Origin of the sequence: Streptomyces sp. NPDC021749 (assembly GCF_040640655.1) — a bacterium.
GTDB lineage: Bacteria > Actinomycetota > Actinomycetes > Streptomycetales > Streptomycetaceae > Streptomyces.
On the sequence record NZ_JBFACE010000047.1, the window covers coordinates 1 to 57,671 of the forward strand.

At 73.3% G+C, this 57,671-nt stretch carries 46 protein-coding genes and 1 pseudogene (1 of these 47 running past the window's edge); 33 read left to right on the top strand and 14 right to left on the bottom strand.

Annotated features, from left to right (window positions below):
- Positions 1 to 140: 140 nt before the first annotated feature.
- Both AB0G35_RS31965 and AB0G35_RS31970 read left to right on the top strand, forming a co-directional pair.
- The gene (locus tag AB0G35_RS31965; protein ID WP_360956685.1) at positions 141 to 953 is read left to right on the top strand and encodes a hypothetical protein; all 813 of its coding nucleotides are present in this window, start codon (positions 141 to 143) and stop codon (positions 951 to 953) included.
- A gap of 850 nt (positions 954 to 1,803) precedes the next feature.
- Positions 1,804 to 2,955, top strand: coding sequence for a glycosyltransferase family 4 protein (locus AB0G35_RS31970; protein ID WP_360956687.1), 1,152 nt, complete (start codon positions 1,804 to 1,806; stop codon positions 2,953 to 2,955).
- Positions 2,956 to 3,223: 268 nt separating this feature from the next.
- Here AB0G35_RS31970 and AB0G35_RS31975 read toward each other — a convergent pair whose 3' ends face one another.
- A complete protein-coding gene (locus tag AB0G35_RS31975; protein ID WP_360956689.1) occupies positions 3,224 to 4,858 on the bottom strand; it encodes a PucR family transcriptional regulator in 1,635 nt (544 codons plus the stop codon).
- A gap of 613 nt (positions 4,859 to 5,471) precedes the next feature.
- Positions 5,472 to 6,824, bottom strand: a complete 1,353-nt coding sequence (locus AB0G35_RS31980) for a LacI family DNA-binding transcriptional regulator (protein ID WP_360956691.1) — start codon at positions 6,822 to 6,824, stop codon at positions 5,472 to 5,474.
- Positions 6,825 to 6,981: 157 nt separating this feature from the next.
- On the opposite strand from AB0G35_RS31980, the gene AB0G35_RS31985 reads away from it, so the two are divergent.
- Together AB0G35_RS31985 and AB0G35_RS31990 are read left to right on the top strand one after the other, a co-directional pair.
- Positions 6,982 to 8,403, top strand: coding sequence for a glycoside hydrolase family 16 protein (locus tag AB0G35_RS31985; RefSeq protein WP_360956693.1), 1,422 nt, complete (start codon positions 6,982 to 6,984; stop codon positions 8,401 to 8,403).
- The gene (locus tag AB0G35_RS31990) at positions 8,400 to 9,587 is read left to right on the top strand and encodes a beta-1,3-glucanase family protein (protein ID WP_360956695.1); all 1,188 of its coding nucleotides are present in this window, start codon (positions 8,400 to 8,402) and stop codon (positions 9,585 to 9,587) included. The genes AB0G35_RS31985 and AB0G35_RS31990 overlap by 4 nt, the downstream gene beginning before the upstream one ends.
- Positions 9,588 to 9,791: 204 nt before the next feature.
- Here AB0G35_RS31990 and AB0G35_RS31995 read toward each other — a convergent pair whose 3' ends face one another.
- Entirely contained in the window at positions 9,792 to 11,603 is a 1,812-nt protein-coding gene (locus AB0G35_RS31995) for a glycoside hydrolase family 15 protein (RefSeq protein WP_360956769.1), read from the bottom strand.
- Positions 11,604 to 12,078: 475 nt separating this feature from the next.
- On the opposite strand from AB0G35_RS31995, the gene AB0G35_RS32000 reads away from it, so the two are divergent.
- From AB0G35_RS32000 to AB0G35_RS32045, 10 genes are all read left to right on the top strand, one after another.
- Positions 12,079 to 13,734: a CTP synthase gene (locus AB0G35_RS32000; protein WP_360956697.1), complete on the top strand. Its 1,656-nt coding sequence runs from the start codon at positions 12,079 to 12,081 to the stop codon at positions 13,732 to 13,734.
- A 98-nt stretch (positions 13,735 to 13,832) separates the two neighbouring features.
- Positions 13,833 to 14,459 carry an NUDIX hydrolase gene (locus AB0G35_RS32005; RefSeq protein ID WP_360956698.1) on the top strand — a complete coding sequence of 209 codons (627 nt, stop codon included), beginning with the start codon at positions 13,833 to 13,835 and terminating at the stop codon, positions 14,457 to 14,459.
- 162 nt (positions 14,460 to 14,621) lie between these two features.
- On the top strand, positions 14,622 to 16,697 hold the full coding sequence (locus tag AB0G35_RS32010; RefSeq protein WP_360956699.1) for a tetratricopeptide repeat protein: 2,076 nt from the start codon (positions 14,622 to 14,624) through the stop codon (positions 16,695 to 16,697).
- 168 nt (positions 16,698 to 16,865) lie between these two features.
- Complete coding sequence (gene ald / locus AB0G35_RS32015; protein ID WP_360956771.1) at positions 16,866 to 17,981, top strand: alanine dehydrogenase; 1,116 nt, start codon at positions 16,866 to 16,868, stop codon at positions 17,979 to 17,981.
- A gap of 342 nt (positions 17,982 to 18,323) precedes the next feature.
- Positions 18,324 to 19,487 carry a ParA family protein gene (locus tag AB0G35_RS32020; RefSeq protein ID WP_360956701.1) on the top strand — a complete coding sequence of 388 codons (1,164 nt, stop codon included), beginning with the start codon at positions 18,324 to 18,326 and terminating at the stop codon, positions 19,485 to 19,487.
- Positions 19,472 to 20,125 carry a hypothetical protein gene (locus AB0G35_RS32025; RefSeq protein WP_360956703.1) on the top strand — a complete coding sequence of 218 codons (654 nt, stop codon included), beginning with the start codon at positions 19,472 to 19,474 and terminating at the stop codon, positions 20,123 to 20,125. Before AB0G35_RS32020 ends, AB0G35_RS32025 begins: the two co-directional genes overlap by 16 nt.
- An 82-nt stretch (positions 20,126 to 20,207) precedes the next feature.
- Complete coding sequence (locus AB0G35_RS32030) at positions 20,208 to 21,482, top strand: segregation/condensation protein A (protein WP_360956705.1); 1,275 nt, start codon at positions 20,208 to 20,210, stop codon at positions 21,480 to 21,482.
- A complete protein-coding gene (scpB, locus tag AB0G35_RS32035) occupies positions 21,479 to 22,207 on the top strand; it encodes an SMC-Scp complex subunit ScpB (protein WP_360956707.1) in 729 nt (242 codons plus the stop codon). Before AB0G35_RS32030 ends, scpB begins: the two co-directional genes overlap by 4 nt.
- Positions 22,207 to 23,343: a pseudouridine synthase gene (locus AB0G35_RS32040; protein WP_360956709.1), complete on the top strand. Its 1,137-nt coding sequence runs from the start codon at positions 22,207 to 22,209 to the stop codon at positions 23,341 to 23,343. Before scpB ends, AB0G35_RS32040 begins: the two co-directional genes overlap by 1 nt.
- Positions 23,344 to 23,973: 630 nt before the next feature.
- On the top strand, positions 23,974 to 24,984 hold the full coding sequence (locus AB0G35_RS32045; protein ID WP_360956711.1) for an ADP-ribosylglycohydrolase family protein: 1,011 nt from the start codon (positions 23,974 to 23,976) through the stop codon (positions 24,982 to 24,984).
- Between the two features lie 180 nt (positions 24,985 to 25,164).
- Here AB0G35_RS32045 and AB0G35_RS32050 read toward each other — a convergent pair whose 3' ends face one another.
- Entirely contained in the window at positions 25,165 to 25,860 is a 696-nt protein-coding gene (locus AB0G35_RS32050) for a nucleotidyltransferase domain-containing protein (RefSeq protein WP_360956713.1), read from the bottom strand.
- Between the two features lie 204 nt (positions 25,861 to 26,064).
- Here AB0G35_RS32050 and aroH point away from each other — a divergent pair, with 204 nt between their 5' ends.
- The 5 genes from aroH (at position 26,065) to der (ending at position 30,574) form a co-directional block, all read left to right on the top strand.
- Positions 26,065 to 26,427, top strand: coding sequence for a chorismate mutase (gene aroH / locus AB0G35_RS32055; RefSeq protein ID WP_360956715.1), 363 nt, complete (start codon positions 26,065 to 26,067; stop codon positions 26,425 to 26,427).
- The gene (locus tag AB0G35_RS32060) at positions 26,424 to 27,509 is read left to right on the top strand and encodes a prephenate dehydrogenase (protein WP_360956717.1); all 1,086 of its coding nucleotides are present in this window, start codon (positions 26,424 to 26,426) and stop codon (positions 27,507 to 27,509) included. Before aroH ends, AB0G35_RS32060 begins: the two co-directional genes overlap by 4 nt.
- Positions 27,510 to 27,617: 108 nt before the next feature.
- Entirely contained in the window at positions 27,618 to 28,349 is a 732-nt protein-coding gene (cmk, locus tag AB0G35_RS32065; RefSeq protein WP_360956719.1) for a (d)CMP kinase, read from the top strand.
- Between the two features lie 104 nt (positions 28,350 to 28,453).
- The gene (locus AB0G35_RS32070; protein ID WP_360956773.1) at positions 28,454 to 29,041 is read left to right on the top strand and encodes a lysophospholipid acyltransferase family protein; all 588 of its coding nucleotides are present in this window, start codon (positions 28,454 to 28,456) and stop codon (positions 29,039 to 29,041) included.
- 69 nt (positions 29,042 to 29,110) lie between these two features.
- Positions 29,111 to 30,574 carry a ribosome biogenesis GTPase Der gene (gene der, locus AB0G35_RS32075; RefSeq protein ID WP_360956721.1) on the top strand — a complete coding sequence of 488 codons (1,464 nt, stop codon included), beginning with the start codon at positions 29,111 to 29,113 and terminating at the stop codon, positions 30,572 to 30,574.
- A gap of 93 nt (positions 30,575 to 30,667) precedes the next feature.
- Here the strand turns inward: der and AB0G35_RS32080 are convergent, their stop codons facing one another.
- Together AB0G35_RS32080 and AB0G35_RS32085 are read right to left on the bottom strand one after the other, a co-directional pair.
- On the bottom strand, positions 30,668 to 30,955 hold the full coding sequence (locus tag AB0G35_RS32080; RefSeq protein WP_360956723.1) for a hypothetical protein: 288 nt from the start codon (positions 30,953 to 30,955) through the stop codon (positions 30,668 to 30,670).
- A gap of 171 nt (positions 30,956 to 31,126) precedes the next feature.
- Positions 31,127 to 31,936, bottom strand: coding sequence for a hypothetical protein (locus AB0G35_RS32085; RefSeq protein WP_360956725.1), 810 nt, complete (start codon positions 31,934 to 31,936; stop codon positions 31,127 to 31,129).
- 284 nt (positions 31,937 to 32,220) lie between these two features.
- On the opposite strand from AB0G35_RS32085, the gene AB0G35_RS32090 reads away from it, so the two are divergent.
- Positions 32,221 to 33,321, top strand: coding sequence for a transglycosylase family protein (locus tag AB0G35_RS32090; protein ID WP_360956727.1), 1,101 nt, complete (start codon positions 32,221 to 32,223; stop codon positions 33,319 to 33,321).
- On the opposite strand, the gene AB0G35_RS32095 is transcribed toward AB0G35_RS32090, so the two are convergent.
- On the bottom strand, positions 33,290 to 33,571 hold the full coding sequence (locus AB0G35_RS32095) for a hypothetical protein (protein WP_360956729.1): 282 nt from the start codon (positions 33,569 to 33,571) through the stop codon (positions 33,290 to 33,292). The genes AB0G35_RS32090 and AB0G35_RS32095 overlap by 32 nt on opposite strands.
- A 494-nt stretch (positions 33,572 to 34,065) precedes the next feature.
- Here AB0G35_RS32095 and AB0G35_RS32100 point away from each other — a divergent pair, with 494 nt between their 5' ends.
- From AB0G35_RS32100 to AB0G35_RS32110, 3 genes are all read left to right on the top strand, one after another.
- The gene (locus AB0G35_RS32100; RefSeq protein WP_360956731.1) at positions 34,066 to 35,325 is read left to right on the top strand and encodes a glycosyltransferase family 4 protein; all 1,260 of its coding nucleotides are present in this window, start codon (positions 34,066 to 34,068) and stop codon (positions 35,323 to 35,325) included.
- On the top strand, positions 35,322 to 36,311 hold the full coding sequence (locus tag AB0G35_RS32105) for a hypothetical protein (RefSeq protein ID WP_360956733.1): 990 nt from the start codon (positions 35,322 to 35,324) through the stop codon (positions 36,309 to 36,311). Before AB0G35_RS32100 ends, AB0G35_RS32105 begins: the two co-directional genes overlap by 4 nt.
- A gap of 484 nt (positions 36,312 to 36,795) precedes the next feature.
- Positions 36,796 to 37,011 carry an I78 family peptidase inhibitor gene (locus AB0G35_RS32110; protein WP_360956735.1) on the top strand — a complete coding sequence of 72 codons (216 nt, stop codon included), beginning with the start codon at positions 36,796 to 36,798 and terminating at the stop codon, positions 37,009 to 37,011.
- Between the two features lie 121 nt (positions 37,012 to 37,132).
- Here the strand turns inward: AB0G35_RS32110 and AB0G35_RS32115 are convergent, their stop codons facing one another.
- Both AB0G35_RS32115 and AB0G35_RS32120 read right to left on the bottom strand, forming a co-directional pair.
- On the bottom strand, positions 37,133 to 38,167 hold the full coding sequence (locus tag AB0G35_RS32115; protein ID WP_360956737.1) for a phosphatase PAP2 family protein: 1,035 nt from the start codon (positions 38,165 to 38,167) through the stop codon (positions 37,133 to 37,135).
- A 306-nt stretch (positions 38,168 to 38,473) separates the two neighbouring features.
- Positions 38,474 to 39,667, bottom strand: a complete 1,194-nt coding sequence (locus tag AB0G35_RS32120) for a hypothetical protein (RefSeq protein ID WP_360956739.1) — start codon at positions 39,665 to 39,667, stop codon at positions 38,474 to 38,476.
- A 211-nt stretch (positions 39,668 to 39,878) separates the two neighbouring features.
- On the opposite strand from AB0G35_RS32120, the gene AB0G35_RS32125 reads away from it, so the two are divergent.
- Together AB0G35_RS32125 and AB0G35_RS32130 are read left to right on the top strand one after the other, a co-directional pair.
- A complete protein-coding gene (locus AB0G35_RS32125; protein ID WP_360956741.1) occupies positions 39,879 to 41,528 on the top strand; it encodes an MFS transporter in 1,650 nt (549 codons plus the stop codon).
- A 140-nt stretch (positions 41,529 to 41,668) separates the two neighbouring features.
- Positions 41,669 to 42,874 carry an acyl-CoA dehydrogenase family protein gene (locus AB0G35_RS32130; RefSeq protein ID WP_360956743.1) on the top strand — a complete coding sequence of 402 codons (1,206 nt, stop codon included), beginning with the start codon at positions 41,669 to 41,671 and terminating at the stop codon, positions 42,872 to 42,874.
- An 81-nt stretch (positions 42,875 to 42,955) separates the two neighbouring features.
- Here AB0G35_RS32130 and sepF read toward each other — a convergent pair whose 3' ends face one another.
- Positions 42,956 to 43,405, bottom strand: coding sequence for a cell division protein SepF (sepF, locus tag AB0G35_RS32135; RefSeq protein WP_360956745.1), 450 nt, complete (start codon positions 43,403 to 43,405; stop codon positions 42,956 to 42,958).
- Positions 43,406 to 43,870: 465 nt separating this feature from the next.
- Between sepF and AB0G35_RS32140 the strand changes: the two are divergent.
- The 5 genes and pseudogenes from AB0G35_RS32140 to AB0G35_RS32160 all read left to right on the top strand — a co-directional run.
- Positions 43,871 to 44,133 (top strand): annotated as a pseudogene (locus AB0G35_RS32140) (F420-dependent methylene-tetrahydromethanopterin reductase); the annotation flags it as partial.
- A complete protein-coding gene (locus AB0G35_RS32145; protein ID WP_360956747.1) occupies positions 44,130 to 44,915 on the top strand; it encodes a DUF1684 domain-containing protein in 786 nt (261 codons plus the stop codon). The pseudogene AB0G35_RS32140 and the gene AB0G35_RS32145, both read left to right, overlap by 4 nt.
- A gap of 266 nt (positions 44,916 to 45,181) precedes the next feature.
- Complete coding sequence (locus AB0G35_RS32150) at positions 45,182 to 46,090, top strand: S1 family peptidase (protein WP_360956749.1); 909 nt, start codon at positions 45,182 to 45,184, stop codon at positions 46,088 to 46,090.
- A 150-nt stretch (positions 46,091 to 46,240) separates the two neighbouring features.
- Positions 46,241 to 47,272, top strand: coding sequence for a slipin family protein (locus AB0G35_RS32155; protein ID WP_360956751.1), 1,032 nt, complete (start codon positions 46,241 to 46,243; stop codon positions 47,270 to 47,272).
- 369 nt (positions 47,273 to 47,641) lie between these two features.
- Complete coding sequence (locus tag AB0G35_RS32160) at positions 47,642 to 48,715, top strand: S1 family peptidase (protein ID WP_360956753.1); 1,074 nt, start codon at positions 47,642 to 47,644, stop codon at positions 48,713 to 48,715.
- An 89-nt stretch (positions 48,716 to 48,804) separates the two neighbouring features.
- On the opposite strand, the gene AB0G35_RS32165 is transcribed toward AB0G35_RS32160, so the two are convergent.
- The 3 genes from AB0G35_RS32165 to AB0G35_RS32175 form a co-directional block, all read right to left on the bottom strand.
- On the bottom strand, positions 48,805 to 49,614 hold the full coding sequence (locus AB0G35_RS32165; RefSeq protein ID WP_360956755.1) for a metallophosphoesterase family protein: 810 nt from the start codon (positions 49,612 to 49,614) through the stop codon (positions 48,805 to 48,807).
- Between the two features lie 84 nt (positions 49,615 to 49,698).
- Positions 49,699 to 50,139: a subtilase-type protease inhibitor gene (locus tag AB0G35_RS32170; RefSeq protein WP_360956757.1), complete on the bottom strand. Its 441-nt coding sequence runs from the start codon at positions 50,137 to 50,139 to the stop codon at positions 49,699 to 49,701.
- Positions 50,140 to 50,553: 414 nt separating this feature from the next.
- A complete protein-coding gene (locus AB0G35_RS32175) occupies positions 50,554 to 51,267 on the bottom strand; it encodes a TetR family transcriptional regulator (RefSeq protein ID WP_360956759.1) in 714 nt (237 codons plus the stop codon).
- 129 nt (positions 51,268 to 51,396) lie between these two features.
- Here AB0G35_RS32175 and AB0G35_RS32180 point away from each other — a divergent pair, with 129 nt between their 5' ends.
- On the top strand, positions 51,397 to 52,167 hold the full coding sequence (locus tag AB0G35_RS32180; protein WP_360956761.1) for an SDR family oxidoreductase: 771 nt from the start codon (positions 51,397 to 51,399) through the stop codon (positions 52,165 to 52,167).
- Between the two features lie 43 nt (positions 52,168 to 52,210).
- Here AB0G35_RS32180 and AB0G35_RS32185 read toward each other — a convergent pair whose 3' ends face one another.
- Complete coding sequence (locus AB0G35_RS32185) at positions 52,211 to 53,275, bottom strand: DUF3533 domain-containing protein (RefSeq protein WP_360956763.1); 1,065 nt, start codon at positions 53,273 to 53,275, stop codon at positions 52,211 to 52,213.
- A 251-nt stretch (positions 53,276 to 53,526) separates the two neighbouring features.
- On the opposite strand from AB0G35_RS32185, the gene AB0G35_RS32190 reads away from it, so the two are divergent.
- Both AB0G35_RS32190 and AB0G35_RS32195 read left to right on the top strand, forming a co-directional pair.
- Complete coding sequence (locus AB0G35_RS32190; RefSeq protein ID WP_360956765.1) at positions 53,527 to 57,090, top strand: DNA polymerase III subunit alpha; 3,564 nt, start codon at positions 53,527 to 53,529, stop codon at positions 57,088 to 57,090.
- On the top strand, positions 57,087 to 57,671 hold the 5' portion of the coding sequence (locus AB0G35_RS32195) for a hypothetical protein (protein WP_360956767.1). It continues 528 nt past the right edge of the window; only the first 585 of its 1,113 coding nucleotides appear in the window; its start codon is at positions 57,087 to 57,089; the stop codon falls past the right edge of the window. The genes AB0G35_RS32190 and AB0G35_RS32195 overlap by 4 nt, the downstream gene beginning before the upstream one ends.

Here is a 57,671-nt window from a genome sequence, read left to right on the forward strand (position 1 = left end):
AGCCTGCATCTGGCACAACTGGACCACCGGCGCCAAGATCAAACGATCCCTGATCGCCTACGACCACTAAGAACATCGGACTCAATCATCTAGGGTGACGGGAGTTCGAGCCCGGCAGGGTGCCGGGCGAGGGGAGCGACATGGTGGCGGTGGCAGGCGGCACGGTGCTGAAACGGATCTCGGTGCTGCTGGGGGCGGCAGGGGCGACCCGGGCCGCCTACGGGGCGCTGAAGAGCCGGCCACCGGGCGGCGCCGTCCTGTGGGAGCGCAAGAACCACGCCGGCCGCACCGTCCATCTGCACGCCGGACTCGCCACGGCCACCGGCACGGCCCTCGCCGCGGCCACCGCACCGGGGCTGCCGGCCCGCACCCGGGCGGCCTCGGCGCTGGCCGTACTGGCCGCCGGGGCCTGCGGAGCGTACGACGACGTCTTCGGCGCCAGCGATCCCCGCCGCGGATTCCGGGCCCACCTCTCGGCACTGCGGAACCGCGAGGTCACCAGTGGGGCGGTGAAGCTCTTCGGCATCGGCGCCGCCGGTCTCGCGGCGGGCGCCCTCCTGAAGGAACGCCCGGCCGACAAGCTCCTGGCGGGCGTGGTCATCGCGGGCTCGGCGCACTTGGTGAACCTCCTGGACGTCCGCCCCGGCCGCGCGGCCGGCGCCGTACTGGCCCTCGGCGCCCCCGGCCTCCTGCGGCGCGGCCCGGCGGGAACGCTGTCCGCCGCCCCCATGGGAGCCGTGGCCGCGGTCGCCCGCGACGACCTGGAGGAACGCACCATGCTCGGCGACGCCGGCGCCCACGCCCTCGGCGCCGCCCTCGGCCTCGCCATCGCCACCGGCAACAACCGCCCGGGCCTGGCAGCCCACGCCACGGCCCTCGTCGCCGCAACGCTCGCGGGGGACCGCATGGCACGGGCAGCCGCGCGGGCGACGGCCGGCGGGGGGCGGGGCTGAGGGCTGTGGTTGAGGAGACGGGCAGGGGATGAGGGGAGGGGCGGTAGCTGAGGAGACGGGCAGGGGCTGGCGGGAGGGGGCGGCGGTGTTCCGGCCTGGGCTTCCTTCCTGGGCGGTAGGCGGCTTTCTCGGCCCCTTCCCTGGGTGGTTCGAGGGCTCCCCGCCCCTTGCTCCGCCTGCAGGCGGTACGCGAGGCCTCCTGCCCTCTGCCTCTCGTCCGCGGGCGGTTCGAGGATTCCCGCCCTCTGCCTCCCGTCTGCGGGCGGTTCGAGGATTCCCGCCTCCTGCTCTCGTCCGTGGGCGGTTCGAGGCTTCCCGCCTCCTGCTCTCGTCCGTGGGCGGTTCGAGGCTTCCCCCGCCCCCTCCCCCTCTCCCCCTTCGGGGGAGGGGGCGGGGGGTGGGTTCGGGGGTGGGGGGAGAGGTGCAGCGCGCGCAGCGCCAAAACGGTGGGCCCGCTCCGCCGTGCCGTGGCTCTTCGGGCAGGCGGCGCGTAGGGGCTTGCGCAGCGGAGCGGGCACGTCGTGCGCGCCTCCCGGTGGAGCAGATGGCGCGCTCCGGGGGGCGGCTCACCCGTACGTACGGTTGAGCCGCGCGGGCGGATTGTCATCCGTGTGAGTGATCTCAAGGGCGCTGGGGTGAGACTTCCCACCGGAACGGCGGGCGAACGATGCCGAATTGACGCCGCCGGACTGGCATCCTGGGCCCGGTGCGCGGTTCCGGGCGCCCGCGCTGCGTCCTGCCGTCTTCCGGTGGGCCGGCCCGCCCGGTGGCGCGCCGCGCAGCGCCCGCACCCAGCGGACCGGACATACCGGTACGGCCCGTTCCACCCCGACCCAGGAGTCCCGCACACGTGATCAGTACCCCGACCTCGACGCACGGGCTGTCGCCGCTGCGCACGGTCCAGGTGCTGGGGTACGGCGGCGCCGGCAGCGCGGCCCATGTCCGCTCGCTGGCCGAAGGACTGGTGGCGCGTGGCGTCCGGGTCACCGTCTGTGCCACGCCGGAAACGGAGCAGGCGTACGACTTCACCGGAGCGGGCGCGCGGTTCGTCCACGTTCCTCCGCGGATGGACCCGGTGAGTGTGGCGACGCTGCGCAGCGCCTGTTGGGACGCCGATCTGGTCCATGCGCACGGCCTGCGGGCCGGGCTGCGCGCCTCGATGGCGCTGCGCGGACTGCGCGGCCCCCGGGGAGGGCGGCGGGTCCCGTTGGTCATCACCTGGCACACGAGTCCGCACACCGAGGGCGCGCGGGCCGGGGTGGTGCACCTGATGGAGCGTCGGGTGGCGCGGGCCGCCGCCGTGGTCCTGGGCGCCTGCTCCGACCTCGTGGACCGCGCTCGCGAGCGGGGCGCGCGCGACGCGCGGCTCGCGCCGGTCGCCGTTCCGCGGCCGCGCTCCAACGCTGCGCCGGCCGAGCCCGAGGAACGCGACCTGATGCGCCACAAGGAGCGGGCCGAACTGGGCGCGATCGACCGCCCGTTGTTGCTCGCGGTCGGCCGTCTCGACCCCGGCCAGGGACATGACCTGCTGCTGGACGCCGCACACGCTTGGTGTGCGCTCGACCCCCAGCCGCTGGTCGCCATCGCGGGGGAGGGCGTCCAACGGGCCACGCTGCAGCGCCGGATCGACCAGGAGGAGCTGCCCGTCCAGCTGCTCGGCCGCCGCGACGACGTACCGGAACTCCTCGCCGCCGCCGACCTCGTCGTGCTGCCCAGCAAGTGGGAGGCGCGCTCGTTGATCGCGCAGGAGGCACTGCGCGCCGGGGTGCCGCTGGTCGCGACCGACACCGGCGGCACCCGCGAACTGGTCGGCCGGGCCGCGGAACTGGTCCCCTACGGGGACGCCGCCGCCCTGGCCCGTAGCGTCCTCGCACTGCTCGCGGACCCCGTCCGCCGGGACGCGCTCGCCGAGGCGGGCCGCGTCCAGGCGGCCGGATGGCCGACCGAGAACGACACGGTCACCCAAGTCCTCAGCGTTTACGACGAGTTGACGCAGCCCTAGCCCCAGCCCCAGCCCCAGCCCCAGCCCCAGCTCTAGTCCTAGTCCTAGCTCTAGCCCCAGCTACAGCCCCATCCCTAGCCGTCGCCGCGCCGGGCGGTGTGACGGGTGGGGCGGCAGCACCGCCAGGGTCGCCGGCCGGGGAGACGCACGGCGGAAGCCGGCCGCCAATCCTCCCGCCGGTCCCGCCGGTCCCGCCGCATCCGAGGCCAGGGCCGGTCGGGCAACTGCCGGTCGAGCTACGGCCGGTCGGGACTACGGCCGGTCGGGACTACGGCCGGTCGGTGTGGCGCCGGGCGCGCAGGGCAAGGCGAAGGCCCAGTACGGTCTGCGGATCGTCCAGGTCGGTGCCCAGCAACTGGGCGATGCGGGCCAGCCGGTCGTAGAGGGTCTGGCGGTTGACGTTCAGATCGCGGGCCGTCTCGGCCTTGCGCCCCGCACTGGCCAGGTAGGCCTCCAGAGTGGGCAGCAACGGTTGCCGGGCACCGCTGTCGTGGGCCAGCAGCGGGCCGATCGCGCGTTCCACGAAATCACTGAGCACACCCTGCTCGCCGTGCTCGCGCATCCGCCACAGCAGCAGCTCGATGTCCAGCCGGCGCGCGTCGTACCAGGGCTGCTCCGGCAGGCCCTGGGCGGCCGCAGCGGCCTCCGCGGCGTGGCGCAGCCCGGGGCCGGCCGCCGACCAGTCGCCCGCGGCGCCGACGACGACCACCGGGCGGTGGGCCGTCGGACGGTCCAGTCCCGCACGGACCACCCCGGCGCGCAGCGCCTCGGCGACCCGGTCGGCGAGCGCCTCGCGTTGCTGGCCGGCGCGCAGCGCCACGAGCATCGGTACCCGGCCTTCCACGGGGCGTACGCCGAGGAGCACCGGCGCCCCGAGGGCGGCCAGTTCCTCGCGCAGCGTCTGGGCGAGCAGTGCCCAGCTGTTGGGGGTGGGGAGGCCGGCCGGTAGCCGCATGACCACCGGAAGGATCGGTTCCGGTCCGGGGCGGAAGCCGAGCAACCGGGCCTGCGCGGGCGCCTCGGCCGCGGAGATCCGGCCCTCCGCCAGATCGGCCAGGAAGTCGCCGCGGCCGCGGGCGGCGAGCACCTCCTCCTGGCGGGACTGGAGCATCACCACGGCGAGCAGATCGGCGGCGCGCTCCGCGGCGATCCGGTGCACCGGCGCCACCGGGGCGTTGACGGGCAGCAGGACCAGGCGGGCGCGGACCGCATCGGGGCCGTGCCCGCCACCGGGGACGTCGATGCGGACCCCGGAATCGCGTAGGCCTTCCCAGGCCAGCAGCGGATCGGCGTCGGCGGACCCCTCCTCGTCGCCGCCGTCCGGGCCCGCGGCGTACAGCGGGCTGCCGTCCGGGGCCTCCAGACAGAGCGGGTTACCGGTGAAGACGGCCAGCAGCCGCAGCACCTCGGGCGCGCCCCCGCCGCGCAGCAGGACGTCGGTACACCGGCGCAGAATCTGGTCGGCGCGGCGCAGCAGCGCGTAGTGGCTGTTGATGATCTCCGTGTGGATGGCCTCGGTGACCGTGACGTACGGGACCTCGCGGTGCAGCTGGATCAGCGGCAGACCACAGTCCCGTGCGGCGTCCACCAGCGCCGGGGGCAGTGATTCGAAACGAGAGCCCAGCTCCACGACGAGAGCGGCGATCTCGCGGTCCGCGAGCTTACGGATGAAGGCCCGCTGCTCGGACGGCCGGCTGCCCAGTCCGAGACCGGTGGTCAGCAGCAGCTCGCCGCCCTTGAGCAGCGAAGCGATGTGCGGGACCTCGCCCGCGTGCACCCAGCGCACCGCGCGGTCCAGCCGGTCCCCGCCGGCCAGCACCTCCGGCAGCCCACGCCGCAGGGCGGGCAGCTCCAGCGCCCTGCGTACCGTGATCTCGGCTTCGACTTTTCCTTCCGGCCCCATGCCGACGAACGGTACCCGCAGTCCGCTATCCGGAGCTTCCTGGTCCGGGGGCCGGGGGCCGGGGAGCGGTGGCCGGGGTCGGTGGCCGGGGGTCGGGGTGCGGGACGGGGGAGCGGGGGCGGTGGCTCGTCCCGGTACGCCGGCCGCGTCCGCGAGCGGCGGTCCCTTACGAGAGCGGTGCTCTGGTCCGAGAGCAGGCCGTCCGGGAGCGGTGGCCTCGTGTGAGAGCGGTGGCCTCGCGTGAGAGCGTTGGCCTCGTCTGTGAGTGGTGGCCATGTCTGAGAGCGGCGCTCCGACCCGAGAGCGGCGGCCCCCGTCCGCGTGCGGCGGTCTGCCACCGCGCCGGGAAGCCGCACCCCGGATGGAGCGCGCCCCGCCCCGGCACCCGGCTCACCCCGGCGCGGCCCGCCCCGGTGCCTGGCCCCCGGCGCGACCCGCCCTGGCACCCGGCTCACCCCGGCGCGGCCCGCCCCCGTGCCTGGCCCGTCCCGCCCCGGTGCCCGGCCCGTCGAGGCCTGTCCCGGTCGTGGCTCCGCCCCTCGTTCCGGCCGGGGCCGGGCCGCCGGGCCGCCCGGCCGGGCGCCGGGCTGGCCAGCGGGCCGGGCGTGCACCCTTACGTCGACTCCCGCACCACCAGCCGCGCCTCTGTGATCACGGGCACCAGCTCCCCCTCACCTTCCGCGGCGTCGACCCCGCCCGCGAAACCTGCACCGCTCCCACGATCCGCACCGCCATCCGCGCCACCCCCAAGATGCGCACCACCCCCAAGGCCCGCACCACCCCCAAGGCCCGCACCACCCCCAAGGCCCGCACCACCCCCAAGGCCCGCACCGCTCCCCCCGTCCGCGCCGCTCGCCACGTCCGCGCCGTCGTCCCCGGCGTCGCCCTGGCCCGCCCCCGAGCCGCGCACATCCCCCGCCTGTGGCAAAGCCCCGGCCTGCCGCACATCCCCCGCCGGTCGCGCGTCCTCCACCCGTCGCGCACCGCCCGCCCGCCGCGTATCCAGCAGCCGCAGCAGCATTCGGGCCATCAGCCGGCCCATCTCCTCCACGTCCTGCCGCACCGTGGTCAGCGGTGGGTCCGCCCAGGCCGCCGGTTCGAGGTCGTCGTAGCCGACCACCGCCACATCGTCCGGCACCCGCCGCCCGTGCGCCCGTAGGGTCCGCAGGGCGCCGTTCGCCATCAGGTCGGAGCATGCGAAGACGGCGTCCAGGTCCGGCGCGGCGCCCAGGAGCGTGGCCATGGCGCGCTCACCGCCCTCTGCCGTGAAGCCGCCGTCCGCGACCAGCCGCGGATCGGGCTCGCTCGTGCCCAGTGCGTCCAGATAGCCGTCGAGCCGGTCCAGCGCCGACGTCTGGTCGAGCGGGCCGGTGATCACCGCGATCCGTCGACGGCCGCGGTCGAGGAGGTGACGTACGGCCTGACGGGCGCCGCCACGGTTGTCCGTGTCGACGTACAGCGGCCGCGGCGCGCGATCGGCGCCCGCCCAGCCGGGCCGGCCGCCGTACACGGTGGGCAGCCCGGCGCGCTCGGCCATGGCGGGCAGCGGGTCGTCCCGGTGCAGCGAGAACATCAGCGCGCCGTCGACATGACCGCCCGCCAGATAGCGGCCGATGCGGTCGTAGTCGGCGCGGTGCTCGACGAACATCAGCAGGAGCTGGGTGTCGGCGGCGGCCAGTTCCCGGCTGATGCCTCGTAGTTGACGGCCGAAGAAGGGGTCGGTGAAGACCCGGGACTCCGGTTCCGCGATGACCACGGCGACCGCTCCGGTGCGACGGGTGACCAGGGTGCGGGCCGCGCTGTTCGGTACGTAACCCAGCTCCTGCACTGCCCGGCGGACCCGTTCCTGGACCGCCTCCCGTACGCCCGCACCGCCGTTGACCACGCGGGACACCGTGGCGCGGGAGACGCCGGCGCGCGCCGCGACCGCCTCCAGCGTGGGCCGCCCACCGTTCGGCTCTGGCACGTTCCAACTCCTTTTTCGACTCGGTGACTTGACGGTGTGCCGTCGAGTCGGCAGGGTGCACTGAGGACGCCGTGAGAGCGCTCTCAAACGCGACGTCCCCTACGGGTACCCCCCCGAACTCCTCACTACCCCCCACTCTTACCGAGGAGAGAATGTCATGGCCATGAGGAAAAGAGCGGTGCTCTTCACCGTGAGCACCGCACTCGTCAGCACCTGCTCCCTCGCCCTCGCCCTCCCCACCGCCTCCGCGGGGGAAGCGGCTCCTACGGCCGGCCCCGCACGCACGCCGAACACCGGCCGTGCGACAGGCGCAGACCCCGCCGCGAGCACCGCACGCACCGCACGCACAGCGAACGCTGCACACACGCCGAACACCACGCCCACGCCGAACACCACACCCACGACGAACACCGCACGCACCGCGAGCGCCGCAACCGCCTTCCAGGAAGTGTGGCGTACGGACTTCGACGGCGCTGCCGGATCACGCCCCTCCGGCGACGACTGGATCATCGACACCGGTACCGGCTATCCCGGAGGCCCCGCCAACTGGGGCACCGGCGAACGCGAGACGTACACCGACCGCCCCGAGAACCTCCAGCTCGACGGTGCGGGCCACCTCAAAATCACCGCACTGAAGGACGGCGCCACCTGGACCTCGGCCCGCATCGAGACGAAGCGCACCGACTTCGCCGCCCCGGCCGGCGGCAAGCTCCGCATCGAGGCGAGCATCCGTCTGCCCGACGTCACCGGTGACGCCGCGCTCGGCTACTGGCCCGCCTTCTGGACCCTGGGCGCCGAGTACCGCGGCAACTACCAGAACTGGCCGGGCATCGGCGAGTTCGACGTCATGGAGAACGTCAACGGCATCAACAAGGTCTGGGGCACGCTGCATTGCGGTGTCACCCCCGGCGGGCCGTGCAACGAGACCCAGGGCAAGGGCAGTTCCCGCGAGTGTCCCGACAGCGCCTGCCAGGCCGGCTTCCACACGTACGCACTGGAGCTGGACCGCACCAACGGTGCCGCGGAGTCGCTGAACTGGTATGTCGACGGGCAGAAGTTCCACACCGTGGCATCGGCCGAGATGGACGCCGACACGTGGGCGAAGGCCACCCACCACGGCCACTTCCTGCTGCTGAACCTCGCCATGGGCGGGGCGTTCCCGGACGGCGTCGCGGGCAAGGCAACACCCACCGACGCCACCCGCCCCGGCGGCTCCCTCCTCGTCGACCACGTCGCGGTCTCCGTCCAGCAGCCCGCAACAGCCCGCACCTCCGCCCGCACGGACCACAAGTCCGCAGCGGCAGCCGGCACGGACCACAAGTCCGCAGCGGCAGCCGGCACGGACCACAAGTCCGCAGCGGCAGCCGGCACGGACGACAAGTCCGCAGTAGCAGCGACCCGCACGGACCAAGACTCGGCAGCACCGGCCACCCGCCCGGACCGCCAAGCCCCCACCACCACCGCCCAACGCCCCACCACCACCGACCGGCACCCGGCCACCACCGGCCGGCACCCGGCCACCACCGGCCGGCACCCGGCCACCCCGCAAGGAGCCACCCCGCAAGGAGCCACCCCGTGATCACTCGTCGCACCCTGCTCGGCGGCCTCGCCGCCGCCGGCGCCACCGCCTCCGGCATCACCCTGGCAGGCCGCGCCGTCGGCACCCCTCTGGCGGCCAGGGCCACCTCGCGGCAAAAACGGGCGGCGGGGGCGGTCCCCCTGCGAATCCTCAACAACTCAGGGGCGTACGGGAATTCCTCGGTGTGGGTGTACATCGTCGGGAATGACGGGACGCAGCAGGTGTGGGTCGGGCCGGACGGGGGGCTCAAGCCGGTTGCGCTCGGGGACAACGGGCCGGACGGGTACACCGATTACGCCCTTCCGCTCGCCGCGAGCGGGGCCACGACGATCCCGCTGCCGCAGATGTCCGGCCGGATCTACGTCGCGCTGGGCAGCAAGCTCAAGTTCAAGGCCGTCAAAGATGGCAACGGCAAGCCCGCGCTCGCCTACCCGGCGGGCTGGGTCTCCGGTGACCCCAACTACGACGTCCTCCACGACTGCGCCGAGTTCACCCACAACTCCAGCGGGCTGTACTGCAACACCACCATGGTCGACATGTTCAGCGTGCCGCTCGCGATCACGCTTTCCGGCGCCAAGGAGCAGACCACCGGCACGCTCAAGGACGGCGCCCGCGACCGGATCTTCGCCGACGTCAAGGCGGCCGAGGGCTTCGACCGGCTGGTCATCGGCGACAAGCGGGTGATCGCCCCCGGGCACGGCCTCGACAGCGGACTGTTCGCCAAGGACTACCTCGCCCCCGCCATCGACGAGGCCTGGTCCGCCTACACGGCCAAGGACCTGACCGTCACCACCCACGCCGGCACCTTCACCGGCCGGGTCAGCGGCGGCAAGCTCACCTTCCACGGGCCCGGCACGGTCTCCTTCGACAAGCCGTCCACCCGCGACGTCCTCTTCTGCGACGGCACCCTCGCCGCCCCCAACGACGGCACCCTGGGCCCGGTGGCCGCCGTCCTCGGCGCGGCCCTCAACCGCTCCACCCTGGTCTCCCAGGCGCATCAGCCCACCACCGACCCCGCCGACTTCTACCGGCAGCGGCTGACCAACCACTACGCCAAGGCCATGCACGCCGCCACCCAGGACGGCCGGGCCTACGGCTTCGCCTTCGACGACGTCGCCGGCTTCGCCTCGTACATCGAGGACAACGCCCCGAAGGAGATCACCCTCACCCTGACCCCCTTCTGACGCACCGGCCTCCAAGCCTCTTCCGATGCACCGGACCCCGACTCCCTTCCGATGCACCGGACCCGACCCCCTTCTGACGCACCGGACCCCGACCCCCGTCCGATGCGCCCGACCGCCCGATCACGATCTCGCGCTCCGACCCACACGCCGCGGCCGCCCCCGGAACACTCCCGGGGGCGGCCGCGGTGTACGGCACCGGTGGGTTCAGCCGCCGTACGCCCCGCTCGCCGTCAGCCGCAGGGCGGTGTCGATCAGCGGAACGTGGCTGAACGCCTGCGGGAAGTTGCCCACCTGGCGCTTGGCCTTGGGGTCCCACTCCTCCGCCAGCAGCCCGAGGTCGTTGCGGAGCGAGAGCAGCTTCTCGAAGAGCTTGCGGGCCTCGTCGACCCGGCCGATCATCGCCAGGTCGTCCGCGAGCCAGAACGAGCAGGCCAGGAAGGCACCCTCCTCGCCCTCCAGCCCGTCCACGCCCAGTTCGCCCTGGCCGGCCGTGGGGTACCGCAGCACGAAGCCGTCCTCGGTGGTCAGCTCCCGCTGGATCGCCTCGATCGTGCCGATGACGCGCTTGTCGTCCGGCGGCAGGAATCCGACCTGCGGGATCAGCAGCAGCGAGGCGTCCAGCTCCTGCGAGCCGTAGGACTGGGTGAAGGTGTTGCGCTCCTTGTCGTAACCCTTCTCGCAGACGTCCCGGTGGATCGTCTCGCGCAGGTCCTTCCAGCGCTCCAGCGGGCCGTCGACGTCCCCGGACTCGATCAGCTTGACCGTGCGGTCCACCGCGACCCAGGTCATCACCTTGGAGTGCACGAAGTGCCGGCGCGGGCCGCGGACCTCCCAGATGCCCTCGTCCGGTTCGTCCCAGTGCTTCTCCACCCACTGGATCAGCTTGAGCTGCAGCAGCGAGGCGTAGTCGTTGCGGGCCAGGCCGGTCATGTGCGCCAGGTGCAGCGCCTCGGTGACCTCGCCGTAGACGTCGAGCTGGAGCTGGCCCGCGGCGCCGTTGCCGACCCGCACCGGACGGGAATTCTCGTACCCGGGAAGCCAGTTGAGCTCGTTCTCGCCGAGCTCGCGCTCACCGGCGATGCCGTACATGATCTGCAGGTTGTCCGGGTCGCCGGCCACCGCCCGCAGCAGCCACTCCCGCCAGGCCCGGGCCTCTTCGCGGTAGCCGGTGCGCAGCAGCGAGGAGAGGGTGATCGCGGCGTCCCTCAGCCAGGTGAAGCGGTAGTCCCAGTTGCGGACGCCGCCGATGCACTCGGGCAGGGAGGTGGTGGGCGCGGCGACGATCCCGCCGGTCGGCGCGTACGTCAGCGCCTTCAGCGTGATCAGCGAGCGGACCACGGCGTCGCGGTAGGGGCCGTGGTACGTGCAGTGCTCGACCCACTCGCGCCAGAACTCCTCGGTGGCCTCCAGCGACCCCTCCGGGTCCGCGATGGCCGGCGGCTGGTGGTGGGAGGGCTGCCAGCTGATCGTGAACGCGATCCGCTCGCCCGGCGAGACGGTGAAGTCGGAGAAGGTCGTCAGGTCCTTCCCGTACGTCTCGACCTCGGTGTCCAGCCATACGGAGTCCGGGCCGGCGACCGCGACGGTCCGCTCGTCGATCTTGTGCACCCAGGGCACCACCCAGCCGTACGCGAACCGCATCCGCAGCTCCGAACGCATCGGGACGCGTCCGCTGACGCCCTCCACGATGCGGATCACCTGCGGTGCGCCGTCACGCGGCGGCATGAAGTCGATCACCCGGACGGTACCCCGCGGGGTGTCCCACTCGGATTCCAGCACGAGTGAATCGCCCCGGTAGCGGCGGCGGTCGGCGGGCTGCGGCCCGTCCTCGGAACCGGTCACCGGCCCCATCCGCCAGTAGCCGTTCTCCTCTGTGCCCAGCAGCCCTGCGAAGACCGCCGGCGAGTCGAAGCGGGGCAGGCACAGCCAGTCGACCGTCCCGTCCCTGCACACTAGAGCGGCGGTCTGCATATCGCCGATAAGTGCGTAGTCCTCGATGCGCCCGGCCACGTGCATCTCCCGTCGAACTGGAGTCACGCCCCCCATGGGACGTTGTGATTCTGTCCGTCCTGCCCATGAAACGTCGCCGAGCAGCGGGACCGGAAATCGGGCTGGGGGTACCCCCAGCGGTAGCTGGGAGAGGGTGGTGCCTTCCCGGACGGCTCGTTGCGAGTGTCCGAGCAGGATACGACGCACGCGGGTGATCCGCGCGACCCTCGCGACGAGTGAAGTGCTCCGAACGGGTGGCCTCCGTCACGTGACAGCGTCAACCCCCATTATCACGCACCGTGACGGGGAGGCGTCGCGCGAGGTTCCGGTGCGTGGCCGGGCGCGACCATGCCCGGGCGCTGATAGCCTGGTACCCCGTGGACCGGTGGGCCCCGGCAACATGTCACGGCACCCCGACCGCAGCGACGGCACCCCTCACAGACGCGGGACGGCGCCGCTTCGCACCTCTCCACCTCGCGACCACGGGAGCTCCCTCTTGGCCATGCCAGCCAAATCCACGACGACCAAGCACCTCTTCGTCACCGGGGGCGTCGCCTCCTCGCTCGGTAAGGGGCTCACGGCCTCCAGCCTGGGTGCTCTCCTCAAGGCGCGCGGCCTGCGGGTCACGATGCAGAAGCTCGACCCGTACCTGAACGTCGACCCCGGAACGATGAACCCGTTCCAGCACGGCGAGGTCTTCGTCACCAACGACGGCGCCGAGACCGACCTGGACATCGGCCACTACGAGCGGTTCCTCGACGTCGACCTCGACGGCTCGGCGAACGTGACCACCGGCCAGGTCTACAACACCGTGATCGCCAAGGAGCGCCGCGGTGAGTACCTCGGCGACACCGTGCAGGTCATCCCGCACATCACCAACGAGATCAAGCACCGGATCCGGCGGATGGCGACCGAGGACGTCGACGTCGTGATCACCGAGGTCGGCGGCACCGTCGGCGACATCGAGTCGCTGCCGTTCCTGGAAACCGTCCGCCAGGTCCGCCACGAGGTCGGCCGGGACAACGTCTTCGTCGTGCACATCTCGCTGCTGCCGTACATCGGCCCGTCCGGTGAGCTCAAGACCAAGCCGACCCAGCACTCGGTCGCGGCGCTGCGCAACATCGGTATCCAGCCCGACGCGATCGTGCTGCGCGCCGACCGCGAGGTGCCCACCGCCATCAAGCGCAAGATCTCGCTGATGTGCGACGTCGACGAGGCCGCGGTGGTCGCCGCGATCGACGCCCCGTCGATCTACGACATCCCCAAGGTCCTGCACGCCGAGGGCCTGGACGCGTACGTCGTGCGCAAGCTCGACCTGCCGTTCCGCGACGTGGACTGGACCCAGTGGGCCGACCTGCTGGAGCGCGTCCACAACCCCGACCACGAGGTCAAGGTCGCGCTGGTCGGCAAGTACATCGACCTGCCGGACGCCTACCTCTCGGTCACCGAGGCGCTGCGGGCCGGCGGCTTCGCCAACAAGGCCCGCGTCAAGATCAAGTGGGTCACCTCGGACGACTGCCGGACCGCGGCCGGTGCCGCGGCGCAGCTCTCCGACTGCGACGCCGTCTGCATCCCCGGCGGCTTCGGCGACCGCGGTGTGGACGGCAAGGTCGGCGCGATCACCTACGCCCGCGAGAACAAGGTGCCGCTGCTCGGCCTGTGCCTGGGCCTGCAGTGCGTGGTCATCGAGGCGGCCCGCAACCTCGCCGGCATCGAGGGCGCCAACTCCACCGAGTTCGACCCGGCGACCGCCCACCCGGTCATCTCCACCATGGCCGAGCAGCTGGACATCGTCGCAGGTGAGGGCGACATGGGCGGCACGATGCGGCTGGGCATGTACCCGGCCAAGCTCGCCGAGGGCTCCATCGTCCGCGAGGTCTACGGTGACGCCCCCTACGTCGAGGAGCGCCACCGCCACCGCTACGAGGTCAACAACGCCTACCGCGGTGAGCTGGAGAAGAAGGCCGGGCTGCAGTTCTCCGGCACCTCCCCGGACAACAAGCTCGTCGAGTACGTCGAGTACCCCCGCGAGACCCACCCCTACCTCGTCGCCACCCAGGCGCACCCGGAGCTCCGCTCCCGCCCGACCCGCCCGCACCCGCTCTTCGCCGGGCTGGTGAAGGCCGCGGTCGCGCGCAAGACGGGCGCCTCGAAGTAGCACCCGCCGCGCCGGATACGGTTGCCGGGGTACGGCCTCTTCTCCGAGGTCGTGCCCCGGTTTCCGCGTTGTTTCAGGCTCATACAGGAGGACGCGCCATGGCGATCAAGGACACCCCGGAGGAGTGGACGGTCACCGCCTCCACCACGCCGTTCACCGGGAACAAGACCAGCGTGCGCACCGACGAGGTCGTGATGCCGGACGGCGCCAAGGTCACCCGCGACTACCAGGTCCACCCCGGCTCGGTGGCCGTCCTCGCCCTCGACGACGAGGGCCGGGTGCTGGTGCTGAAGCAGTACCGCCACCCCGTGCGCATGAGGCTGTGGGAGATCCCCGCCGGGCTGCTCGACGTCCCCGGGGAGAACCCGCTGCGCGCCGCCCAGCGCGAGCTGTACGAGGAGGCGCACGTCAAGGCCGAGGACTGGCGGGTGCTGACCGACGTCTACACCACCCCCGGCGGCTGCGACGAGGCCGTGCGGATCTTCCTCGCCCGAAACCTCTCCGAGGCCGAGGGGGAACGCTTCGAGGTCGCCGAGGAGGAGGCCGACATGGAGCTGGCACGGGTGCCGCAGGAGGAGCTGGTGCGCGGCGTGCTCGCCGGTGAGCTGCACAACAACTGCCTGGTCGTGGGGGTGCTGGCGCTCACCGCCGCGCAGCGCGGCGCCGGCCTGGACGCGCTGCGGCCGGCCGACGCGCCCTGGCCGGCCCGCCCGTTCGAGGCCTGACCGGGGCCCTGCCACGGCCCGCGGCCGGTCGGCCCCGATCCGGTCGGGTGACCCAACCGCCGCGCTCCGTACGGGACGTGACGCCCCGTGAACTACGCTCGTAAGGGTTCCCGTCCGCGCCTGCGGCGGGTTCGTACGCGCAGGTGGACGGGAGCGTGACCGGTGACGGACCAGGCGGTGGGCGCAGGGCGGCGCGCGCCGGAGACGGCGACGGCCCCCGCCGCCGCGGGCCGCACCCCCGCGGCCGGTTTCACCGGGCGCCGCCGCGAGCTCAAGGCGCTGCACGCCGACATCGCCCGGGCCGGCCTGGACACCCTCTCCGGCCGCAAGGGCACCCGCAGCCGGGTGCTGCTGATCGCCGGCCGCCCCGGCTCCGGGCGCACCGCACTCGCCGAGCGGCTGCTCGCCGAGCTGGCCGGCGACCACCCCGACGGGGTGCTGCGCGCCACACTGACCGGACCGGGCGGGGAGGTCGCCGACACCGGCCGCACCGCGCGTGAGCTGCTGACCGCCCTCGGTGCGGACGCCCCGCCGGGCTCGGGGGAGGACGAGCTGTCCGAGCGGCTGCGCGGGGCGCTCGCCGGCCGCCGCGCACTGCTCTTCCTCGACGACGCACCGGGCGCCGACGCCGTCGAACCGCTGCTCCCGGACGCCCCGGGCTGCCTGGTCGTGGTCGTCTCCCAGGGGCCGCTGACCGGCATCCCGGACGTCCGCCCGTGCACCCTGGGCGGGCTGGACGGCGCGGCCTGCGTGGAGATCCTGGAGCGGTACGCCGGACCGACCCGGATCACCGTCGATCCGCGGACCGCCGACAGCGTCGCCGAGGAGTGCGGCGGGCAGCCCGCCGCGCTGATCCTGGCCGGTGCCTGGCTCGCCGCCCGCCCCACCTCGTCGGTGGCCGATCTGTACCAGGCACTGCGGGCGGTGCCGGTGCCGCCGGACCTGCCCAGCGGCGCCCGCCCCCTCTTCCGCGCCTTCCGGCTCGCCCACGAGGCGCTGCCGGCGACCGCCGCCCGGATACTGCGGCTGCTCACCCTCGCCCCGGCCGGCCTCGCGGACGCGCACACCGCCTCCGCGCTGGCCGGCTGCTCGATGCCGACGGCCGCCGCGGCACTCGCCGACTTCGCCGCGCTCGGCCTGCTGCGGCCCGTCCCGGCGGACCCTGGGGCCCCGCCCGCCGGCCCCGGGACGGCGGACGCCGCACGGCACCCGCAGTACCGCGTCCCCGGCTGCCTCGACCCGCTGCTGCGCGAGCTGCTCGGGGAGCACGAGCGGCCGGCCGAGCTCCAGCTGGCCCGCGCCCGGGTGCTGGAGCGGACCGTACGGCTGCTGCAGTCGTGCCGGGCGATGACCGAGCCGGCCGGATCCACCGCCCGCCAGAAGGCCGCCGCACTGCCCCGGTCGCTGCGTTTCAGCTCCCGGGCCACCGCGGCCCACTGGCTGCGCAGCCGCCGCCCGGTCCTGCTCGACGCCGCCCGGGCGGCCGCCGCGGACGGCCAACTCGACACCCTGGACCGGCGGTTGATGGCCGCGCTGACCCGTACGCTGCTCGCCCACCAGGGCCCCGAGGCGGCCGCGCCGGACCTCTATACGGTGCACGGGCTGGTCCTGCAGGCCGCCGAGCGGCGCGGGCTGGCGCGCGAACGGGCCGCGGCGCTGCTGAACCTCGCGGACCTGGACAGCGGGGCGGGGCGGACGGCCCAGGCGCTGGGCCGCTACCGGGGCGCGCTGGAGGCAGCCCGGTCGGTGCCGGACCCGGTGGCCACCGTCCGGGCGATGGAGTCACTGGGCGGTACGCACGCCGAGCTGGGCGACGGGGTGCGGGCCGCCGACTGGTACGGACGGGCGCTGGAGCTGCGGCTGGCGCGCGGCGAGGCCGCGGACGCCGCGCGGCTGCACGGGCGGATCGGCGCGGCCCTGATGTCGTGCGGCCGGTGTGACGAGGCCCTCAAGCAGTGGCGGGCGGCCGCCCGGACGTACCGCAGGCTGGGTGATCTCGCCGGTCAGGCGCGGGCGACGGGGGAGGCGGCGCGGGTCCAGGAGTACGCCGGACGGCCCGAGGAGGCGCTGCGGACCTGTCTGGAGGCCCTGGAACTGGTCCGGAAGACCGACGACGGCCGGCTCCAGGCGGCCCTCCAGCTGCGGATTGCGGACACCCTCGAACGGCTCGGGGATCCGGCCGCGGCAGGGCTCCACCGCACCGCCGGAGAGCGGCTTCTAGGAGATCACCCCGAGTGACCTACGAAATCGGTGGCGTCACTCCCAAGATTTAATGCTTTGCAAGGCTAGACAACACGACCTCCTTCAATAGACTGGCTGAGCCGCGTACGGCGCGGTCAGTTCCGTCATGCATCGCATGAGGGGATAATTCCTCCTGCACCCTCTCTTTCAAGGACCGTGATCGACGTGAAGGTCGGCATCCCCCGCGAGGTCAAGAACAACGAGTTCCGCGTGGCCATCACGCCCGCCGGAGTCAACGAACTCGTCCGCCACGGCCACCAGGTCTTCATCGAGAAGGACGCCGGCCTCGGCTCTTCCATCACCAACGAGGAGTACGTCTCCGCCGGTGCCACCATCCTGGACACCGCCGACGAGGTCTGGGGCACCGCTGACCTGCTGCTGAAGGTCAAGGAGCCGATCGCGGAGGAGTACCACCGCCTCCGCAAGGACCAGACCCTCTTCACCTACCTGCACCTGGCCGCCTCCCGTGAGTGCACGGACGCCCTCCTGGAGTCCGGCACCACCGCCATCGCCTACGAGACCGTCGAGACGGCCGGCCGCCAGCTGCCGCTGCTCGCCCCGATGTCCGAGGTCGCGGGCCGGATCGCCCCGCAGGTCGGCGCCTACCACCTGATGCGCCAGGCCGGCGGCCGCGGTGTGCTGCCCGGCGGCGTCCCCGGCGTGCACGCCGGCAAGGCCGTCGTCATCGGCGGTGGCGTCTCCGGTTGGAACGCGGTGCAGATCGCCGTGGGCCTCGGCTTCCACGTCACCCTGCTCGACAAGGACATCAACAAGCTCCGCGAGGCCGACAAGATCTTCGGCACCAAGGTGCAGACGATCGTCTCCAACGCCTACGAGCTGGAGAAGGCCGTCGTCGAGGCCGACCTCGTCATCGGTGCCGTCCTCATCCCGGGCGCCAAGGCCCCCAAGCTCGTCACCAACGAGCTGGTCGCCAAGATGAAGCCGGGCAGTGTCCTTGTCGACATCGCGATCGACCAGGGCGGCTGCTTCGAGGACTCCCGTCCCACCACGCACGCCGAGCCGACCTTCCAGGTGCACAACTCGGTCTTCTACTGCGTCGCCAACATGCCCGGCGCGGTGCCGAACACCTCCACCCACGCGCTCACCAACGCCACGCTGCCCTACATCGTGGAGCTGGCGAACCGCGGCTGGGTCGAGGCGCTGCGCCGTGACCCGGCGCTGGCCAAGGGTCTGAACACCCATGACGGCAAGGTGGTTTACGGTCCGGTCGCCGAGGCCCACGGCCTTGAGTGCACCGAACTGCGCACCCTCCTCGGCTGAGACGTCAACGGAGCGCGTCAACGCTGAACATCCGGCCGGGCCTTGTCGACAGGGCCCGGCCGGTGGCGTGTGTGACGCACGGTGCACGCCGTTCCGGAACGTCGTCTCTCAACTCGCCGCGAACGTAACCGTTTAACCGATTCGCGCACCCCCGAAACATCGGTCCGATCCTGCTTGCGCCCTTGACATCGGGGGGTCCGGTTACCGACACATCGTGCCGGGTCCGGTGGATTGTGTTGCTGCGGACGCCCGACACGCCATAGAGTCGCCAACCGTCGGCATGGTGCCACGCTGACCTATCGATAAAGTTTCCTGGTCACGTCCAAGGAGGTAAGACGACTTGTGAATGAGTCGACATTTACTCCCGGGAGTGGTCAACCAGGAGCGGTTGCACGGGGCCAGGGTCCCTCGGGGTTCGAGGCTGTCGGCTCCGTCGCGGTCCACACCTTCGCAGCCCAACAGAGCATTTCCACGACAGCCCACCAGAGCATGGACGGCCATCACGTGAACGCCATGGCCGGCGACCGGGGCAGTGGAGAACCCGCCCGTTTCGCCGACTACGACGACCTGCCCGAGGGGCACTTCTACGATCCGGACGCGGAGTACGAGCCGGACCCCGAATACGCCGCGACGCTCGCGCCGGACGCCGCGCGCCAGCGCCGCGAACGCGTCGGCCCGACCGGACGCCCGCTCCCTTACTTCCCCATCCCGGGACCGCTGTCGGACCACGGCCCGGCCAAGATCATCGCGATGTGCAACCAGAAGGGCGGGGTCGGCAAGACCACCTCGACCATCAACCTGGGCGCCGCACTCGCCGAATACGGACGACGGGTACTGCTCGTCGACTTCGACCCGCAGGGCGCCCTGTCCGTCGGCCTCGGCGTCAACCCGATGGAACTCGACCTGACCGTCTACAACCTGCTCATGGAGCGGGGCATGTCGGCCGACGAGGTCCTGCTCAAGACCGCGGTCCCCAACATGGACCTGCTGCCCAGCAATATCGATTTGTCAGCGGCGGAAGTGCAGTTGGTCAGCGAGGTCGCCCGCGAGTCGACCCTGCAGCGCGCCCTGAAGCCGCTGCTGGCCGACTACGACTACATCGTCATCGACTGCCAGCCCTCGCTCGGCCTGCTCACCGTCAACGCCCTGACGGCGGCCCACAAGGTCATCGTGCCGCTGGAGTGCGAGTTCTTCGCGCTGCGCGGTGTCGCGCTGCTCACCGAGACCATCGAGAAGGTCCAGGAGCGGCTCAACCCGGAGCTGGAGCTGGACGGCATCCTGGCGACGATGTACGACTCCCGCACCGTGCACAGCCGCGAGGTCCTCGCGCGCGTCGTCGAGGCCTTCGACGACCACGTCTACCACACCGTCATCGGCCGTACGGTCCGCTTCCCCGAGACCACCGTCGCGGGCGAGCCGATCACCACGTACGCCTCCAACTCCGTCGGTGCCGCCGCCTATCGCCAGCTCGCCAGGGAGGTGCTCGCCCGGTGTCACGCCGAGTGAGTCTGCCGGGAGCCGACGAACTGTTCCGCACCACCGGGGGAGTGGCACTGCAGCCCTCCACTCCCCGCCGTACGCCGAGCGGTTCGGCGGCCGCGGCCAACGGCGAGGCGGCCCGGGTGCCCGCGCCGGCCGGCGAGCCCGACCCGGCCGCGGAGGGGCCGGAGACGGCCGCCGCGCACCGGCGACGCACGGAGAAGGACGGTACGGACGCACCGGCCACGGCCGGTGACGGCGGACCGGCCACCCCGCCCCCGGTGCCCCCGGTCGCCCCCGCGGCCGAGCACAGCGGGCGCGAGACGGACGGCGCCGGCAGCGGGTCCCACCGCACCCGCGCCTCCCGGCAGGCCGCTCCGGAGGCCGGCGCGGCCGCCACCGCACCGGCCACCGGCCGGCGCCGGGGCGCACGGGGCGCCAACCGCCGCCCCAGCGGCCGGGAACGGCACGACGAGAAGATCACCGTCTATGTCTCCGCCGAGGAGCTCATGGACCTCGAACACGCGCGGCTGGTGCTGCGCGGCGAGCACGGCCTCGCCGTGGACCGCGGCCGGATCGTCCGCGAGGCGGTCGCCGTGGTGCTCGCCGACCTGGAGTCGCGCGGCGACGCCAGCATCCTGGTGCGGCGGCTGCGCGGACGCTGAGGCCCACCGGCTCCGCCGCGCGGCGCGTCCGCCGCGGTGCCGAAACGTCACACCGCGCGGCGCGGGATAGCCTGCCACCGCGATGCCGACGAACCATGACGACACCCCTCCGCCCCGCGCCCGCCGACGCCTCGGGCGTGGGCCGGGGGCCGGGCGGGACACCGAGCCGGGCGCCGGGCCGGCGGGGGAGCCGGGGCCTTTGGTGCCGGCGGCTGCGGCGCCGGTGGTCCCCGAGACGGTGGCCCCCGAGACGGTGGCCCCCGCGACGGTGGCCCCCGAGACGGTGGTCCCGGAGACGGTGGCTGCGGGGCCGGTGGAGTCTCCTGAGCCCGCTGGGGACCGTGCCGTTACGGCCGGGACTCCCGCCGAGACCGCGACCGAGGACGAGCCCGAGGCCCAGACTGACGACGAGCCCGAGGTCCAGAGCGATGACGGGCCCGAGGTCCAGACCGACGCCAAGACCGATGACGACGGGCCCGTGGGCGAGGGGGGCGGTGACGGGAGGTTCACGCTCCGGCTCGACAACTTCGAGGGCCCCTTCGACCTCCTGCTCCAGCTGATCTCCAAGCACAAGCTGGACGTCACCGAGGTCGCGCTGTCCAAGGTGACCGATGAATTCATGGCGCACATCCGGGCCATGGGGCCGGACTGGGACCTCGACCAGACCACCGAGTTCCTGGTGGTCGCCGCCACCCTGCTCGACCTGAAGGCGGCCCGGCTGCTGCCCGCCGCCGAGGTGGAGGACGAGGCGGACCTCGCGCTCCTGGAAGCCCGCGACCTGCTCTTCGCCCGGCTGCTCCAGTACCGCGCGTACAAGCGGATCGCCGATATCTTCAACGACCGGCTGGCCGTCGAGGCGCGGCGCTACCCGCGTACCGTCGGGCTGGAACCGCAGCATGCCGAGCTGCTCCCCGAGGTCGTGATCAGCATCGGCGCCGAGGGCTTCGCCAAGCTCGCGGTGAAGGCCATGCAGCCCAAGGCCAAGCCACAGGTCTACGTCGACCACATCCACGCGCCCCTGGTGAGCGTGCGGGAACAGGCCGAGGTACTGCTGGCGCGGCTGCGGGAGGCGGGCGGGGCCAGCTTCCAGGAGCTGGTCGCGGACGCCCCCGACACCCTCACGGTCGTCGCGCGCTTCCTGGCCCTTCTGGAGCTCTATCGCGAGCGGGTGGTGGCATTGGACCAGGAGGAGGCGCTCGGGGCACTCACGGTGCGCTGGACGGGCGCGGAGGGGGCCGTACCGGTCGTCACCGACGAGTTCGACCAGGAACCGGGCCACCGGGAACCGGAACCGCGACAGCAACAGGAACCGGACCGGGCCGGGCGAGTGGAACGAGCGGAAGAGGAACGGGCATGAGCGGCGTGACCGGTGGCGACGCGTACCACGACGCCTACGACGTCAAGGCGTACGACGTCACGGAGGCCGGGGCGGACGCCGGGGGGCCGGCGGAGCGGCCGGGGCCGCCGGCCGGAGCGCTGGACGTGGCCGAGCTGGAGCTCAAGCCGGCGCTGGAGGCCGTCCTCATGGTCGTCGACGAGCCGGCGACCGAAGAGCACCTCGCCAGGGTCCTGCAGCGGCCCCGCCGCGCGGTCGCGCTGGCGCTGCGCGAGCTGTCCGACGACTACGCCCGCGAGGGCCGCGGATTCGATCTCCGGCTGGTGGCCGGCGGGTGGCGGTTCTACTCCCGGGCCGAGTACGCGGACGCCGTGGAGAGCTTCGTCCTGGACGGCCAGCAGGCCCGGCTCACCCAGGCCGCCTTGGAGACTCTGGCCGTGGTCGCGTACCGTCAGCCGGTCAGCCGTTCCCGCGTCTCGGCCGTGCGCGGTGTGAACTGTGACGGCGTGATGCGCACGCTCCTCCAGCGCGGCCTGGTGGAGGAGGCGGGGACGGAACCTGAAACAGGTGCGATCCTGTACAGGACGACGAACTACTTTTTGGAGCGGATGGGCCTGCGTGGCCTGGACGAGCTCCCTGAGCTCGCACCGTTCCTCCCGGAGGCGGACGCGGTCGAGGGCGACTCCCCGGAAGGTATCCCGTCGTTCGACGTAGACGACAGCGGCGACTCTCAGACGGATCATTGATGCGAAGCAGCGGCAGGAACAGCAGGGACAGCGGACGCGGCAACTACCGCGGCGCGGGCAACCAGAGGGACGAGAAGCAGCAGCGCGCCGGCCGCCCCCGTCCCGAGGAGCGCCGCTACGACGTGGGCGGATCCGGTAGCGCGGGCGGCGGCAAGGACGAGCGCCGGGGCGGCGGCCCCAAGGCGGGCGGTGGCCCCAAGGCGGGCGGCAGCCGTGGCGCGGCGGCCCGGGGCGGTGCCAAGGGCGGCCCGCGGACCGGTGCGAAGACGGGGGGCCCGGGCGGCAAGGGCGGCCCCCAGCGCGGCCGCGGCCAGGCACCCGCGCGGCCGCGCGAGTACGACGCCCAGGTCGAGGAGCGCAACCGCGCCCGGCACAGCAAGCCGCAGATCAAGACGCCCAAGACGTTCGGCGAGCAGGAGGGCGAGCGGCTGCAGAAGGTGCTGGCCCGGGCCGGTATGGGCTCGCGGCGGGCCTGCGAGGAGCTGATCGACCAGGCGCGGGTCGAGGTCAACGGCAAGATCGTGACGGAGCAGGGCGTCCGGGTCGACCCGGAGAAGGACGAGATCAAGGTCGACGGCCTGACGGTCGCCACCCAGTCCTACCTCTTCTTCGCGCTCAACAAGCCGGCCGGCGTCGTCTCCACCATGGAGGACCCGGACGGCCGCCAGTGCCTGGGCGACTACGTCACCAACCGCGAGACGCGGCTGTTCCACGTCGGCCGGCTGGACACCGAGACCGAGGGCATCATCCTGCTCACCAACCACGGAGAGCTGGCGCACCGCCTGACGCACCCGCGCTACGGCGTCAAGAAGACCTACCTGGCCGCCATCCAGGGCCCGCTCCCGCGTGACCTGGGCAAGCAGCTCAAGGACGGCATCCAGCTGGAGGACGGCTACGCCCGTGCCGACCACTTCCGGGTCGTCCAGCAGACCGGCAAGAACTACCTCGTCGAGGTAACCCTCCACGAGGGCCGCAAGCACATCGTGCGCCGCATGCTGGCCGAGGCCGGCTTCCCGGTCGACAAGCTGGTGCGCACGGCCTTCGGCCCGATCACCCTGGGCGACCAGAAGTCGGGCTGGCTCCGCCGCATGACCAACACGGAGGTCGGCATGCTGATGCGCGAGGTCGAGCTCTAGCCCGCCGACGCGGTGCCGGGACCGGCTGCGGTGCCGGGCCCGGTATCTGTCCCTGTCGTGTGCGGTGAGGGTCGGGCATCTTTCTGTCCCTGGCGTGCGCGGTGCGGGTCCGGGACCTGGCCGGCTTGAGCGGCCGGCGCCTGGAGTCCGGGCCCGGAAGCGTTGCGCGCGGCCCGAAAACGCTTCGTGGTCCGGAAGCGTTGCATGGCCCGGAAAGCTTGCGCGCGCCGGAACCTCACCACCTCACCCGCCCACCCCCCGAAGGGGGGTGGGCGGCGGGGAAAAAGAGTGCAGGGGAGAAACGCGGCGGGGAAAGCCGCGGGGAGAAAGAGGCGGGGAGAAAGAGGCCACGCGGACGGTCACGCCGGAGGTCACGCGGAAGGCCACGCCGAAACCACGCGGAAGGTCACGCCGAAAAGCCACGCGGAAGGCCACGCCGAAGGCCAGGCAGAAGGTCGCGCGGAAGGAACATCGCTCACCGGATGCGCATGCGCCCCGGTCTGCCAACTCGCTTGCGGCGTCGACCCATCACCCCTTAGTGTCACCATGACGATTAAGGGGTGATTTTGCATGGGGGACACGAGGCCCGCAGGCCCGGTACCTGGCACGGGCACGGGAACGGGAACGGGCATGCGCACGAGCACCGGCGCGGCGACCGGCGCGATGGTCGGGCTTGCGCTCGGTGATGCGCTGGGTTTTCCGACCGAGTTCAACGACGTACCGGCGATCGAGGCCAAGTGCGGCCCCTGGCGGCAGATGGCGCTGCCCGACCCCGCCTTCGTCACCGACGACACCCAGATGACGCTGGCGCTGGGACGTGGCCTACGGGCGGCGATGGACGCCGGTGAGCTGACGCCGGCACGGCTCGTCGGCCCGGTGCGCACCGAGTACGTCGCCTGGTGGCGCTCGCCCGACAACAACCGCGCACCCGGCAACACCTGCCTGCGCGCCTGTCAGCTGCTCAGCGACCAGGACCGCCACTGGGCCGAGGCGAGCCAGATCGGCTCCAAGGGATGCGGCGCCAACATGCGGGTCGCACCCATCGGGCTCGCCCCGGGGCTGAGCCCGCAGCAGCGCTCCGGCGCCGCCCAGCTCCAGTCCGCGCTCACCCACGGGCATCCGACCGCACTCGCCGCGAGCGATCTCACCGCGTACGCCGTGCGCGCCCTCGCCGACGGCGCGACCCCCGCGGAGCTGCCCGCCCTGCTCCGTACGTACGCGCAGGACCAGCGGGCCGTCTACCGGGAGGACTGGCTCGGGGATCTGTGGCGGCGCAGCCAGGACGCCTCCGCGGCCGCCTTCATCGCCCGCGGCTGGGACGACTGCCTCGGCGTCCTGGACCGGCTGGACGCGGCCCTCGCCGCCCCGGACCGCGAAACCGACCCCTGCCTGGCCACCGGCGCCGGCTGGATCGCCGAGGAGGCACTTGCCACCGGCCTGCTGTGCTTCCTGCTCTTCCCGGCCGAACCGCTCACCGCCCTGCGCCGGGCCGCCTGCACCTCCGGCGACTCCGACTCGATCGCCTGTCTCACCGGTGCGTTCGCCGGAGCCCATCTGGGCGCCGGAGCATGGCCCTCGGACTGGGCCGCCCGCATCGAGTACCGCAGCGAGCTCCTGTCCCTCGCGAACGCGTGGAACTAGCCCACGTACTCGGCTGCGGCGCCGCGCTCGTTGCTCGCCGTTGCGCGCTTCGGGGTGCCGCGTTCGTTGTCGGTCGTCCCGCCGTGGGGCGTGGTCGCCGTGGCTCCCCCACGCCCTTCAGGCAGTGGGGGAGCAACGGCGAGAAACCCCCACGGCGGGACAGCCGAGTGCGTGGGAAGCTCAGCCAAGCGCAGAGAACCGGCGAGCCCGGAACAGGAAGTCCGCCACCCGCGCCCGGTCCGGTTCGGGCGGGAGGGGGGAGCCGGACACCGCCGCGTCGGCCTCCTCGGCCAGGTGGGCCATCCGGCGTTCGACCGCCTCCCAGGCCACCTCGCCCCGCCGGACCGCCAGTAGTTCGGCGCGGTCGTCGCCGACGTCCAGCGTGAGGACGCCCGTACGCAGCAGGTCACGGGCGCTCGCCAGCAGGCGCAGGAGATGCATGGCGTGCTTCCAGCGGGGCGCCCCGTGCCGTCGGAGATCCGCCCGCAGTTGCTTGAGCTGGCCGGTGGCGTAGCCCGTGAAGGTGCGGTGGACCTGGCGGGACAGGAACGCCGCGCGCAGCGACAGCAGCTCGCGGCCGGTGGCGTCGATGCGTTCCACGAAGGGGGAGTGCAGGCACTCCAGGGCGGTGGGGTTGGCCCGCAGTGCCAGGTGGCAGAAGCGTTCCAGCTCCCAGGAGAACTCCTCCTCGCGCGGACCCTCCACATGGGTCGGCGGTTTCTCGAAGCCCCAGAAGAGGCGGGTGGGCGCGAGGTACACCCCGCGCCGGTCGGTGTCACTGCTCTCCGTTGCCAGGCCGAAGGCCCGCGAGCCCATCACGCAGGCGTAGACGGTGTGCTCGGTGACCAGGGCGTGGTCTGCGGCGGCTGCGGACATGGCGGCGATTGTCGCTGGCAGGAGGGGGAATGTCACCAGGTTTGCGACGGGCGGCCGGGCCCGGACCGATGCGTTCCGGCCGGTCCGGCGCGGGGGCCGGGCGGGTGGACGGCCGTCGCGTACGCGATGTCGGTGCGGCTGGTTACGCTGAGCAGTGCGCGCACGGATGCGTGACGCGGCTTGAAGACGCAGGGGAGCAGTGACGTGGCGGTACGAGCGGTCCGCGGGGCCGTCCAGCTGGAGCGGGACGACGCGGAGCACATGCAGGAGCAGGTCGGTGAGCTGCTCACCGCGATCCTGGAGCGCAACGGACTGCTCGCGGACGACCTGATCAGCGTGTGGTTCACGGCCACCCCGGATCTGCGCAGCGACTTCCCGGCCGCCGCCGCGCGTGCCCTCGGCATCACGGACGTCCCGCTCATCTGCGCCCAGGAGCTGGACGTCGACGGCGCCATGGAGCGCGTGGTGCGGGTGCTCGCCCATGTCGAGACCGGGTTGTCGAAGGCCGGGATCGCCCATGTCTACCTCGGCGCCGCCGGGGCGCTGCGAAAGGACATCGCGCAGTGAGGACCGCACTCGTCATCGGAACCGGCCTGATCGGCACCTCGGCCGCCCTCGCCCTCGGCGCGCGCGGCGTGCAGGTCTACCTGGAGGACCACGACCAGGCCCAGGCCCTGACCGCCGCCGCGCTCGGCGCGGGCACCGCCGAGCCGCCCCCGGGGCCGGTCGACCTGGCCGTGGTGGCCGTGCCGCCGGCCCATGTCGCATCGGCGCTCGCCGACGCCATACGGCGCCAGGTGGCCCGCGGGTACATCGACGTGGCCAGCGTCAAGGGCGGCCCGCGCCGTGAGCTGGAGGCGATGGGCTGCGACCTGAGCGCCTATCTGGGTACGCACCCGATGGCGGGCAAGGAGCGTTCCGGCCCGCTGGCCGCCACCGCCGACCTCTTCGAGGGCCGCCCCTGGGTGCTCACCCCGGCCCCCGGCGGCGACACCGAGGTGCTCAACCTCGCCCTGGAGCTGGTCGCGCTCTGCCGGGCCGTCCCGGTCGTGATGGACGCGGACGCCCATGACCGTGCCGTCGCCCTGGTCTCGCACACTCCCCAGCTGCTCTCCAGCATGGTCGCCGCCCGGCTCAAGGGCGCCGACGAGACCGCCGTCCGGCTCTGCGGCCAGGGCATCCGGGACGTGACCCGGATCGCGGCCTCCGACCCGGCGATGTGGATCGACATCCTCTCCGCCAACCCCGGTCCGGTCGCGGACGTGCTCGCCGAGATCGCCGCCGACCTGGACGAGACCGTCCGGTCCCTGCGCGCCCTGGAGTCCGCCGACGAGGAGAAGCGCGGCGGCGGCGCCAGCGGCATCGAGGACGTCCTGCGGCGCGGCAACGCCGGCCGCGAGCGGGTCCCCGGCAAGCACGGTGCCGCCCCGGCCGCGTACGAGATCGTCGCCGTGTACATCGGCGACCAGCCCGGCGAGCTGGCCCGGATCTTCGCCGACGCCGGCCGTGTCGGGGTCAACATCGAGGACGTCCGCATCGAGCACGCCACCGGTCAGCAGGCCGGTTTCATCCAGCTGATGGTCGAGCCGAAGGCGGTTCCGGTGCTGACCGCGGAGCTGCGGGAGCGGGGCTGGTCCATCCGGCAGTGACGCCCCGGTCCGCCCGGCCGGGACGCGGTGGACGGCGCCGTCCGGGTGAGCCAGTAACCTTGGTCGAGGCCCTCTCGGCCCTTGGACCCCGCCCCGTGTACCAGAAAGGTGTTCGTCACCGTGGAAACCGCCGCCCGGACCGCCCCGGCTGCAGTGATTGTCGCCATCGACGGCCCCGCTGGCACGGGCAAGTCCAGCACGTCCAAGGCCGTCGCCGCCAAGCTGGGCCTCGGCTACCTCGACACCGGCGCCCAGTACCGCGCGATCACGTGGTGGATGCTGAACAACGGCATCGATGTGAACGACGCCACGGCGGTGGCCGACGCCGCCGTCAAGCCCGTGATCGTCTCCGGTACGGACCCGGCCGCCCCGACCATCACGGTCGACGGCCTGGACGCCGCGGGCCCGATCCGCACCCAGGAGGTCACCGCCGCGGTCAGCGCCGTCAGCGCGGTGCCCGAGGTGCGGGCCCTGATCACCGACCTGCAGCGCTCCATCGCCGCCGCGGCCCCGAACGGCATCGTCGTCGAGGGCCGGGACATCGGCATCACGGTCCTGCCGGACGCCGACCTCAAGGTCTTCCTCACCGCCTCGCCCGAGGCGCGGGCGGCCCGCCGCAGCGGCGAGCTCAAGGGCAAGGAGGCCGCGGACCTGGCCGCCACCCGCGAGGCGCTGATCAAGCGGGACGCCGCCGACTCCTCCCGTAAGACCTCGCCGCTGGCCAAGGCGGACGACGCGGTCGAGGTGGACACCACCGAGCTCACCCTCGACCAGGTCATCGAGTGTGTGGTCACCCTCATCGAGGGCGCCAGCGCCGAAAAGGCGGGACTCGCCCGGTGACCGACAGGGGGGCACCGAGCGCCACCGGCGCCGGGCCCGGGCAGGTCTCCGGAGTTCCGAGCGCCACCGGTGCCGCGGTCGGGCGGCGGATCGGCATCGGGCTGATGTACGGCCTGTGGCGGCCGCGGGTGCTGGGTGCCTGGCGGGTGCCGTCCACCGGCCCGGTGATCCTCGCCGTCAACCACTCGCACGGCATCGACGGCCCGATGCTGATGGGCACCGCGCCGCGGCCGGTGCACTTCCTGATCAAGAAGGAAGCCTTCGTCGGCCCGCTGGACCCGTTCCTGCGGGGCATCGGGCAGCTGAAGGTGGACCGCAGCACCGCCGACCGCAAGGCGATCACCGACGCGCTCGCGGTGCTGGAGCACGGCGGGGTGCTGGGAATCTTCCCGGAGGGCACCCGCGGCGCGGGCGACTTCGCGTCCCTGCGGGCGGGCCTGGCGTACTTCGCGGTGCGCTCCGGCGCCCTTGTCGTGCCGGTGGCGGTGCTCGGCGGCGCGGACCGCCGCAGCCGGCTGACACCGTCCGTGCCGCCGCTGCGCAGCCGCGTCGACGTCGTCTTCGGCGACGCCTTCGAAGCGGGCGACGGCAGCGGCCGGCGCACCCGTAAGGCGCTCGACGAGGCGACCGTACGGATCCAGGAGCGGCTGACCGCCCACCTGGCAGCGGCCAGGCGCCTGACCGGGCGCTGACCGAAACTTGAGTAGTGGGCCGCGGACGAGCGGTCCACCGATCACGATGATGAACGAGGAACGGACTTCATGAACGACCAGATCCCCACCGGCGACGAGCACGGTGCGCTTGGCGACGCCGAGTACGCGGAGTTCATGGAGCTCGCCGCGCAGGAGGGCTTCGACCTTGAGGAGGTCGAGGGCGACATCGCCGCGGCCGGCCACGGCCCGCTGCCCGTCCTCGCCGTCATCGGCCGTCCCAATGTCGGTAAGTCGACGCTGGTGAACCGCATCATCGGCCGCCGCGAGGCGGTCGTCGAGGACAAGCCGGGCGTCACCCGCGACCGGGTCACCTACGAGGCGGACTGGAACGGCCGCCGCTTCAAGGTCGTCGACACCGGCGGCTGGGAGCAGGACGTGCTCGGCATCGACGCGTCCGTGGCGATGCAGGCCGAGTTCGCCATCGAGGCCGCCGACGCGGTGGTCTTCGTCGTCGACGCCAAGGTCGGCGCGACCGACACCGACGAGGCCGTCGTCAAGCTGCTGCGCCGCGCCGGCAAGCCGGTCGTGCTGGTCGCCAACAAGGTCGACGGCCCGTCCGGCGAGGCCGACGCGGCCATGCTGTGGTCGCTGGGCCTCGGCGAGCCGTACCCGGTCTCCGCGCTGCACGGCCGGGGCACCGGCGACATGCTCGACGCGGCGCTGGAGGCGCTGCCCGAGGCGCCCGCGCAGACCTTCGGCCAGACCGTCGGCGGGCCGCGCCGGGTCGCGCTGATCGGCCGTCCGAACGTCGGCAAGTCGTCGCTGCTGAACAAGGTCGCCGGCGAGGAGCGGGTGGTCGTCAACGAACTGGCCGGCACCACCCGCGACCCGGTCGACGAGCTGATCCAACTGGGCGGCAAGACCTGGAAGTTCGTGGACACCGCGGGTATCCGCCGCCGGGTGCACCTCCAGGAGGGCGCGGACTACTACGCCTCGCTGCGGACCGCAGCGGCCGTGGAGAAGGCCGAGGTCGCGGTCGTCCTGATCGACGCGGGGGAGTCCATCAGCGTCCAGGACCAGCGGATCATCACGATGGCCGTGGAGGCCGGCCGGGCCCTGGTCATCGCCTACAACAAGTGGGACACCCTCGACGAGGAGCGGCGCTTCTACCTGGAGCGGGAGATCGAGCGGGACCTCGTCCAGGTCCCGTGGGCGATGCGGGTGAACGTCTCCGCGCGCACCGGCCGCCACATGGAGAAGCTGGTCCCGGCCATCGAGACCGCGCTGGCCGGCTGGGAGACCCGTATCCCCACCGGCCGGCTGAACGCCTTCCTCGGCGAGATCGTCGCCTCCCACCCGCACCCGATCCGCGGCGGCAAGCAGCCCCGCATCCTCTTCGGCACCCAGGCCGGCACCAAGCCCCCCCGCTTCGTCCTCTTCGCCTCCGGCTTCCTGGAGGCCGGCTACCGCCGCTTCATCGAGCGTCGCCTGCGCGAGGAGTTCGGCTTCGAGGGCACTCCGATCCACATTTCGGTGCGGGTCCGGGAGAAGCGCAACAGCAAGAAGAAGTAGCGAGAAGCAGCGGCGGCTCGGGGCTCGGGGGAGGTGCGGGCCCGGCTGGCGAAGAAGTAGAAGTAGCTGCCGTTGCGGGGGCGCGAGGTGGCCTCAGGGGTTGTGGGGGCGGGCGTCGCGGGGGCTCGGGGGGAGCGCGGGGAGGTGGCTGCCGGGGTGGTACGGCTGGCGGCCGACGACCTCCCAGTGACCCGTGGACGCCGTCGTACGGGCCCAACTCCCCATGCCGCGCAGCACTTCCGCGGTCTCCGGCTCGTCCGTGCGGTCCCCGGGCAGCGCCCGGAAAGAGCGGCGGTACTCGGCGTACAACGCGTCGTAGATCGGCGTGGCGGAAGCACGGTCGGTCGGGTGCGTCGTCCCGTGTTCCTGCGACGGGCGCATGGCGGGGATCGGGCGGGTGTACGGGGCGCGGGCGGAGGGGTCGTATGCGTGCACGTATGTGCCAACGACCCCGATGGCCGCGGGATGCGGGCTGCGCGCGGAAATGGCTGATCGCGGGCAGAGGACCGGCCGAAACGACGGTCCTCTGCCCGCGATCGTGTGCCGGGCCGGTCAGGTGCCGGCCAGCGGCATGGCCGCGGCGACCAGCTTGCCCTGCGCGGCGGCCCCCTCCAGCGCCTGCCGCATGAGGTCCTCGCGCGGCTGGTGGCCGATGGTGCCCGAGGGCGCGGCGTACATCAGCACGGTCTGGGCCTTGTTGGCCGCGGTGCGCCAGCCGTCCGACACGGCCAGCGGCTGGTGGGCCTGCCACCAGGCGGCCTGGTTGCCGCCGTTGCCCGGCTGCAGCACGGCGTGCAGCTTGCCCATCGCCAGCAGGGCCGACCAGCCCGGGATCATGGCGGGGAGCACGTTCATGTCCGACACCGGCTGGAAGCCCTGCTCCAGGAGCAGCGGCAGGAAGTCGTCGTCCATGCCGGCCGAACCGGGGCGGGCGATCGGGCCGTCCGGTTCGACGACCAGGGCCGGGCGCAGATCGTCCTCGACGAGCACCAGACCGCAGGTGATCCCGAGGGTGGCCTGGCGTTCACTCGTGGGGGCCGGAGCGGGCGGCGCGGTGGCCGCTCCGGTGTTGCGGGGGGCGGCGTCCTCTCCGGTGATGGAGCGCACGGCTCCCTGGAGCTGCTCCTCCGATACCGGGACGACCTGCGAGGGGATGCAGGTGGCATGGGCGAACGCGAGCACCGCGGTCTCCTCGCCCACGAACAGGACGGTGCTGGTGCGCTCCTGCTCGCTGTCTCCGGGGGTCCGGCAGGAGGTGCAGTCGTAGCTGCCGGGGGCGTCGCCACCGGCCAGCAGGCGGTCGGCTTCTTCGTCGCCGATCTCGGCGCGAACGTCGTCGCTGACGTCGAGCATGCGCGGCACGGGTGGCTCCTCGATCTCTGTGCGTCTGCCGGGCGGTCTCCCGGCTCGTACAAGGACAACGGGAGACCCGCGGCAGGGGTCACGCGGCGACGGGAACAGAATCGAACCATTCCCCGCACAGGGGAGATCTGTGAAAAGTCACCCATTGGGCGATCACGTACGGACAAGTTCTGCGCAAAGCCTGGCGCAGTCGGCCGCGTTCCGTACACCGGAGCGGGTGGGAGCGGGCCGTCGCTGGCGCGGCACGCTGGCCGGTCGCGGACGCCTGCCTACCGTCACCGGCTATGTCGGACAACTCTTCGGCCGCACGGCGGGTCGTGGGAACCGTCGGGCCGCTCGCCGCGACGGCCGCCGCCCTCGTCCTCGGCCTGTGCCCACCCGGTGCCGCCGCCGAGGTTCCGTACGACGGCGGAGGCACCGCGCCCGCGCCGGTGCGGTCCCAACACGCCTGCGCCGGTAACGACTGGCCCTGGGCCTGCCTCGCCGAGTGCGAGAGCAGCGGCGACTGGCACATCAACACCGGCAACACCTTCTACGGCGGGCTGCAGTTCTGGCAGCCCACCTGGGAGGCGTTCGGCGGCCTTGCCTTCGCGCGGCGGGCCGACCTCGCGACCCGTAAGGAGCAGATCGCCGTCGCGAAGAAGGTGCAGGCCGCGCAGGGCTGGGGCGCCTGGCCGGTCTGCGCCCGGCGCTACGGGCTGATCGCCGGCGACCGGACCTATGTCGTCCGGCGCGGCGACACGCTGGGCAAGATCGCCCGCAGCCTGCACGTCAAGGGCGGCTGGCGGGCGCTCTACAAGGCCAACCGCAAGGTCCTGGGCGCCCATCCGCACCGGCTGAAGGCCGGCCTCACGCTGCGGATCCCGGACACCGAGGCAACCGCTGCGGCCCCGCGGCCCACCGTGCCCGTCCCGGCGGCACCGACCCGGAGCGAGGACGGTGTGCTGCCACCGGGGACCGTCACGGGCTCCCCGACGGCCGGTCTGGTGCCCCCGGAGACCAAGACCGTGGGTTCCGCGCCGCCCCAAGGGGACGCGACGGGTGGTGCTGGGCCTGGTTCCGCGCCGCCTCAGGAGCCGGTGACGAGTGGTCCGCCGCCGCAGGGGGCGCCGACGGGCGGGCCGCCGCCTCAAGGGGCCCCGCCCGGCGGGGTGGCGCCACCGGGGATCGCGACGGGTGACGGGGCAGTGCCACCGGGGGGCCCGGCGGACGGTTCGGCGCCCGAGCGGATCCCGGCGAGTGCCTCCGCGCCCGTAGCGGCCCAGATGGCGGGTTCGGCGTCCCACGCGCCCCGGACCGCCGGTCCGGCCTCCCGGGCGACCCGCCAGGAGGCCCGGCCCGGCGGCCCCCGCCTCAAGGCACCCAGACGTTCAGGTCGGTCGTGAAGACGCCCGGGTCGCAGGAGTAGGCGGGCCAGTGGCCCTGGCGGCGGCCGGTCTCGCCGGTGGTGCGGCACGCGGTCCGGCCGGCGAGGGAGCCGGAGAACGAGTCGTACCGGGCCCAGCGGCCCGCGGGGGGCGGGGGCGCCGGTGTGCCGTCGTCCTGGTCGGCCGCGCTCGCCGGGCCGGTCACCACGAGGACGCCGACCGCCAGTAACGCCGCGGCCACCGCCGTGCCCCATCGTCCGATCCTCACCGGTACCTCCTCGCGGGCCCGGCACCTCCCCCGGTGCGGGCCGGACCGCCGCGGTTCGGCTGCTCCCCCGTTCGAGCAGACGAAGTGCCCCACCGTGCCCCAGCGCTGGACGCCGGGCGCCACAACGGCCCCGTACAGGGTTCCGGTTGGGCCCGGGAGGCGGCAAGGCGGAGCCCGGGCCGGATCCGGACAGAATCCGGGGGCGGCCGCGGCGGAGAATGACCGACACGCAGACGGCGGAATCAGGCCCTCCGCCGCCGCCACGCCGTAGTGCGCCAACGCACCGGGGCCGGACGGGATTTCCGGGTGCGGGGTTCCGTACCGCCGCTACCGATGGCCTAACTCTTTCGGCACATCTTGGCGAAAGTCCCCAACCCGGAACCAGCTTTTGCGGTCTTGGCGTTCAGAGAAGGGATGCCTTGCGCGGGGGAGGGGTGCGCGCGGCGACCGCGGGGAGAGCGGGACGACCGGAAGACCATGGGGACACAGGGACGATGCACATCTCATTCCTGATTCACAACGCCTACGGCATCGGGGGGACGATCCGTACGACGTGCACGCTGGCGCGTACCCTCGCCGAGCAGCACGACGTCGAGATCGTGTCCGTGCTGCGCCACCGTGACGCTCCGGTCTTCGACCCCGGCCCACGGGTCGCGCTGCGGCACCTCGTCGACCTCAGGGAATCCGGCCCCCACTACGACGGCGCCGACCCGGCGCACGCCCGGCCCGCCAAGGTCTTCCCGGCCGCGGAGCGCCGCTACGACCAGTACAGCGAGCTCACCGACCGGCGGATAGCCCAGCATCTGCGCCGGACGGAGGCCGATGTGGTGGTCGGCACCCGGCCCGGGCTGAACGTGCACCTCGCCCGGCAGACGCGGCGCGGCCCGGTCCGTATCGGCCAGGAACATCTGACCCTCGACACCCACAGCCGGGCGCTCAAACTGGCGCTGCGCGGGGCCTATCCGCGGCTGGACGCGGTCACCACCGTTACGGAGGCCGACGCCTGTGCGTACCGCGGCAGGCTGCGGCTGCCCGGCGTACGCGTCGAGGCGGTGCCCAACGGCGTGCCCGCGCCCGCCCTGCCGCCCGCCGACGGCACCGGGAAGGTCGTCGTCGCGGCCGGCCGGCTCGCCCCCGTCAAGCGCTACGACGTCCTGATCCGGGCCTTCGCCCGGGTCGTCGCCGAGCGCCCGGACTGGCGGCTGCGGATATACGGCGGCGGGGCCGAGAAGGCCGCGCTGCGCTCGCTGATCGACGAACTCGGGCTGTACAACCACGTCTTCCTGATGGGCCCGGCCCATCCGCTGGAGGCCGAGTGGGCCAAGGGGGCGATCGCCGCGGTCTCCTCCAGCATGGAGGCGTTCGGCATGACGATCGTCGAGGCGATGCGGTGCGGACTGCCGGTCGTCGCCACGGACTGCCCGCACGGCCCCGGCGAGATCATCACCGACGGGGTGGACGGCCGGCTGGTGCCGGTCGGCGACCCGGAGGCGCTGGGCGGCGCCCTGCTGACGCTGATCGGTGACGACGCCGCCCGCAAGCGCATGGGCGCCGCCGCCCTCGCCGGGTCCGCCCGCTTCGAACCCGCCCGGATCGCCGCACGCCACGAGGCGCTCTTCGGCGAACTGCTGGCGCGCCGACGCGCCAGTCGGCTGCACGGCGGTCTGCACCGCGCCCGGGGAGCGCTGCTCAGCGGCGCCTACGCCACCAAGGACGCGGTCCGCGCCGCGCTGGGAGGGGTGCGCACGGCATGACCGCGTCGCGCCAGTTGACCAGGACCCGAGACGAGAAGAAGGAGTCGGCCGCCATCGATCAGGAAGCCACCGCCGTGACCGGCGCGGCACCCGACGGACGCGAACGGCGGGCCGGGCGGCACAAGCGGGCTGACGGCACGGCCGCGCCCGCCGAGCTGCGGGCCGACTGCATTGCGGACTCCGCGGGTGGCCTCACCTTCGACCTGACCGCCCCGCAGGGCACCGCGCCCGCCTGGAGCGCGGCGCTGGTGCTGCGGCGGCGCGGCGGCGACGGCGCGGACGACGAGGTCCGGCTGCCGCTCGGCCCGAACGGCGCCGGCCGGCTGCGGGCCGTACTGCCCAGCACCGTCGCGCTCGCCGAGGGCCGCTGGAACGCGTATGCGGACCTCGGCGACGGCGGCGCGCTGCGCCGCCTGCAGCCCGGCCTCAACGACCTGCGGTCGCTGGTGGACCGCCGTCCGCTGGCCGGCATCGGCCGGCTCGGCGTCCGCATCCCGTACGCGACCAAGCTCGGCAACCTCGCGCTGCGCAGCTGGCTGCGCGGACCGCACGCCGAGGCCGGGGACATCCTCGTCACGCCGGACGGCATGACGGTCTCCGGGCGGCTCTACGGTGCCGCCCCGGCCGCCGGCGCCCTGGCCGAGGCGCGTGCCCGGCGCACCGCCGACTCCCCGGAGGGGGCCCCGGCGCCGGTCACCGTCCCGCTGGCCGTCGACGGCCGGGACTTCCGCTTCACCCTGCCCTACGAGGAGCTGGCCGCCCGCTGGGAACGCGGCACCGAGCCCTGGGACCTGTGGCTGCGCCCCGCCGAGGGCGCCCGCCCGGTCCGGATCGCCCGGCTTCTCGACGACGTCGCCGACAAGAAGCAGGTGTTCAGCTACCCGGCGCTGCCCGTGCCCGCCGCCGCGGCGCAGCTCCGCATCGGCCCGTACTACACGCTCGACAACGACCTGGCCGTACGGGTCGCCGGTCCGGACGCGAGCTGAGCCGGGCGCACACCGCTCCGGGGCCGCGGAAGCCCGGTCGGCAGGGGACGCCGGCCGGGCTTCCGCATGCCCGCGTGCATCCGGCCGCGCCCGCGCCCGTCCGTCCCCGACTGCCGCCGCCGCCCGGCCGGGCGGTGTGCGGAAAATGTGTATGGAGTGTGGTGCCTCCGACAAATTCCCGGCGGTCGGGAATGGGTGTCCGGTAAACGGGAATCCGGAGCTGACGCTGGATTATTTTTCGGCCGGTGCCGCCGGCGCCCGGAGCGGTCATGTCCGTTTCGTATCCGATCACGGCGGAATTCCACCGGTTTTATTTTTCCACCCGGTTGCGCCGTCACGCGGCGCGTACGGGTGACGGAAGTTCCGGCAAACGCCACAACCCCGGCTGTGACACAAGTGTGACCAATGACGGACCGGAAAGTCACCGGGGTGTGGGACGGGCGGCCCTTCCACGGGCCCGGTGCGGGCGCCTACGGTGGCTGTCATGAGTGACGTACCCGACTTTCCGACCACCCCCGAGGACGACGTCGAGGCCTATGTCGGCCTGGCACAGCAGGACGCCGAGGAGCGGGCCCGCGGGCGCGGCTGGAGCACCGTCCGCGCGCTGCCGCCCGGCACGGTGATCACCATGGAGTACGTCGTCGGCCGGCTCAACTTCGAGGTCAAGGACGGCGTGGTGCACCGCTGTTGGCCAGGCTGAGCGCCGGCGGCACGACGCACCCGGAACGACGACGAAGGCCCCGGCCGCTCTCCAGGGAGCGGCCGGGGCCTTCACTGCGGGGTGGGGTGTGTGCGTACCGGCCCCGCGGCTGGTGGGGCGGTCAGCCGCCGGTGGTGCGCCCGCGCGCGGACGTCGGCCCGATCGGGGTCGTGCGCGGGACGCGGTCCGCGTGCGGCGGCCGCCGGCTGCCCGACGGGGTGACCGGGGTGCGCTCCGAGCGGATGGTGTACGGGCGCGACGCGTGGTGCGGCCAGCCGTCCGGGGCACGGGTGGCCGGGCGGCTGCCCGTGGTGGCGCCGATGGTCTCGCGGACCAGCACCTCCCCGTCCGGCGCGAGGCGCTGCGGGGAGACGCCGGGAGCCAGCGAGCCGGCCGGCAGCGGGCCGCGCAGCGAATCGGGGCGCAGCCGCAGCCACAGCCGCAGCAGGATGCCCATGAGACGGTCCTCGACCCAGGTGACGCCGGGCTCCAGCCAGGGCATCGCCAGCAGCACCAGCAGGCCGGCGGCCCAGCCGAGCAGTACGTCGCTGACCCAGTGGGTGCCGAGGTAGACGGTCGTCATGCCGACGCCCAGGGCGCCCAGCGCGGCGATCACCGACAGGGTGCGGCGGCGCAGCGGGGTGGTCGCCAGATAGGCCAGCACGCCCCAGGTGACCACGGCGTTCGCGGTGTGGCCCGAGGGGAATATGTCGCCGCCCAGCGCCATCTCGTTGGCGCCGACCGTCGTCGCGTAGTGCGGACCGAGCCGCCCCATGCCCAGCTTCGCGGCGCCCACCGTGATGTTCAGCAGCAGCAGTGAGGCGCCGAGCACCAGCAGCGGGTGGAGGTTGCGCTGGCGCCAGCAGCGCCAGCCCAGCCAGGCCGCCACCGCCACCGCGGTCGGGCCGCGCTGGCCGAGCACCACGAAGTAGTCGAGGAAGGCGTGGATCGCAGGCCATTGCTTGTACGGCCTGAAGAACATGACCTGCCAGTCGAAGGTGACCAGCCATGAGGTGGCCAGCACTCCGACCACGATCGCCAGGTACACCGCCAGCGTGCCGCCGAACAGCCACAGGCGGGTCCGGGTCATCTGGGGTGGCCGGGCACGATCGGTCGGGCGCTCCTCCATCTGGTCGAGCTTCTCATCGGTACGCACTCAATCGACGTTACCGCCTGTGATGTAGGCGCTTGGTCAAACTGTGCGCTTTGTAATGACGATGTGATGTGGAATCGGTCTCAATCGAGGCTTCGGCGGCGGGATTTGGAAGGGAATTCCGAGGGATTCCCAATCGCTTCCGGACGTCCGCGTGTCGGCTCCCCGAGCGCCATATCTGCTTTTCCCCGGAGGGAGTTTATCGGCTATTTGCCGGGGCGTTGGGGGATGTTTCCTCGCGCCGGGATCGCGGAAGAGGATCATCCGGTCGGGGCCCTGCGGAGTTGATCTTTGTGGTCGCCGGCGGGGTCACGGCGGGCCCGATCCGTTCAGCCAGAACGCCCCGTAGACCGCGGACCCCGCCGCCACCGCCCCGATGACCAGCCAGGACCAGGCCGGCCGCCACCGGGCGAGGGCCGCCGCTGGCGTCAGCAGCAGCGGGTAGGCCGGCATCATCAGCCGCGGCTTGGAACCGAAGTAGCCCTTGGCGGTCAGGGCCAGCAGCAGCACCAGCCCGCCGTAGACCGCCAGCGGCAGCGGCTGGCCGCGCCGCACCCCGTGGACGTACAGCCAGAGCACCAGTCCGACGCCGGCCAGCAGTCCGAGACCGGCCGCGAAGGACGGGCCGGTGAGCTGCTGCCCGATGAACTCCGCGAACGCGACGCCGCCGTCGAAGCCGTTGCCCCAGCCGCCCTGGACGTCCAGATATCCGGTGGCCGAGCCCTGTTGGATCCCCACCCATACGAAGTAGCCGCACCAGCCGAGCGGCGCGAGCAGCACCCCGGTCGCCATGCCGGGGTGGGAGCGGAGCGCCGCGCGCAGCCGTACGCCCCCCGCCCGCTCGTGCCACAGGGTCACCGCCGCGGTGATCCACACCGCCGCGACCACCGCCGCGCCCACCGGCCGGGTCAGCCCGGCCAGCGACGCCAGCACACCTGCCGTCATCCAGCGCCCGGTCAGCACGGCGTACCCGCCCCAGGCCGCGAGCGCCGTGAACAGCGACTCCGAGTACGCCATCGACTGCACGATCCCGACCGGCAGCGCGGCCCACAGTGCGGCCAGCGCGATCCCGGCCCGCGGCCCGTGCAGCCGCTCACCGGTGGCGTACAGCGCCCAGGCCGCGGCCAGCGACGCCGACCAGGCCACCGCCATCCCGGCGTCCGCGGCCGACAGCGGCGTGAGGGCCGACAGCCCGCGCTCCAGCCACGGCAGCAGCGGGAAGAACGCCAGGTTGGAGTGCACATCGCCGTTGGCCAGCTGGACGCTGTAGCCGTAGCCCTGCTCGGCGACCCGGGTGTACCAGAGCGAGTCCCAGCGGGCGGTGAGCAGGGTGTGCGCGTCCTTGCCGTTCGCGGTCGACCACACGCCGAGCACCAGCAGCCCGAGCAGTCGGACCGCGGCGTACGCCGCCAGCGCGGGCGCGGCCCGGCGCAGCGCGGCGACCACGGCGGCGCCGTCCCGTGCGGTCCGGCCGGGAACCGCGGCCGAGGCAAGATCGTTCATCAGGACGATTATCCAGGTCTCCGGAAATGCCGGGCGACGACCGGAGGGGGAACGTCCGGTGCTGCGATGAGCGTCTCATCGTGAGGTGAGCCACGCGGCAGCTTCCGGGACTCGCGTAGTCTGACGTTTCCACTCGCCCGTGCCGCCGGTTCCCCCGGGGCGTTTTTCGCGCCCTGATCCGTGGCCGCGAGAGCATGACTGGAGGTGCTGCATGTCCGGGACGACCGCGTCCGGCAAGGGACGGACGGCTGGTGTTCCCCGGCTTCCAGGCGGCGGTGTGAACCGCTGGACCGTGCTGATCGTGCTCTGCGTGAGCCTGCTCTTCGTCGCGCTGGACACCACGATCCTCTACGTCGCGGTGCCCTCGGTCACCGAGGACCTGCGACCGGGCCCGGTCGAGCTGCTCTGGATCGTCGACGTCTACCCGCTGATCGCGGCCTCGTTGCTGATCCTCTTCGGCACCCTCGGTGACCGCGTCGGCCGCCGCCGCGTCCTCCTGCTCGGTTACGGCCTCTTCGGCCTCGCCTCGGCCGTCGCCGCGCTCGCCCCCAATCCGCAGATCCTGATGACGGCGCGCGCCCTGCTCGGCGTCGGCGGCGCGATGATCATGCCCGCGACGCTGTCGATCCTGCGGCAGGTCTTCCCCGACCGGCGGGAGCGGGCGGTCGCCATCGGTGTGTGGAGCGCGGTCGCCGCGGTCGGGGCCGCGGTCGGCCCGGTCCTCGGCGGCTTCCTCGTCGAGAACTTCTGGTGGGGCTCGGTCTTCCTGATCAACATCCCGATGATGTCGGCGATGCTCCTGATAGGGCGGTGGCTGCTGCCGGAGTCGCGCGGTGAGCGCAACGGCCCCTGGGACGTGATCGGCGCGGTGGTCGCGGCGCTCGGTGTGCTGGGCATCGTGCTCGGCGTCAAGCGGATCGGCAGCGGCGCGGCGATCGTCGGGCCGACCACGCTGCTGCCCATCGTGCTCGGCGTCGCCCTGCTGCTGCTCTTCGTACGGCGCCAGCGCCGGCGCGCGCACCCGCTGATCGACATGCGGCTGTTCGCCCGGCCGGCGTTCGGCACCTCGGTCGGCTGCATCGTGCTGGCCATGCTCGCGCTGGTCGGTCTCCAGCTGATCGCCGTCCAGTACCTCCAGCTCGTCCTGGGGCTCAGCCCCCTGGAGACCGGGCTGCGGATGCTGCCGCTGGTGTTCTCCGCGATGGCCGCCGGCCTCACCGGCTCGAAACTGCTGCAGGCCCTCGGCCCGCGCGCGATGGTCTCGCTCGGTTTCGTGCTCACCGCCGCCGCGGTGCTCTGCCTGACCGCGATGAGCAGCCACGACCGCCCGTGGCTGCTGTCCGGCGCCTTCGTCCTGCTGGGCTTCGGCTTCCAGTCCACGCTGTTCGGCGCCTACGAGTCGATGCTCAGCGAGGCCCCGGCCGAGCAGTCCGGCGGCGCCGCGGCCATCGGTGAGACCTCCTACCAGCTCGGTGCCGGCATCGGCGTCGCGCTGCTCGGCAGCGTCATGAACGCCGCCTACGCCCCCGGCCTGTCGCATGTCGCCGGCGTCCCCGCCAAGTCGTCCGCGTCCGCCGCGCACTCGCTGGGCGAGGCCTACAAGGTCGCCGCCGGCCTGGGCGAGAGCGCCAAGGAGGCGCTGCGGATCGCCGCCCGGGACTCCTTCGTCCGCGGGCTGCACGTCACCCTCGTCGCCAGCGCCGTGCTGCTGCTGGTCGGTGCCGGTATCGCGCTGCGGCTGCCGCGCCGGGCGGCGGAGACCACGGAGCGGGCCGAGGGCGACACCGGGACCGCGGAGGGTGCACCGGCGGGCGCCGGGCGCGGCACCGGCGAGCCCGCCCCGGCCGGCTCCGGCCGCTGAGCCCCCGGACCCTTTCGCCCTCCGTCCCGCCGCGCGGCGTCGGCCCTTGCCGCGCGGCACCGCGGGCCGTACCGTCGGACGCGCTGCATAACTACCACTGCTAGTTTTCTTGCGAGCGCTGAACCCGCCGGAGGCCCGCCATGTCAGCCAAGCCGTCCTCGCCCCCCTCCTCGGTCCCCCCGTTCGACCCGGGCGACCCGCTGGGCATCGACGATCTGCTCACCGACGAGGACCGCGCGGTCCGCGACACGGTCCGCCAGTGGGCCGCCGACCGGGTCCTGCCGCACATCGCGGAGTGGTACGAGGCGGGCGAACTGCCCGGCATCCGCGAACTGGCCCGGGAACTCGGTGCGATCGGCGCCCTCGGCATGTCCCTGACCGGCTACGGCTGCGCCGGCGCCTCCGCCGTCCAGTACGGACTGGCCTGCCTGGAGCTGGAGGCCGCCGACTCCGGCATCCGCTCGCTGGTCTCCGTCCAGGGCTCGCTCGCCATGTACGCGATCTGGCGCTTCGGCTCCGAGGAGCAGAAGCAGCAGTGGCTGCCCGGGATGGCGGCCGGCGAGACCATCGGCTGCTTCGGCCTGACCGAGCCGGACCACGGCTCCGACCCGGCCGCGATGCGGACGTACGCCAAGAAGGACGGCGCCGACTGGGTGCTGACCGGCCGCAAGATGTGGATCACCAATGGCTCGGTGGCCGGTGTCGCGGTGGTGTGGGCCCGTACCGACGACGGCATCCGCGGCTTCGTCGTGCCCACCGACACCCCGGGCTTCTCGGCCCCCGAGATCAAGCACAAGTGGTCCCTGCGCGCCTCGGTGACCAGCGAACTCGTCATGGACGAGGTGCGCCTGCCGGCCGACGCGGTGCTTCCCGGCGTCACCGGTCTGCGCGGCCCGCTCGGCTGTCTGAGCCACGCCCGCTACGGCATCGTCTGGGGCTCCATGGGCGCGGCCCGCGCCAGCTTCGAGGCGGCGCTGGAGTACGCCCGTACCCGGGAGCAGTTCGGCAGGCCGATCGGCGGCTTCCAGCTGACCCAGGCCAAGCTCGCCGACATGGCCGTCGAGCTGCACAAGGGGATCCTGCTGGCCCACCACCTGGGGCTGCGGATGGACGCGGGGCGGCTGCGTCCCGAGCAGATCAGCTTCGGCAAGCTCAACAACGTCCGGGAGGCGATCGAGATCTGCCGCACGTCCCGGACGATCCTGGGCGCCAACGGGATCTCGCTGGAGTACCCCGTCATGCGGCATGCGACCAACCTCGAATCGGTGCTCACCTACGAGGGCACCGTCGAAATGCACCAGCTGGTGCTGGGCAAGGCGCTCACCGGGCTGGACGCCTTCCGGTGAGTGGCCCTGCCCTCAACTCCGGCCGCTGCGGCACCCGGGCGGCAATCCCCGGGCCCCCGGCCGGAAGCGTCGAGACGCCGCTCAACTCTGGTTGAAGAAGCCGCCGTTGCGGTGCTCGCGGCTCTCGCCGCTGAGCACCCTGTAGTCGGCGGGGGTGAGCAGGAAGACGCGGGTGGCGACCCGCTCGATCGAACCGCGCAGGCCGAAGGTCAGACCGGCCGCGAAGTCCACCACCCGCTTGGCGTCGGCGGGCTCCATGGACGTCAGGTTGACGATCACCGGGACGCCGTCCCGGAACAGCTCGCCGATGCCACGGGCGTCCCGGAAGCTCTCCGGGGTGACCGTGGCGATGCGGGTGCCCTGGTCCTGGGCGGCCTCGTCGGCCACCTGGACCCGGGGGTCGGTCACCCAGGGGTCGCCACCCGGGCCGGCGGCATCGGGTCCCTCGGCGTAGTCGTCGTCGTAGTAGCGCTCGTCATCACTGTCGTCGACGAGGCCAAGCCAGGCACTCGCCTTGCGCACCGATCCCATTGACGCCTCCTCTCACCCGTGGTCTTCGTGTGTTCCTGCCCCTATCGTCGTCCATCAGGCCGATGGAGTGCCAAGTGGATAGCGGCCGCACGGGGGGTTCGTGACACATCTGGTGCAAAGAGGGTGGCGCGCCATCAGCTTCCGCGCCCCAGAAGGAAACTGACTGTATGAAGAGCGTAACGGTTGGTACCCGACCGAGTGATGACGGCAAGTGGCCGGTCCGGGCCGGAGTCCGATCCGGCCGCTCCACTTGATCTCCGGCGGGCTGATCTGCGACGTCTTGATCGCCGGGGGCCGGCACCCCGCTTCTTCGGGCCCCGGTCGTCGGTGCCGTCCTTCTCGGGAACCCCGTGGCCCACGCCCTGCACCCGGCCGTCGCGCCGGACGCCCCGCAGCCGTCCGGCCACCCCGCCCCCGACGCCGCCCACTTCGCCGCGCTCGCCCGGCTCCGAGCCGGTGACCGGGGCCGGCGGACGGCAGCCCTTCACCGGTACCCCGGAGGACGCCGCGGCGCAGTGGGACGCCTTCGTGCAGACCGACGCCGCCGACGGGTTCGTCCTGTGCCGGATCCGACGCCCGGCGGTCTCGACCCGTGCGTCGGCCGGGTGGTACCCCTCGTGCAGGAGCGCGGGGCCTTCCGCACGGAACACCCCGGTACGACGCTGCGCTCCTGCTCGGGGCTGCCGCCGCAGCCCGTCCGCGCCGCAGGAAGGGGCCCGACCGGATGAGCACCGACGCACGCCAGGAGTGGCAGGACTGGCGCGAGCGGCGCCGCGCCGCGATCAGCGGACCGTACGGCCCGCTCGCGCTGGCCGGTACCCACTGGCTGGCGGACCACCCCGACGGCCGGATCGAGGGACTGCCGGGCCACTGGACCGCGCAGGGCGACGCGGTCGTGCTGCGGGCCGGGCCGGACGACGGCCTCACCGTGGACGGCGAGCCGGCGGCCGGTGAGATCCGGCTCGGTCCGGACGCGGATCCCGGGGCGACGCGGGTGACGTCCGGTGAGCGGCATCTGCTGGTGCTGCGCCGCGACGGCGAGTGGGCGGTGCGCGACTTCGACCCGCGGTCGCAGGCCCGCCGGTCGTTCGCCGGCATCGACGTCTACGAGCACGACGAGCGCTGGGTGCGGCCGGGCCTGTTCCGGCCGTACGCCCAGGGCCGCACGATCCAGGTCCGCAACGCCGACGGACGGCGGCGGGGCCTGGGGCTGGCCGGGGAGCTCGCCTTCACCTTGGCGGGGGACGAGCACGTCCTGCGGGTCGCGGTCGAGGGCGACGGTTCGCTGTGGGCGGTGCTCGCCGACGCCACCAGCGGCACCGACAGCTACCGCTTCCGCTTCCTGCGGCCGCCCGCGCCCGCCGAGGACGGCACCGTCACGGTCGACCTCAACCGGCTCCTGCTGCCGCCGTGCGCGTTCGCCGACCACTTCCTGTGCCCCTTCCCGCCGCCCGGCAACACCCTGCCGGTCGCCCTGCCCGCGGGGGAGCGGAACCCCACCGTCCGCTGACCCGTCCCAGGACCGGCCGAGGGGGTCACCCCGCGCCCCGGGCAGCCGTCAACCCGGCTGCCCGGGGCGCGGCGTTGGTGTGTCGGCGGGGTTTCCCGCCGGAAACTCCCGTGAAGCCCTCTTGCGCTCGGCGGGTGATGCGCCCGAGACTCCCGCACAGCGCTTGTCAGGGGCACGCAAAAACGAACGTGCGGATTCCGCGTGCCCTTCGGCTGCGCCTCACCGGGCTGCCCACCGGCGGCCCCCCGATCCCCTCGGAGGAATCAGTGAGGAACGAGCGCACCACCCCCCGCAGCAGCGTGGCGAGACGCACCCGGCTGATCGCCGTGGCGTCCGGACTGGTGGCCGTCGGGGCCATCGCCGTCCCGACCGCCAGCGCCCAGAACCCCGCCCCCACCACGACGTTCAGCGCCGCCCGGCTCACCGCGGCCGGTGACGCGGTCCGCGCGGCGGACGTCGCCGGCACCGCCTGGCGGGTCGACCCCGCGACCCACACCCTGGTCGTCACCGCCGACCGCACCGTCTCCCGGGCCGGCATCGCGAAGATCCAGCGGGCCGCCGGCGCCAACGCCGGGGCACTCCGCATCGACCGGATCGCCGGCACCTTCCGCAAGTTCATCTCCGGCGGCGATGCCATCTACGCGCCGAGCTGGCGCTGCTCGCTGGGCTTCAACGTCCGCAGCGGCAGCACCTACTACTTCCTGACGGCCGGTCACTGCACCGAAGGGAAGCCGCCGTGGTACACCAACTCCGCGCACTCCACGAGCATCGGCCCGACCACCGGAACCAGCTTCCCGGGCAACGACTACGGCATCGTGAAGTACACCAACACGTCCCTGTCGCACCCGGGCACCGTCGGTAGCCAGGACATCACCAGCGCCGGCACCCCGAGCGTCGGCCAGTCCGTCACCCGCCGCGGCTCCACCACCGGCACCCACAGCGGCAAGGTCACCGCCCTGAACGCCACCGTCAACTACGGCGGCGGCGACATCGTCTCCGGGCTCATCCAGACCACCGTCTGCGCCGAACCGGGCGACAGCGGCGGCCCGCTCTACTCCGGAAGCACCGCCCTGGGCCTGACCTCCGGCGGCAGCGGCGACTGCACGTCCGGTGGCACCACCTTCTTCCAGCCCGTCACCGAGGCGCTCAGCGCGTACGGCGTGAGCGTCTACTGACCCGCTGACGCCGGCCGGGCCCCCGTCAGCCGGCGGACGGGGACCCGGCCGGCACCCCGTGCCCGCGCCTCGACCGCGTTCCGGACCCGGGCATACCATGGAAAAGCAGCCCGAACACGGACGGTATACGGCACACCTCAGGGGGCCGTGATGGTCGAAGAACTGGTGACGGCCGGAGTGGGACTGGCATGTGCCGGCGCGGTGTATTTCGTGGCCGCGGCGCGGGTGGTCAGGCAGTACGAACGCGGTGTGGTGCTCCGGCTGGGCAAGCTGACCTCCGCGGTCCGGCCGCCGGGCTTCACCATGATCATCCCGGGCATCGACCGGATGCGTAAGGTCAACATGCAGATCGTCACGATGCCGGTGCCCGCCCAGGAGGGCATCACCCGCGACAACGTCACGGTCCGGGTAGACGCGGTGGTCTACTTCAAGGTCGTGGACGCCGCCGACGCGGTCATCCGGGTCGAGGACTACCGCTTCGCGGTCTCCCAGATGGCCCAGACCTCCCTCCGGTCGATCATCGGCAAGAGCGAACTGGACGACCTGCTGTCGAACCGCGAGAAGCTCAACCAGGGCCTGGAGCTGATGATGGACAGCCCGGCCATCGGCTGGGGCGTGACCGTCGACCGGGTGGAGATCAAGGACGTCTCGCTGCCGGAGACGATGAAGCGGTCGATGGCCCGCCAGGCGGAGGCCACCCGCGACCGGCGGGCCCGGGTGATCAACGCCGATGCCGAGCTGCAGGCGTCGAAGAAGCTGGCCGAGGCCGCGGCGGCGATGTCGGATCAGCCCGCCGCGCTGCAACTGCGGCTGCTGCAGACCGTGGTGGCGGTCGCCGCCGAGAAGAACTCCACCCTCGTTCTGCCGTTCCCCGTCGAGCTGCTGCGGTTCCTGGAGCGCTCCGGGCAGCAGGGGCAGGTCCCGGCCGGGCCTTCGGAGACCGCGGAGGGGCGGGAGCGGCGGCAGCGGCCGGACGGCGCGAAGGCCGTGGAGGAGCCGCTGCCGGGCGAGGAGCGGCTGGAAGTCCTCCCGGACGCCGAGAACCCCGCCGACCTGCCCGTCGACCTGCCCACCGAGGTGCCGGTGGACCTGCCGGCCGATGTGTCCCCCGGAGTACCGGTGGACCTGCCGGCCGATGTGGCCCCCGAGGTGCCGGTGAACCTCCCGGAAGACCGCCGCTGAGCCGCTCCGCCGGCCCCCTGCCCCCGCCGCTCCCCGGCGGGGGCGTTTTCCGGCCGGATGGCACCCTCACATACGGGCCCGCCCGGGGCGGCGCGCACCCCCGTTGATGTCCGCACTCAGGACCGCGGTCCGCAGATATCGGTGTGACGGCGATGTGGCGAAACCGTGAACTCCCGTACGGGAGACCGGAACTCGGTCTTGTGCACGACTGAGGCGGATGGGAATACTCGGGCCCGCACCTTGGCATGAACGCGACTCCCCTGAGGCGCTGCGCCGCGGGGCGGCCCCGTTCGTGCCGGACCTCACTCTCCGGGCCCGTGCGACTCCCCACAGTCCGCCCGGGCCCTTCCCCCCACGGGAGGCTCTGAGTTGAAGCACCGACGCATACCCGACCGGCGCGCCGTCCTGGCCGGCGCCGGCGCGCTCGCACTCGCCGCCACCGCCACCGTCACCCTCGCCCACGCCCAGGCGTCCCCGGCCCCCACCGCCCCCACGGTGGCCCGGCTGACCTCCTCCGCCGCCACCACCCTGGCGTCCCAGCTCAAGACCGGTACGGCCGGTGCGTACTACGACGCGCAGGCGAAGAAGCTGGTGGTCAACGTCGTCAGCGAGACGGCGGCCAAGGCCGTCCGGGCGAAGGGCGCCGAGGCCAGACTCGTCAAGCACACCCTCGCCCAGCTCGACGCGGCCCGGCAGACGCTGAAGAGCAGGGCCACCATCCCCGGCACCGCCTGGGGCATCGACCCGCGCAGCAACAAGGTCGTGGTGACCGCCGACCGCACGGTCACCGGCGGCAAGCTGGACCGGCTCACCCAGGTCACCCACAGCCTCGGCGACAAGGTCGAACTCCGGCGCAGCAGAGGGGAGTTCAAGCCCTTCATCGGGGGCGGTGACGCGATCTGGGGGAGCGGCGCGCGCTGTTCGCTCGGCTTCAACGTCGTCAAGGACGGCCAGCCCTACTTCCTGACGGCCGGCCACTGCGGCAACGCCGTCAAGAGCTGGTCGGACAAGCAGGGCGGCTCGGAGATCGCGACCACCGAGGACTCCAAGTTCCCCGGCGACGACTACTCCCTGGCCAAGTACACCGGGGACACCGCGCACCCGAGCGAGGTCGACCTCTACAACGGCAGCACCCAGAAGATCACCAAGGCCGCCGAGGCCACCGTCGGTGAGAAGGTCCAGCGCAGCGGCAGCACCACCCAGGTCCACGACGGCACCGTCAAGGCCCTGAACGCCAGCGTCAACTACCAGGAGGGCACGGTCGAGGGGCTGATCCAGACCGACGTCTGCGCCGAGCCCGGTGACAGCGGCGGTGCGCTCTTCGACGGCGAGACCGCGCTCGGCCTCACCTCCGGCGGCAGCGGCGACTGCTCCGGCGGCGGCGAGACCTTCTTCCAGCCGGTCCCGGAGGCCCTGGAGGCCTACGGCGCGCAGATCGGCTGATCCGCGGCGGTGCACCAGGATCCGCCCGGGTGTCTCCCGGGGCACCGGCCCCGGACGCGTCCGCCGTCCGGGGCCGGTGCCCCACCGGGTCAGCCCGCCGCCCGCCCGTCGCCCGGCCCGAACGCGGCGAGCGCCTCCTCGGCCGAAACCCGGGCCCGTACATACGTATCCGCCCAGTCGGCCGCCGAGGGGAAGCCCGATTCCCGGGCGATCCGGGCACAGGCCGCGTCGTAGTCGAAGGGGGTGTGCCGCAGGGTGACCGCGCCGCCGCCGGGCCCCAGCAGCGCCCAGTGCGCACCGGCCCTCCCGTACGGCATGCCGACGCTGCCGGGGTTGACCACCAGCCGGCCGTGGGTGAGCCGGACGTACGGCATGTGGGTGTGTCCGCAGACCACGGTCCGTACCGCGTCGGGAACCCCCGTCAGCACCTCGGCCCAGCGCTCGGGCCGCGAGTCGACGAGCACCGTCTCCTCGTCGTCCCGGGGCGTGGCGTGGCAGAACAGGACCGGCCCGAGCCCGGCCACCTCCAGCGTGACGGAGGTGGGCAGTGACCGGAGGAACCCCCTTTCGTCCGGGGTGAGCCGGCCGGCGGCCCAGGCGCTCACCGGGTCCGCCGGGCGGTCTTCCCCGCCGCCCGTCGGATCGCCGGTCAGCTCCCGGTCGGCGTTGCCCCGGACCCACACCGCGCGCTCCCCGAGGGTATGCAGCAGGGCGAGGGTCTCGCGGGGCAGCGGGCCGGCGAGCAGATCGCCGGTCAGTACGATCCGCCCGGCGGCGCGGACGTCCGGCTCGGCGAGCACCGCCTCCAGGGCCGGCAGCACGCCGTGGACGTCGGAGAGGACGGCGACCCCGGACGGTTCCGAAGAGCCGTGCGGGGGAAGGACGTTGGTGTCGGTCATGGGCCGAGCCTATGCACCGGCGGTCCCCGCACAGAGCGGTCCCCGGGCACCACCCACCGGTGCCCGGGGACCTGGGTGCGGTGCTCAGAACTCGAAGACCGAGTTCAGGCCGGCGCGCATCTCACAGGAGTTGGCGTAGGTGTAGCTGTACGACACCCGCTTGCCCTGCCACACGCCGTCGGCGGTGACGACGATCGGGGCCCACTCCTTGGTGCACAGTCGGTCCGTTTTGGGGCTGGTGACGGTGTTGAAGTCACCGGCGGCGGCCCGCAGTTCGGCACAGGCGGCCTTCGGGTCCGGGTGGCTGCCGGAGGCCACCGGCATACAGCTGAGCGACACCGCGCGCTGGACGGTGGCGGTCGCGCGGCTGTCGCCCTGGCCGACCGTCAGCACCAGTACCGACGGTGCGTAGAGACCACTGCTGCGCGCGGGCTGTGCTGGGGCGGCGACGGCTTGTGCGCTGGTGGCCAGCGTGCCGAGGACCAGCGCCGTACCGAGCGCGATCGCCCCAGTGGTGTACCGCATGACGAACACTCCCTTGCTCGAAGGTGCAGATACCGGACGGGAGTTTGGTCGAAACGCGTCCCGAAAGCACCTTGAGTGGCCATCCAGCGATCGCTTTGAGTCGTTGGGTGAAAGCTGAGAGTAATGGCGCGAACCTGACGGAAGTGGTTGCGGGAAGTGTTCGGGAAGCGGGGTGCGGCCAGCCGGGATGCCCCGTGCATCGTGCGGGGGGCAAGAGCCACCGATGGCCGGGAGAGAAGCAAACCGGCCGCCGACCGGTCGTTCGGGTGGGTTTCGATCTCCGTCGATTGGCTGAAGAGGGGGGCCGGAGGCTGCCTCCGAACGGCGTGGGAGGCCCGCGGAGGTAACAGGCGGTCCGCGGCCGGCCGCCTTACCCGCCGCGTTTTCGTACGCAATCGAGGGCGCGGATCGCACTCAATCCCGGGGCGCGGACCGCCCGTTGGGCCGCCCGTCCAGCCCCGGCAGTCCCGCCGTCAGCGCCCGCATACCGCGCACCACCGACTCGGCGGGCCCCTGCGGTCCGTCCACCGGGCCGTCGCCCGCGGCCCACTCCTCCACGGCGACCCGCATCGCGGTGTTCGCCGCGGCCGCGGCCAGCCGCACCTCCGGCGCGCCGGTGCCCGTCATCCGCGCCAGGACCGGCCGCAGCGCCTCCTCGGTCTCGTGGTGCACCCGGTGCCAGACCGCACGCAGCGCCGGATCGCCGGGCATCGCCCGCAGCAGCCCGCGGGTCCGGCGCAGCGCCTCCGCGGCCGGCTCGTCGGCGGGGGTCAGCGCCCGGCGGGCGGCCCGCTCCAGCGCCTCGCGGACCGTGGGTTCCGCCGCCCCGGCCTGCGGTGCGGACAGGTCGTCGATCCACTGCCGTACCCCGACGGAGAGCAGCGGCGCCACCGCGTCCTCCTTGGTGCGGAAGTAGCGGTAGAAGGTGCGCAGGGCGACGCCGGAGGCCCGGGCGATCTCCTCGGCGGTGACCGTGGCGCCGCGCTCGGCGAAGAGTGCCGCCGCGCACCGGGCGATCTCCAGCTGGGTCGCGGCCTTGCGCCGCTCGGTGAGCGAGGGGCGGGCGTCGGACGCTGCGGGGCGGGGCTCGGCGGGTGCGGACCCGGCCGGCGCGGACTCGGCGGACATGGCCCCAGCTTACGGAGCACGGCGCCAGAACGGCACGACATGTTCGTTTGGCACATCGTGCCACATGGGCGTACCGTGCAGAGCCGATCGCCGCAGCGTCGATCGTCACCATTGCGAAGGGGCACCGCCATGAACCGCTTCGAGGGACGCCGGGTCCTGATCACCGGGGCCGGCTCCGGCATCGGGCGGGCCACCGTCCACCGGATCCTCGCCGAGGGCGGCCGGGTGGTCGCGGCGGACGTCGACGCCGAGGGCCTCGCCGCCACCGCCGCCCGGGCCGCCGGGGAGGGAACCGCGGGCCGGCTGCGGACCGCGGTGCTGGACATAGCCGACGAGGCGGCGGTCCGCTCCGGCGTCGCCGCCGCCGTCGCCGGCCTCGGCGGCCTGGACGTGCTGGTCAACGCGGCCGGCATCCTGCGCTCCGCGCACACCCACGAGACCGGCCTGGAGCTGTTCCAGGCGATCATCACGACCAACCTGACCGGGACGTTCCTGATGATCCGCGAGGCACTGCCCGCCCTCCTGGAGGGCGCGTCCCCGGTCGTGGTCAACTTCAGCTCCACCTCCGCCTCGTTCGCGCACCCCTACATGGCGGCGTACGCGGCGAGCAAGGGCGGCATCCAGTCCATGACGCACGCGATCGCCGCCGAATACGGCAAGCAGGGACTGCGCGCGGTGTGTGTCGCGCCGGGATCCATCGCCAGCGGGATGACCACCGGTCGCGGCCCGGGTCTGCCCGAGGACGCCGACATGTCGCTGTTCGCCAAGCTCGCCCCGGCCCTCGGCGAGGGCTTCGCGGGCCCGGAGACGGTCGCCGGCGTGATCGCGATGCTCGCCTCGCAGGACGGCGCGTTCATCACCGGCACGGAGATCCGAATCGACGGCGGAACGCACATGTGACCGCACGAAGCGGCCGTGCGGCGCCGGGCCGGTGCCCGGTGGCTCAGGCCGGCAGCCGCTCGTCCTCCGGAGGGCGGCCCGCCGGGCGGTTCCTGTTCAAAAGGACCGACAGCGCGAGGGTGAGGACCGTGCCGCCGGCCGCCCAGGCGGCGAGCACCAGCAGCGGGGCGGTCATCGCGGCGCCGTCGAAGTACGCGAGCGAGCGCGCCGCCCAGGTGCCCGCGCCCGGGGGCAGGGCCGGGCCGAGGGCGTCCCAGAACGGGGGCAGCAGCGGATACGGATAGGCGCCGCCCGCGCTCGGATTGCCCAGGATGACGATCAGCAGGATCGCCAGGCCGATGCCGACGATGCCCAGCAGGGCCTGGCAGGCCAGGGTCGTGGCGCCCACCGCGAAGACCACCAGGGCGCCCAGCCCCCACAACCCGGCGAAGGAGCCGGGCAGCGCGTCCAGGACCGGCCCGACGACGATCGCACCGGCCAGCCCGGCGGCGAGCGCGAACAGCGCGAGGGCGGCCAGCCGGATGACCGCCCGGTGCCCGTTGGAGGGCCGCGCCCCCGCGCTGATCGCGAGGATCGCGGCGCACAGATAGCCGCCCACGCACCAGCCGACGACCAGGTAGAAGGACGACAGGCTCCGGCTGTCACCCCGGTCGGCGGGGGCGACGTCGACGGTCCGGACGGTGCGCCCCCGGGCCTTCTCGGCCGCGCCGACGACCAGTTCGACCGCCTGGGAGAGCGAGGCGCCGCCGCCGCTGGCGACCAGCAGCCGGTCGGTGGTGCCGCGCGGATCGACGAGCAGCGCCCCGTCGATCGTCCGGTCGGCGAGCTGCTGCCGCGCCACGCGCTCGGAGCGCAGCGCGCGCGGGTCCAGCGGGGAGCCGGGCAGCCGGTCCAGCCGCCCGGCCACCTGCCCGGCGGCCGGCGGGGGAGCGACCACGCCGAACGGCACGTCCGTCGGCCGGGGGTGGTGGAAGGCGCCGGTGTACGAGGTGATGAACGCGGTCATCAGGCCCAGGACGCCGAGCACCAGCAGCGCGGCGTGCGGTGTCACGGCGCTCTTCACCTCGCCGAGGAAGGTGGTGCGGCTGCCGTCGTCCGTGCGGGCCATCCGTCGCTCCTCGCCGCTGGTTCGCCCCCCCCCGGTACCGACCCACCGGAAGATGGCGTTTGCCCCCATATCTTGCGATCTGTGGCAGGTGGGTGCAGAACGGAGGGGCTGAACGGTGGAGGACGCGAAGACGATCTTCCGAGGGGGCCCGGCGTGTTGTTCGTACGAATGTTCGACGCGCGGGTTATGGTGGAGGTGAGGAACGAGGGACACAAGGTCAGCCGGGGGGCGGTGAGGTGCAGGAGGTGCGGATGCCCGGGTTCACGCATCTGCACACCGCTTCCGGGTTCTCCCTGCGCTACGGCGCCTCCCACCCGGAGCGGCTGGCCGAGCGCGCCGCCGAACGCGGGCTGGACGCCCTCGCCCTGACCGACCGGGACGGCGTCTCCGGCGCCGTGCGGTTCGCCCGGGCCGCCGCGGAGGCCGGCATCCGCCCGCTCTTCGGCGCCGAACTGGCCGTGGCGGAGCACACCCCGGCGCCGCCGGCCGCCACCCGCCGGCGCACCCCGGTGCGCGGTGGCGCCTTCATCGACGAGTCCGCCGCCCGCGCCGTCTTCCTGGCCCGCGACAAAGCGGCCGGCTGGGCCGCCCTGTGCCGGCTGGTCTCGGCCGCCCACGCGGGCGACGGCGACCGGCCCGTCCTCTCCTGGACCGACCTGGAATCCGCCGCGGACGGCCTCACCGTGCTGCTCGGCCCGGACTCCGACATCGGCCGGGCACTGGCCGCCGGCCGCCCGGACCGCGCCGCCCGGCTCGTCGCCCCCTGGCGCGAGCGGTACGGCGAGGCGCTGCGCCTGGAGGTCGTCGACCACGGCCGGCCCGGCAGCGGCCCCGGCTCCACCCGGCTGGCCGCCCGCACCCTCGGCTTCGCCGTCGACCAGGGCATCCGCGCCGTCCTGACCAACGCGGTCCGCTACGCCGATCCCGGCCAGGGCCCGGTCGCCGACGTCCTGGACTCCGCCCGCCGCCTGGTGCCGGTGGACCCGCACCGCCCCGAGTCCTGGGACAGCGGCGAACGCTGGCTCAAGGACGCCGCCGCGATGGCCCGTACCGCCGAGCGGATCGCCGAGGCGGCCGGCTTCCGGCGCGGCCTGGCCCACCAACTGCTCGCCATGACCGAACGGACCGCGGGGGAGTGCCTGGTCGACCCGCAGGACGACCTCGGGCTCGGCCGGATCCACTTCCCCGAACCCCGGCTGGTCGGCGCGGAACGCCGCACCGCCGCCCGGGTGCTGCGCTCGCGCTGCGCCGCCGGCATGGTCCTGCGCGGTTACGACCGCGACCGGACGCGCTGGGCCCGGCTGGACGACGAGCTGCGCACGATCGAACGGCTCGGCTACCCCTCCTACTTCCTGACCGTCGCCCAGGTCGTCGACGACGTCCGGCAGCGCGGCATCCGCGTCGCGGCCCGCGGATCCGGCGCCGGATCCCTGGTCAACCACCTCCTCGGCATCGCCCACGCCGACCCGGTCGAACACGGGCTGCTGATGGAGCGCTTCCTGTCCGAGCGGCGGGCCGCGCTGCCGGACATCGACATCGACGTGGAGTCCGCCCGCCGGCTGGAGGTCTACCGCGCGATCTTCGACCGCTTCGGCGCCGAGCGGGTCGCCACGGTCTCCATGCCCGAGACCTACCGCGTCCGGCACGCCGTACGCGACGTGGGCGCCGCGCTGGGCATGGACCCGGCGCGGGTCGACCGGCTCGCCAAGGCGTTCCCGCACATCCGCGCCCGCGACGCCCGGGCCGCGCTGACCGAACTGCCGGAGCTGCGCGGCGTGCGGGAGGCCGGTACCGAACGGCTGTGGGAGCTGGTCGAGGCGCTGGACGCCCTGCCGCGCGGCATCGCCATGCACCCGTGCGGGGTGCTGCTCTCCGACGCCACGCTGCTGGACCGCACGCCCGTCGTGCCGACCAGCGGCGAGGGCTTCGCGATGTCCCAGTTCGACAAGGACGACGTGGAGGAGATGGGGCTGCTCAAACTCGACGTGCTGGGCGTCCGCATGCAGTCCGCGATGGCACACGCGGTCGCCGAGATCGGCCGGGCCACCGGCCGCCGGCTCGACCTCGACGACCCGGCACAGGTGCCGCCCGGCGACCCGGCGACCTACGACCTGATCCGCTCGACCGAGACGCTCGGCTGCTTCCAGATCGAGTCGCCGGGCCAGCGCGATCTGATCGGCCGGCTGCAGCCCGCCACCTTCCACGACCTGGTGGTCGACATCTCGCTGTTCCGTCCCGGCCCGGTCGCCGCCGACATGGTCCGGCCCTTCATCGACGCCCGGCACGGCCGCAAGCCCGTCCGCTATCCGCACCCGGACCTGACGGAGCCGCTGCGCGAGACCTACGGCGTGGTGGTCTTCCACGAGCAGGTCATCGAGGTGCTGCGGATCATGACCGGCTGCGCCCGGGACGAGGCGGACGAGATGCGGCGCGCCCTGTCCGAACCGGAGCGGCAGGGGCAGGTGCGCGCCTGGTTCGCCCAGTGCGCCGAACGGCGCGGATACGCACCCGACGTGATCGCGCGGACCTGGGAGATCGTCGAGGCCTTCGGCTCGTACGGCTTCTGCAAGGCGCACGCGGTGGCCTTCGCGGTGCCCACCTACCAGTCCGCCTGGCTCAAGGCCCACCACCCCGCGGCCTTCTACGCCGGGCTGCTCACCCACGAGCCGGGGATGTACCCCAAGCGGCTGCTGCTCGCGGACGCCCGGCGGCGCGGGGTGCCGGTGCTGCCGCTGGACGTGAACCGCTCGGCGGCCAGCCACCGGATCGAACTGGTGTCCGGTAAGGAGGGTGCCGGGGGTACCTGGGGGCTGCGGCTCGCGCTCTCCGACGTCCACGGCATGAGCGAGGCCGAGGCGCGGCGGATCGCGGACGGGCAGCCCTACCACTCGCTCCAGGACCTGTGGCAGCGCGCCCGGCCGTCCCGCCCGATCGCCGAACGCCTCGCCCGGGTGGGAGCGTTGGACGCCTTCGGCGCGAACCGGCGGGACCTGCTGCTGTACGTCTCCGAACTGCACCACCACGGACGGCAGGCGACCGGCGGTCAGCTGTCCCTGCACACGGACCTGGAGGAGCGGCAGGCCGACCCCGTCGAGCCCGCGGGACTGCCCGACCTCAGCGACGTCGAACGGCTCAGCGCCGAGCTGGGCGTCCTCGGCATGGACGCCTCCCGTCATCTGATGGCCGACCACCGGGAGTTCCTGACCGAGCTGGGCGCCCTGCCGGCCCGGCTGCTGCGCAATGCCGGGAACGGCGAGACGGTGCTGGTCGCGGGGGCCAAGGCGGCCACCCAGACCCCGCCGGTCCGCTCCGGCCGCCGGGTCATCTTCACCACCCTCGACGACAGCACGGGCCTGGTCGACTGCGCCTTCTTCGACGACAGTCACGCGGCCTGCGCCCACACGGTCTTCCACTCCTGGCTGCTGCTGGTGCGCGGTACGGTCCAGCGGCGCGGCCCGCGCAGCCTCAGCGTGGTCGGCAGCGCCGCCTGGAACCTCGCCGAACTGGCCGAACTCCGCCGCGAGGGCGGCCTGGAGGCGGTCACCGCCCGGCTCGCGGCGGAGACGGACCGGGCCACGGCCGGGCAGGACGCGGCCGCCGGTGCGGGACCCGGCGAAGAGACCGGCGAAGGTGCCGGCGAAGGGGCCGGGGAGGGGACCGGCGGGGAGCCCGCACCGGCCGGCGCCGGACCGGGCCGCACCATCCGGCTGGAGACCGGCTACGAGCTGCACCCCTGGGCCGACCTGCAGCCCCCGGGTGAACGTGCCGCCACCGGGCGGAAGCTGTGGCACGCGAGTCCCGGGAGCGCGGGATGACTCCTGCGACCCGGCCCCCCGCCACGCCGCCGCAGCCCCCGGGCGCCGCGCGGCCGTCCGGCATGCTCCACGTCCGCTTCCGCAACGCCCACGACGCGCCGGTGAGCGCCGGACAGTTCGATCAACTGCTGGGTCTGCTCGCGCAGTTCACGCCGATGGTCGAGGCGCTGCCGCCGGACGCCGCGCTGGCGGACGTCCGCGGCGCACTGCGCTACTTCGACCGCGACGCGGTGGGGATCGCCGAGCTGATCCGGCTGCGCGCGCTGGCCTGGCACGGCGTACGGTGCACGATCGGGATCGCCGCCAACCCGCTGCTCGCCCGGATGGCGGCGCACGCCGCGGCGCCCGGCGAGATCCGGACCGTCCCCGACGACGCCGAGTCCGTCACCGCCTTCCTCGACCGCCGGCCCGCCTCGGCGCTGCACGGCGTCGGCCCGGCGACCGCCCGCGCGCTCTCCGCGTACGGACTCGACAGCGTCGGCCGGATCGCCGCCGCACCGCCCGGGACCCTCCAGCGGATCCTCGGCGCCCGGACCGGCCGGGTCGTCCACGATCGGGCCCGCGGGATCGACCCCACGCCG

Bases quoted from the DNA above. Each gene is read 5' to 3' on its own strand.
- AB0G35_RS32050 (WP_360956713.1), bottom strand. From the start codon at position 25,860: ATGTCCGCAGCCGCCGCAGACCACGCCCTGGTCACCGAGCACACCGTC.
- der (WP_360956721.1), top strand. From the start codon at position 29,111: ATGAACGACCAGATCCCCACCGGCGACGAGCACGGTGCGCTTGGCGAC.
- AB0G35_RS32100 (WP_360956731.1), top strand. From the start codon at position 34,066: ATGCACATCTCATTCCTGATTCACAACGCCTACGGCATCGGGGGGACG.
- AB0G35_RS32105 (WP_360956733.1), top strand. From the start codon at position 35,322: ATGACCGCGTCGCGCCAGTTGACCAGGACCCGAGACGAGAAGAAGGAG.
- AB0G35_RS32045 (WP_360956711.1), top strand. From the start codon at position 23,974: ATGCGCACGAGCACCGGCGCGGCGACCGGCGCGATGGTCGGGCTTGCG.
- scpB (WP_360956707.1), top strand. From the start codon at position 21,479: ATGAGCGGCGTGACCGGTGGCGACGCGTACCACGACGCCTACGACGTC.
- AB0G35_RS32040 (WP_360956709.1), top strand. From the start codon at position 22,207: ATGCGAAGCAGCGGCAGGAACAGCAGGGACAGCGGACGCGGCAACTAC.
- AB0G35_RS32190 (WP_360956765.1), top strand. From the start codon at position 53,527: ATGCCCGGGTTCACGCATCTGCACACCGCTTCCGGGTTCTCCCTGCGC.
- AB0G35_RS32030 (WP_360956705.1), top strand. From the start codon at position 20,208: ATGCCGACGAACCATGACGACACCCCTCCGCCCCGCGCCCGCCGACGC.
- AB0G35_RS31995 (WP_360956769.1), bottom strand. From the start codon at position 11,603: ATGCACGTGGCCGGGCGCATCGAGGACTACGCACTTATCGGCGATATG.
- AB0G35_RS32090 (WP_360956727.1), top strand. From the start codon at position 32,221: ATGTCGGACAACTCTTCGGCCGCACGGCGGGTCGTGGGAACCGTCGGG.
- AB0G35_RS32005 (WP_360956698.1), top strand. From the start codon at position 13,833: ATGGCGATCAAGGACACCCCGGAGGAGTGGACGGTCACCGCCTCCACC.
- AB0G35_RS32155 (WP_360956751.1), top strand. From the start codon at position 46,241: ATGGTCGAAGAACTGGTGACGGCCGGAGTGGGACTGGCATGTGCCGGC.
- AB0G35_RS32175 (WP_360956759.1), bottom strand. From the start codon at position 51,267: ATGTCCGCCGAGTCCGCGCCGGCCGGGTCCGCACCCGCCGAGCCCCGC.
- AB0G35_RS32180 (WP_360956761.1), top strand. From the start codon at position 51,397: ATGAACCGCTTCGAGGGACGCCGGGTCCTGATCACCGGGGCCGGCTCC.
- AB0G35_RS32070 (WP_360956773.1), top strand. From the start codon at position 28,454: ATGTACGGCCTGTGGCGGCCGCGGGTGCTGGGTGCCTGGCGGGTGCCG.
- AB0G35_RS32185 (WP_360956763.1), bottom strand. From the start codon at position 53,275: ATGGCCCGCACGGACGACGGCAGCCGCACCACCTTCCTCGGCGAGGTG.
- AB0G35_RS32145 (WP_360956747.1), top strand. From the start codon at position 44,130: ATGAGCACCGACGCACGCCAGGAGTGGCAGGACTGGCGCGAGCGGCGC.
- AB0G35_RS32110 (WP_360956735.1), top strand. From the start codon at position 36,796: ATGAGTGACGTACCCGACTTTCCGACCACCCCCGAGGACGACGTCGAG.
- AB0G35_RS32130 (WP_360956743.1), top strand. From the start codon at position 41,669: ATGTCAGCCAAGCCGTCCTCGCCCCCCTCCTCGGTCCCCCCGTTCGAC.
- AB0G35_RS32170 (WP_360956757.1), bottom strand. From the start codon at position 50,139: ATGCGGTACACCACTGGGGCGATCGCGCTCGGTACGGCGCTGGTCCTC.
- AB0G35_RS31965 (WP_360956685.1), top strand. From the start codon at position 141: ATGGTGGCGGTGGCAGGCGGCACGGTGCTGAAACGGATCTCGGTGCTG.
- AB0G35_RS31985 (WP_360956693.1), top strand. From the start codon at position 6,982: ATGGCCATGAGGAAAAGAGCGGTGCTCTTCACCGTGAGCACCGCACTC.
- AB0G35_RS32120 (WP_360956739.1), bottom strand. From the start codon at position 39,667: ATGAACGATCTTGCCTCGGCCGCGGTTCCCGGCCGGACCGCACGGGAC.
- AB0G35_RS32000 (WP_360956697.1), top strand. From the start codon at position 12,079: ATGCCAGCCAAATCCACGACGACCAAGCACCTCTTCGTCACCGGGGGC.
- AB0G35_RS32080 (WP_360956723.1), bottom strand. From the start codon at position 30,955: ATGCGCCCGTCGCAGGAACACGGGACGACGCACCCGACCGACCGTGCT.
- AB0G35_RS31975 (WP_360956689.1), bottom strand. From the start codon at position 4,858: ATGGGGCCGGAAGGAAAAGTCGAAGCCGAGATCACGGTACGCAGGGCG.
- AB0G35_RS32165 (WP_360956755.1), bottom strand. From the start codon at position 49,614: ATGACCGACACCAACGTCCTTCCCCCGCACGGCTCTTCGGAACCGTCC.
- AB0G35_RS32125 (WP_360956741.1), top strand. From the start codon at position 39,879: ATGTCCGGGACGACCGCGTCCGGCAAGGGACGGACGGCTGGTGTTCCC.
- sepF (WP_360956745.1), bottom strand. From the start codon at position 43,405: ATGGGATCGGTGCGCAAGGCGAGTGCCTGGCTTGGCCTCGTCGACGAC.